The organism is Burkholderia reimsis (genome assembly GCF_003294055.1).
GTDB lineage: Bacteria > Pseudomonadota > Gammaproteobacteria > Burkholderiales > Burkholderiaceae > Burkholderia > Burkholderia cepacia.
Window position 1 is genome coordinate 1 of record NZ_QMFZ01000019.1, and the last position, 57671, is coordinate 57671.

General features: G+C 59.6%; 45 protein-coding genes and 2 rRNA genes (1 of these 47 running past the window's edge). 26 read left to right on the plus strand and 21 right to left on the minus strand.

Annotated elements, in window-relative coordinates:
- The 8 genes from DPV79_RS21455 to DPV79_RS42185 form a co-directional block, all read left to right on the plus strand.
- Nucleotides 1-82: ribosomal RNA gene (locus DPV79_RS21455) — 23S ribosomal RNA — on the plus strand; the annotation flags it as partial.
- Between the two features lie 154 nt (nucleotides 83-236).
- Nucleotides 237-349 (plus strand): 5S ribosomal RNA (gene rrf, locus DPV79_RS21460).
- 880 nt (nucleotides 350-1229) lie between these two features.
- Complete coding sequence (locus DPV79_RS21465; RefSeq protein ID WP_113046425.1) at nucleotides 1230-1673, plus strand: hypothetical protein; 444 nt, start codon at nucleotides 1230-1232, stop codon at nucleotides 1671-1673.
- A 118-nt stretch (nucleotides 1674-1791) separates the two neighbouring features.
- The gene (locus tag DPV79_RS21470) at nucleotides 1792-3405 is read left to right on the plus strand and encodes a recombinase family protein (protein ID WP_113046426.1); all 1614 of its coding nucleotides are present in this window, start codon (nucleotides 1792-1794) and stop codon (nucleotides 3403-3405) included.
- Nucleotides 3402-4304: a ParB/RepB/Spo0J family partition protein gene (locus DPV79_RS21475; protein WP_046544129.1), complete on the plus strand. Its 903-nt coding sequence runs from the start codon at nucleotides 3402-3404 to the stop codon at nucleotides 4302-4304. Before DPV79_RS21470 ends, DPV79_RS21475 begins: the two co-directional genes overlap by 4 nt.
- On the plus strand, nucleotides 4301-5203 hold the full coding sequence (locus DPV79_RS21480) for a plasmid partitioning protein RepB C-terminal domain-containing protein (protein ID WP_113046465.1): 903 nt from the start codon (nucleotides 4301-4303) through the stop codon (nucleotides 5201-5203). Before DPV79_RS21475 ends, DPV79_RS21480 begins: the two co-directional genes overlap by 4 nt.
- A 189-nt stretch (nucleotides 5204-5392) precedes the next feature.
- Nucleotides 5393-5680, plus strand: a complete 288-nt coding sequence (locus tag DPV79_RS21485) for a hypothetical protein (protein WP_113046427.1) — start codon at nucleotides 5393-5395, stop codon at nucleotides 5678-5680.
- A gap of 184 nt (nucleotides 5681-5864) precedes the next feature.
- Nucleotides 5865-7022: a hypothetical protein gene (locus tag DPV79_RS42185; protein WP_133295698.1), complete on the plus strand. Its 1158-nt coding sequence runs from the start codon at nucleotides 5865-5867 to the stop codon at nucleotides 7020-7022.
- A 220-nt stretch (nucleotides 7023-7242) separates the two neighbouring features.
- Here the strand turns inward: DPV79_RS42185 and DPV79_RS21495 are convergent, their stop codons facing one another.
- Complete coding sequence (locus DPV79_RS21495; protein ID WP_113046429.1) at nucleotides 7243-11106, minus strand: hypothetical protein; 3864 nt, start codon at nucleotides 11104-11106, stop codon at nucleotides 7243-7245.
- Nucleotides 11107-11283: 177 nt separating this feature from the next.
- On the opposite strand from DPV79_RS21495, the gene DPV79_RS21500 reads away from it, so the two are divergent.
- Nucleotides 11284-11751: an HAD domain-containing protein gene (locus DPV79_RS21500; protein ID WP_010100628.1), complete on the plus strand. Its 468-nt coding sequence runs from the start codon at nucleotides 11284-11286 to the stop codon at nucleotides 11749-11751.
- Nucleotides 11752-11767: 16 nt separating this feature from the next.
- Here the strand turns inward: DPV79_RS21500 and DPV79_RS21505 are convergent, their stop codons facing one another.
- From DPV79_RS21505 to DPV79_RS21535, 7 genes are all read right to left on the minus strand, one after another.
- On the minus strand, nucleotides 11768-12280 hold the full coding sequence (locus DPV79_RS21505; protein ID WP_244321788.1) for a 3'-5' exonuclease family protein: 513 nt from the start codon (nucleotides 12278-12280) through the stop codon (nucleotides 11768-11770).
- Nucleotides 12281-12372: 92 nt separating this feature from the next.
- Nucleotides 12373-13749: a hypothetical protein gene (locus DPV79_RS42190; RefSeq protein WP_133295699.1), complete on the minus strand. Its 1377-nt coding sequence runs from the start codon at nucleotides 13747-13749 to the stop codon at nucleotides 12373-12375.
- A 326-nt stretch (nucleotides 13750-14075) separates the two neighbouring features.
- Entirely contained in the window at nucleotides 14076-15584 is a 1509-nt protein-coding gene (locus DPV79_RS21515) for a TniQ family protein (protein ID WP_113046431.1), read from the minus strand.
- A complete protein-coding gene (locus DPV79_RS21520; RefSeq protein ID WP_244321789.1) occupies nucleotides 15581-16525 on the minus strand; it encodes a TniB family NTP-binding protein in 945 nt (314 codons plus the stop codon). The genes DPV79_RS21515 and DPV79_RS21520 overlap by 4 nt, the downstream gene beginning before the upstream one ends.
- Nucleotides 16515-18476 carry a Mu transposase C-terminal domain-containing protein gene (locus DPV79_RS21525; protein ID WP_113046432.1) on the minus strand — a complete coding sequence of 654 codons (1962 nt, stop codon included), beginning with the start codon at nucleotides 18474-18476 and terminating at the stop codon, nucleotides 16515-16517. The genes DPV79_RS21520 and DPV79_RS21525 overlap by 11 nt, the downstream gene beginning before the upstream one ends.
- Nucleotides 18477-18489: 13 nt before the next feature.
- Nucleotides 18490-19119, minus strand: a complete 630-nt coding sequence (locus tag DPV79_RS21530; RefSeq protein ID WP_244321790.1) for a TnsA endonuclease N-terminal domain-containing protein — start codon at nucleotides 19117-19119, stop codon at nucleotides 18490-18492.
- Between the two features lie 279 nt (nucleotides 19120-19398).
- Complete coding sequence (locus tag DPV79_RS21535; RefSeq protein WP_113046433.1) at nucleotides 19399-19803, minus strand: helix-turn-helix domain-containing protein; 405 nt, start codon at nucleotides 19801-19803, stop codon at nucleotides 19399-19401.
- 636 nt (nucleotides 19804-20439) lie between these two features.
- On the opposite strand from DPV79_RS21535, the gene DPV79_RS43090 reads away from it, so the two are divergent.
- From DPV79_RS43090 to DPV79_RS21555, 4 genes are read left to right on the plus strand one after another with little or no spacing between them, the layout of a single operon-like run.
- Complete coding sequence (locus DPV79_RS43090) at nucleotides 20440-20727, plus strand: hypothetical protein (protein ID WP_208866739.1); 288 nt, start codon at nucleotides 20440-20442, stop codon at nucleotides 20725-20727.
- On the plus strand, nucleotides 20724-23807 hold the full coding sequence (locus tag DPV79_RS21545; protein WP_113046434.1) for a BPTD_3080 family restriction endonuclease: 3084 nt from the start codon (nucleotides 20724-20726) through the stop codon (nucleotides 23805-23807). Before DPV79_RS43090 ends, DPV79_RS21545 begins: the two co-directional genes overlap by 4 nt.
- Before the next feature lies 1 nt (nucleotide 23808).
- On the plus strand, nucleotides 23809-26700 hold the full coding sequence (locus DPV79_RS21550; protein WP_113046435.1) for a DNA methyltransferase: 2892 nt from the start codon (nucleotides 23809-23811) through the stop codon (nucleotides 26698-26700).
- Nucleotides 26700-28778, plus strand: coding sequence for a UvrD-helicase domain-containing protein (locus tag DPV79_RS21555; protein ID WP_113046436.1), 2079 nt, complete (start codon nucleotides 26700-26702; stop codon nucleotides 28776-28778). The genes DPV79_RS21550 and DPV79_RS21555 overlap by 1 nt, the downstream gene beginning before the upstream one ends.
- A 300-nt stretch (nucleotides 28779-29078) precedes the next feature.
- On the opposite strand, the gene DPV79_RS21560 is transcribed toward DPV79_RS21555, so the two are convergent.
- The 6 genes from DPV79_RS21560 to dnaA all read right to left on the minus strand — a co-directional run bounded on the left by DPV79_RS21560 (nucleotide 29079) and on the right by dnaA (nucleotide 39158).
- Entirely contained in the window at nucleotides 29079-29810 is a 732-nt protein-coding gene (locus DPV79_RS21560) for a hypothetical protein (RefSeq protein WP_113046437.1), read from the minus strand.
- Between the two features lie 239 nt (nucleotides 29811-30049).
- Nucleotides 30050-31066: a restriction endonuclease gene (locus tag DPV79_RS21565; protein ID WP_113046438.1), complete on the minus strand. Its 1017-nt coding sequence runs from the start codon at nucleotides 31064-31066 to the stop codon at nucleotides 30050-30052.
- 21 nt (nucleotides 31067-31087) lie between these two features.
- The gene (locus DPV79_RS21570; RefSeq protein ID WP_244321792.1) at nucleotides 31088-32938 is read right to left on the minus strand and encodes an ATP-binding protein; all 1851 of its coding nucleotides are present in this window, start codon (nucleotides 32936-32938) and stop codon (nucleotides 31088-31090) included.
- A gap of 694 nt (nucleotides 32939-33632) precedes the next feature.
- A complete protein-coding gene (gene gyrB, locus DPV79_RS21575) occupies nucleotides 33633-36107 on the minus strand; it encodes a DNA topoisomerase (ATP-hydrolyzing) subunit B (protein WP_011546516.1) in 2475 nt (824 codons plus the stop codon).
- Nucleotides 36108-36299: 192 nt separating this feature from the next.
- Nucleotides 36300-37406 carry a DNA polymerase III subunit beta gene (gene dnaN / locus DPV79_RS21580; protein WP_006756934.1) on the minus strand — a complete coding sequence of 369 codons (1107 nt, stop codon included), beginning with the start codon at nucleotides 37404-37406 and terminating at the stop codon, nucleotides 36300-36302.
- 168 nt (nucleotides 37407-37574) lie between these two features.
- A complete protein-coding gene (gene dnaA / locus DPV79_RS21585) occupies nucleotides 37575-39158 on the minus strand; it encodes a chromosomal replication initiator protein DnaA (protein ID WP_059487903.1) in 1584 nt (527 codons plus the stop codon).
- Nucleotides 39159-39579: 421 nt separating this feature from the next.
- Here dnaA and rpmH point away from each other — a divergent pair, with 421 nt between their 5' ends.
- From rpmH to yidC, 4 genes are all read left to right on the plus strand, one after another.
- Nucleotides 39580-39714 carry a 50S ribosomal protein L34 gene (gene rpmH / locus DPV79_RS21590; RefSeq protein ID WP_004198824.1) on the plus strand — a complete coding sequence of 45 codons (135 nt, stop codon included), beginning with the start codon at nucleotides 39580-39582 and terminating at the stop codon, nucleotides 39712-39714.
- A 15-nt stretch (nucleotides 39715-39729) separates the two neighbouring features.
- Nucleotides 39730-40191 carry a ribonuclease P protein component gene (gene rnpA, locus DPV79_RS21595; protein ID WP_021157986.1) on the plus strand — a complete coding sequence of 154 codons (462 nt, stop codon included), beginning with the start codon at nucleotides 39730-39732 and terminating at the stop codon, nucleotides 40189-40191.
- A 75-nt stretch (nucleotides 40192-40266) separates the two neighbouring features.
- Nucleotides 40267-40533, plus strand: a complete 267-nt coding sequence (yidD, locus tag DPV79_RS21600) for a membrane protein insertion efficiency factor YidD (RefSeq protein WP_006750110.1) — start codon at nucleotides 40267-40269, stop codon at nucleotides 40531-40533.
- Nucleotides 40534-40541: 8 nt separating this feature from the next.
- Entirely contained in the window at nucleotides 40542-42206 is a 1665-nt protein-coding gene (yidC, locus tag DPV79_RS21605; protein ID WP_027788804.1) for a membrane protein insertase YidC, read from the plus strand.
- 96 nt (nucleotides 42207-42302) lie between these two features.
- Here yidC and DPV79_RS21610 read toward each other — a convergent pair whose 3' ends face one another.
- Nucleotides 42303-42734, minus strand: a complete 432-nt coding sequence (locus DPV79_RS21610) for a helix-turn-helix domain-containing protein (RefSeq protein ID WP_021157984.1) — start codon at nucleotides 42732-42734, stop codon at nucleotides 42303-42305.
- 336 nt (nucleotides 42735-43070) lie between these two features.
- Here DPV79_RS21610 and mnmE point away from each other — a divergent pair, with 336 nt between their 5' ends.
- Together mnmE and DPV79_RS21620 are read left to right on the plus strand one after the other, a co-directional pair.
- Entirely contained in the window at nucleotides 43071-44465 is a 1395-nt protein-coding gene (gene mnmE, locus DPV79_RS21615; RefSeq protein WP_060048190.1) for a tRNA uridine-5-carboxymethylaminomethyl(34) synthesis GTPase MnmE, read from the plus strand.
- A gap of 281 nt (nucleotides 44466-44746) precedes the next feature.
- Nucleotides 44747-45616, plus strand: a complete 870-nt coding sequence (locus DPV79_RS21620) for a curculin (mannose-binding) lectin (protein WP_244321793.1) — start codon at nucleotides 44747-44749, stop codon at nucleotides 45614-45616.
- 147 nt (nucleotides 45617-45763) lie between these two features.
- Here DPV79_RS21620 and DPV79_RS43660 read toward each other — a convergent pair whose 3' ends face one another.
- The 4 genes from DPV79_RS43660 to DPV79_RS42720 form a co-directional block, all read right to left on the minus strand.
- A complete protein-coding gene (locus DPV79_RS43660) occupies nucleotides 45764-45886 on the minus strand; it encodes a hypothetical protein (RefSeq protein ID WP_021157980.1) in 123 nt (40 codons plus the stop codon).
- A gap of 150 nt (nucleotides 45887-46036) precedes the next feature.
- A complete protein-coding gene (locus DPV79_RS21625) occupies nucleotides 46037-47395 on the minus strand; it encodes a GGDEF domain-containing protein (protein ID WP_059675677.1) in 1359 nt (452 codons plus the stop codon).
- A gap of 110 nt (nucleotides 47396-47505) precedes the next feature.
- Nucleotides 47506-47754, minus strand: coding sequence for a DUF2795 domain-containing protein (locus DPV79_RS21630; protein WP_027788809.1), 249 nt, complete (start codon nucleotides 47752-47754; stop codon nucleotides 47506-47508).
- A 147-nt stretch (nucleotides 47755-47901) separates the two neighbouring features.
- Nucleotides 47902-48072 carry a hypothetical protein gene (locus tag DPV79_RS42720; protein WP_039364617.1) on the minus strand — a complete coding sequence of 57 codons (171 nt, stop codon included), beginning with the start codon at nucleotides 48070-48072 and terminating at the stop codon, nucleotides 47902-47904.
- Between the two features lie 138 nt (nucleotides 48073-48210).
- Between DPV79_RS42720 and speG the strand changes: the two genes are divergently transcribed.
- From speG to DPV79_RS21645, 3 genes are all read left to right on the plus strand, one after another.
- Nucleotides 48211-48768 carry a spermidine N1-acetyltransferase gene (gene speG / locus DPV79_RS21635; protein WP_113046470.1) on the plus strand — a complete coding sequence of 186 codons (558 nt, stop codon included), beginning with the start codon at nucleotides 48211-48213 and terminating at the stop codon, nucleotides 48766-48768.
- A 488-nt stretch (nucleotides 48769-49256) separates the two neighbouring features.
- The gene (gene sap1 / locus DPV79_RS21640) at nucleotides 49257-49604 is read left to right on the plus strand and encodes a surface attachment protein Sap1 (RefSeq protein WP_021157977.1); all 348 of its coding nucleotides are present in this window, start codon (nucleotides 49257-49259) and stop codon (nucleotides 49602-49604) included.
- 199 nt (nucleotides 49605-49803) lie between these two features.
- Complete coding sequence (locus DPV79_RS21645) at nucleotides 49804-50358, plus strand: YaeQ family protein (protein WP_021157976.1); 555 nt, start codon at nucleotides 49804-49806, stop codon at nucleotides 50356-50358.
- A gap of 21 nt (nucleotides 50359-50379) precedes the next feature.
- Here DPV79_RS21645 and DPV79_RS21650 read toward each other — a convergent pair whose 3' ends face one another.
- The gene (locus DPV79_RS21650; RefSeq protein ID WP_059487915.1) at nucleotides 50380-50793 is read right to left on the minus strand and encodes a VOC family protein; all 414 of its coding nucleotides are present in this window, start codon (nucleotides 50791-50793) and stop codon (nucleotides 50380-50382) included.
- 431 nt (nucleotides 50794-51224) lie between these two features.
- Here DPV79_RS21650 and ada point away from each other — a divergent pair, with 431 nt between their 5' ends.
- The 3 genes from ada to gshA all read left to right on the plus strand — a co-directional run bounded on the left by ada (nucleotide 51225) and on the right by gshA (nucleotide 55362).
- Entirely contained in the window at nucleotides 51225-52316 is a 1092-nt protein-coding gene (ada, locus tag DPV79_RS21660; RefSeq protein ID WP_113046441.1) for a bifunctional DNA-binding transcriptional regulator/O6-methylguanine-DNA methyltransferase Ada, read from the plus strand.
- The gene (locus DPV79_RS21665; protein WP_027788813.1) at nucleotides 52313-53272 is read left to right on the plus strand and encodes a DNA-3-methyladenine glycosylase family protein; all 960 of its coding nucleotides are present in this window, start codon (nucleotides 52313-52315) and stop codon (nucleotides 53270-53272) included. Before ada ends, DPV79_RS21665 begins: the two co-directional genes overlap by 4 nt.
- Nucleotides 53273-53748: 476 nt before the next feature.
- Nucleotides 53749-55362 (plus strand): glutamate--cysteine ligase, encoded by a 1614-nt coding sequence (gene gshA, locus DPV79_RS21675; protein ID WP_165843548.1) that lies wholly within the window; start codon nucleotides 53749-53751, stop codon nucleotides 55360-55362.
- A gap of 102 nt (nucleotides 55363-55464) precedes the next feature.
- Here gshA and DPV79_RS21680 read toward each other — a convergent pair whose 3' ends face one another.
- Nucleotides 55465-55776, minus strand: coding sequence for a DUF4148 domain-containing protein (locus DPV79_RS21680; protein ID WP_113046444.1), 312 nt, complete (start codon nucleotides 55774-55776; stop codon nucleotides 55465-55467).
- A 419-nt stretch (nucleotides 55777-56195) separates the two neighbouring features.
- On the opposite strand from DPV79_RS21680, the gene DPV79_RS21690 reads away from it, so the two are divergent.
- Nucleotides 56196-57671 carry the 5' portion of an L-lactate permease gene (locus tag DPV79_RS21690; protein WP_021157971.1) on the plus strand. It continues 165 nt past the right edge of the window, so 1476 of the gene's 1641 nt are visible here — the first part of the coding sequence; the start codon lies at nucleotides 56196-56198; the stop codon falls past the right edge of the window.

Genomic DNA, 57671 nt, shown 5'->3' on the forward strand with positions numbered 1-57671 from the left:
ACCAGGACGTTGATAGGTCAGGTGTGTAAGCGCAGTAATGCGTTCAGCTAACTGATACTAATTGCCCGTAAGGCTTGATCCTATAACAAGTCTGCCTTGTAGATCGGCGCCGTGCGACAGCACTGGCTGCGATACAAAGCGACAAGTTGGATTCTCGTGTGTGATACACACAACTCAAAATTACTGCTTCTTCCAAGATTGGTTGTGCTGCGAAGCCAGCGCAACAACCCTCTTTGCCTGATGACCATAGCGAGTCGGTCCCACCCCTTCCCATCCCGAACAGGACCGTGAAACGACTCTACGCCGATGATAGTGCGGATTCCCGTGTGAAAGTAGGTAATCGTCAGGCTCCCTAAGCCAGAAACCCCCGCCCGAAAGGCGGGGGTTTTTGCATTGGTGCGACGGAAATGCGTGAGTGATCGGGATCGCTGGCATGGCTGCATGTCGTGCTGTCCGCACTGATGCTTGCGATGACGGTGTGGATGCAGAGACGATGGAACGCAACTTCTCGTCAGTTGTGACGATTGTTGAAGTTGCCTGCAGCCTCACCGCGGACCATTTGAGTCAACGCGTGTGCTGAAGTGCTTCGCGCCGAGCCATCACCAGGCAGTAGAGTCGCGCAAAGCGGCCAGCGCTGCGTAGTCCTCAGCCTCAGACACTCTGTGACATCATGATCTATCGTATTGATTGCAATTGCAGGAAATTGAGTCTCCTGAGCTTTTTGGATATGACACTTTAGCGGTATTCGACAAGAGCGCTATATAAAAAAACCCTTGCAGCTCCTTTCGAAGCTACAAGGGTTTGGCTGGCTAGGCTTGAAACCAGTGACGCGGTCCGTGCTTACGAATTGCAGCGCCATTTGTCAGTTTCTCTAACTGTCGCGATGCGTCGCTTACGTAGGGCGTCTTAGTTGATGAGACGCCGCACACTAAAAATCAAAGACTTACGAAGACCCGCGCCACAAGCACTTTGTGGCCACGACGGAGTTGTTGCGACTGGTCTACTTCCACGCCAAAGTAGTAGCGTTTGGGTGCGACCCCAATAACCCATGAGCTCTATGAGCGGCTCGTGCGACCCTCGGAAGGTCCAGGCCTAGAAAAAACTCAGGAGCGGCTCCAAGAGCGGGAAAATCTGCGAGGGTGGGACGCCCCCGGCCCGTGACCCGGTTCCAACTGACCCTGGCCCCAAACACGGCTGGCCCCACTTCGATTCCTCTGTGGAGCACGGCCATGAAATCGGATCGGATCTGTGCTGCCTGCGGCACACCCTTCACTCCGCTCATACATATCCCGCATCAACGCTTCTGCTCAGCCAAGGCGTGCCAGCGTGCTCGCCGGCGTGCATGGCAGCACCAGCGCATGCGAGTCGATCCCGACTATCGCGAGAATCAGATCCGCGCCCAGGCCACCTGGCGGGCCCGACATCCTGACTACTGGCGGCACTACCGCGAGACGCACCCAGCCTATCGCGATCGCAATTGCACAATGCAGCGACGACGAAATGCGCGGCGCACTGCTAGTGCCATTGCAAACATGGACGTGTGGCCGGCCCATCGCCCGCTGGCATCTGGGTTTTATATCCTGCGTAACGCGGTTGAGGCCGGCGTTGCAAAGATGAACGCGTGGACGGTGCACATCGCCGTGCTATCTGAGCCGAGGCCTGTTCCGGCGTGATTGCAAAGAGATGACGTGTACGACAAGGGTCTATGGCCTGCTACCTTGGCTGTGTACTCGCTCGCATTCGACGTCATTGCAAGGCGCGACGCGTTCGCCGATACAAATCCCCTAGTTGATGTCGGGGATGGCGCAGCGAGGGGCGGTTGCCAGTGGGAGCTGGATCGTGGACCTCGATTGCACATGCGAGTCCGTTGACGAGCAGGCCTGCAGAATGCGGGCTGCTGAATACGTTCGGATGTCGACGGAGCACCAGCAATACTCGACGGAGAATCAGCGTGATCGCATTCGCGACTACGCTGCTCGTCGTGATCTCGAGATCGTGCGGACCTACGCCGACGAGGGCAAAAGCGGTTTGCGTATCGATGGGCGCCAAGCGCTGCAGCAACTGATCCGGGACGTGGAAACCGGCATGGCCGATTTTCAGGTGATCCTCGTCTACGACGTAAGCCGCTGGGGACGATTCCAGGATGCAGACGAAAGTGCCTATTACGAGTACATCTGCCGGCGCGCAGGCATCCAGGTCGCCTATTGCGCCGAACAGTTCGAGAACGACGGCTCGCCAGTTTCGACGATCGTCAAAGGTGTGAAGCGTGCGATGGCCGGTGAGTACAGCCGCGAGTTGTCAGCGAAGGTCTTCGCTGGCCAGTGCAGGTTGATCGAGCTGGGTTTCCGGCAAGGCGGGCCTGCAGGCTATGCGTTACGCCGGATCCTCGTGGACGAACATGGCCTCATGAAGGGCGAGTTGCAACGCGGCCAGCACAAGTGCCTGCAGACGGACCGCGTCATTCTGATGCCCGGCCCGGAAAGCGAGGTTCGAATCGTCAATCTCGTCTACAGCTGGTTCATCAATGAGTCACTCAATGAGCACGAGATCGCTGCTCGCCTGAACGGCATGAACGTTCAGACCGACCTTGGGCGACCCTGGACTCGGGCAACCATTCGGGAGGTGCTGACCAACGAGAAGTACATCGGCAACAACGTCTACAACCGTGTGTCGTTCAAGCTGAAGAAATCTCGTGTCACGAATCCGTCCGAGATGTGGATACGCAAGGAGGGTGCGTTCGAATCCATCGTGCCGAGCGAAACGTTCTATACCGCGCAGGGCATCATGCGGGCGCGCGCCCGGCGCTACTCGAGTGAGGAGCTTATCGAGCGTCTGCGAAATCTGTACCGAAGCCGAGGCTTTCTATCGGGCGTCGTGATCGACGAAACGGAGGGCATGCCGTCCACCTCGGTTTATGTGTATCGCTTCGGCAGCTTGATTCGTGCGTATCAGACGGTTGGCTTCACGCCGGGCCGTGACTATCGTTATATCGAAACGAATCGCTTCATTCGGCAACTGCACCCAGAGATCGTTGCCGAGACGGAAAAAAAGATCGCGGATCTCGGCGGGACCGTGTCGCGCGATCCGGCGACAGATCTGCTGACCGTGAATCGGGAGTTCACTGCCTGCATCGTGCTGTCACGGTGTCAGGTGCGCGGCAGCGGCCGTAACCGCTGGAAGGTCCGGTTCGACACGAGCCTGCTGCCGGATATCACAGTCGCAGTCAGGTTGGACCAGAGCAACTCGACGGCGCTCGACTACTACCTGCTGCCGCACATTGATTTTTGGCAGCCTCGTATCAGCCTCGCGGACTGGAATCCGATCGAGTTCGAGAGCTATCGCTTTGACACGCTGGACTACTTATACGGTATGGCACAGCGTGCTCGGCTGAGGAGACGAGCATGACTCAGCGTGAACAGCCCGGCGAGGTTCGGATGATCCCCATCAGCCAGATCGAGGTGATCAATCCTCGCGAGCGCAATGGTCGAGTCTTCGACGAAATCGTCAGCAACATCAAGACGATCGGCCTGAAGAAACCGATCCTGGTCACGCCACGGGCAACGGCCAGTGGTGTTGAGAAGTATCTCCTCGTGTGCGGGGAGGGACGACTGAAGGCGTTCCGATCGCTCGGCGAAACGACGATACCAGCGCTGGTGGTGAGCGTGAGCGACGAAGACGCATTCATCATGAGCCTGACGGAGAACATCGCGAGACGACAGTGCCGACCGCTCGAGCTGCTCGCCGGTATACGCGAACTGCAGGAGCGCGGCTACGCACCGAAGGCGATCGCCGAGAAGACGGGGCTCACGCAGCACTACGTGCAGGGAATCCTGACGCTCCTGCATCAGGGTGAAGAGCGCCTCGTGATCGCTGTTGAGAAAGGCCGAATTCCGCTGAACGCGGCGCTATCGATCGTCGGTGCCGGCGACGACGATGAGGCGATCCAGGCCGCCCTGCAGGAAGCATATGAATCGGGGAGATTGCGCGGGCGCCAGTTGATGGACGCTCGGCGCGTCATCGAGCGGAGGAAGGCGCTCGGCCGTACGGCGAATCGAAACATGACGCGCAAGGTGATGGACGTGACCACTTCGAGTCTCGTCAGAACGTATCAGCATGAAGTTGAGCGGCAGAAAACGATGGTGCGGAAGGCCGAGTTTACGCAGCAGCGGTTGCTGTTCATTGTGGGCGCCCTCAGGCAGCTATTTGCCGATGAGAACTTCGTCAACCTGCTGCGCGCTGAGGAACTGGCGACGTTGCCGAAGTATCTGGCAGAACGTGTATGGCCAAGCGGGAGCCCAGCATGACAGGCGTAGCACTTGGGTTCATTCCGGAACCACTCTCTGTTCCGATCGCGAGCATCCTGCCATCACGGCGCACGCCTGCCGGCATGATGAACTCGCGAAAGTTCAAGCAGATCAGAAGCTCCATCGAAGAGGTGGGCTTAATCGAGCCGCTTTCGGTGACGCCGGTCGACCAGGCATCGGGCAACCACGTCCTGCTCGACGGGCATCTGCGACTGATCGCGTTGCAGGAGCTCCAGTTCAACACCGTGTCGTGCCTCGTTGCCACGGACGATGAGAGCTACACGTACAACAACCGCGTCAATCGACTATCGACCATCCAGGAGCATTTCATGATTCGTCGGGCCGTTGAACGAGGTGTGTCCCCGGAGCGACTCGCGAAGGCTCTGTCCGTAGATGTGTCGCAGATCATCAAGAGGATGGCATTGCTGGATGGGATTTGCGCTGAAGCGACTGAACTCCTGAAGGACCGGCAGTTTTCACCTGAGCTCGCGCGAGCTCTGCGGAAGATGAAGCCCACACGGCAAGTCGAATGTGTCGAGCTCATGGTGGCAGCAAACAACCTGTCTGTCTCGTACGCTGAAGCGTTGCTCGTTGCGACGCCGGCATCGCGGCTGGTCGAAGGGAAGAAACCGAGGAAGCTTGCCGGAGTGAGCCCCGAGCAAATGGCGAAGATGGAGCGAGAGATGGGGAATCTGCAGGGACAGTACAAGGTGGTCGAGCAGACTTATGGACAGGACGTGCTTAACCTCGTGCTCGCAAAGGGCTATCTTGCGAGGTTGCTTGAGAACGAGTCGGTGCACCAGTACCTACAAGTCCAACAGGCGGACTTGCTATGCGAACTCCAATCCATCGTGGAAATGATCGCCTTAGAGCAGCCGGCCCTTGAACCCGCTGCCTGAGCTCAGGCAGTTTGGCGGCGCATCGTTTCGAAAATCGACCTGCTGGTCGTGAAAATTGCGCAATCCAGAATTCGTATGTTGAGGCGTTGCGAATTCGTCTAAAGAATCTTACCTTTATGTCGTTATGCGTTTAAAGGGGCTCGCTGCGTGTTGCAGTCGAGTGGTTCTGTAGCCTAGATCGTGAAAATAATGAGCAATTTGACTTGTACTCACTGCCGCACCGGGGTCCCACGCGGCGCAACGGTTTGCACGGGATGTCAGGCTGAGGTCGAGTATGGACCCGAGAAGGCGTTCTTCGGCGCGGCGTTGCTTGTCGCAGCAGTCGCAGGCTATCAAGTGCATCAACATCTGCCGGAGTCCTTGTCGGTGGGTGGCTGGATTGCTGGCGCAGTCGTGTTTGTCGGGCTCAGCGTGCTCATACAGAAAATGTTCGGCGATCGCGTCGTGTTTAAGCGTGTGTACAAGACACGCCGCTAAACAGCGAGGCAGTGTGTTGAGACTTGGGGGGCGCCGTCGAATTTCTGGCGGTGGCATTCCGGTATCTGTGAAATTTGCAATTGCGGTGCTTTCCTGTTTTCCATCGAGGGGGCAGATCAACGAAAGCGCTTACGTTGGAATCTCATTGTTTGATAGTTTAAATTAATTCGTGACCGATGGCGCCATGGGGAATTCTCTTTCTAAGGCATCGACATCAATTTGGTGTTTTGATGCATTTTCCTGTTTTTCTTCTCGGCTGTACCGAGAATTAACCAATGAGATGGTGTCGAGAATAAATGCTGTAATAGAGGCAGTCTCCTTGTTCGATAGGGTTGTCGTCAGTGAGAAATATTACGAATCAAATAGGAAATTCTTTGATTCGCTGCAGCGTGATGAAGATTTCGTTGAGGTGGTTGCCTCAGATCAGCTTGTTCACGCTGAATTATTGCAGCAAGGAGAGATTTCCTTTGATCTTGCTATCTATAGTAAAAGCATTGAGGAAATTGGAAAAGAAGGGATATTGTGGTTTTCTGAGCACAGTAGTTTCGCCCGCGCCTTGGGTGATGGTGATGGTGAGTTTGCAAGACGCATAATAAAACATTTTCCGCTCGTGCAACTTTGGCAGTGGTCCAGCTCAAATGAAATTGCAGATCGAGCGAATGCAACGTTGATCCTGCCGAATTCACTCCAGCGGATGGTGAAATATCATGCCGAACAACTAAGGCGGGACAATTTTCTAAGTAAGATAAGAGAGCTTGAGAGGCATCTGTCGGCAGAAATTCGCTCAATCGAATTTTTGGCTGGAAACGAGTCGGAGCTCTATGATTTCAAAATTCCCTCTCTCTTTGCGATGTTCTGCGAAATGCATACTCACGATGGCGACGCTGTTGAGACGTTGAGAGCATTGCGGAAAGAGATGGAAGGCATTCGGCGTATGCGGGCGAAGCTCGAAGGTGATATCAGATCGACCAAATCGTTTAGAGATCGAGGTGAATTGGCTAAAGATTGGCAATCTGATTGGGATCGCTTGGTGGGAATGGAGTTTAAGAGACCCGGTCTCTTAAAGGCAAGAATTGCTAATAGCGAAGTGGCCAAGACGGTTGTGGATACTTCTGCGGCGAAGCTTAGTGGTCTGATTCCACTTGTTACGGCATTGCTTGACCATATCGAGAAAATAAAGACGTTTCATAGATTTCAGGCGTTTACGCGCATGTATGACAGTGCTGGAAACGTTTTGCTGGATGATAGAATCAAGATTGTTTTAAAGGAAAAATTTGGTGTTCAAGGCTTTTTGCCTTGTCCGGAATTATATGGAGTTGCTGGCAACACGTTGTCCGAGTGATAATTGTAATGCATTCGTTGATAGCTATTGCTAGTTGAGTTATTAATGTGAATGAAGGTGGTTCGGGGCCACGTGCGAAAGGTGACGAGCTCGGCTTTAAGTCGCTTCGGTGCATTGGGTAGAATCGCCATCACCTGATTTATGCGCCAGCAGCGCACTGCTGTTGAGCAGACGTCAGCGCTTCCGGCCTCAATCACGGGCGGCGCCGCTAATGGGCGCTTCAGTACTCACGCTCGCGCAGTTCTCGCTCAAGTTCGTGCTCGACACTGGCTTGGAGTCGTTCGCGGCGTTCTTTTAGCCACATGCGTACATTGGCATTGGTCTCAATGGCTAGCAGCGCTTTTATCTCCTCAAGTTTTCCACGGTAGTGCTCACTCGCGGGGCCGCTCCATGCTGCGGTAAAACTATTGGCATGGAGACTGTTTCGAACCTGCTCGATATGCGCATACCGCTCCAGCACCTGCCGGGCGAAGGTCGGCGTCTCCCCGGGCTTGCTAATGACGGGTGGGCAATGCTCTGCAACGATCCAGGCACGATCTGCCGGAGCGACATCGACCCACTCGAACACCATGGGTGATGGCAGGGCATTGAGACCAGCCAAATCAACGCCTCGGACCGACCGCCCCCCACGGAGCCAGTTCAACAGGTGCCAGGTGCCGCGATCCCTCGGGGATTCCAGACGGCGTGCAATGGCAGGCCACACGACGTCAGGCTTTGCCTGTGCGACGTTGGACAGGAACTTAAGCGAGTCCGGGCGGTAGCCCGCAGTGACACTGTTGCGGCTGGCGAAGTTTTCGATCAAGCGCACGGCCAGGTGTGCCGCAGCGTCGGCATCCAGTTCGAGTAGGCGGTTCGCGACCTCGTTCCAGTGATACAGCAGCATGTTGTTGTAGCCTTGGTGCTCCTTACCCTCGATGAAGGCCGGGGCGCCAAGGGTTTGCTCGATCCGGCGAGACAGCACGACGCCTTCGTCAGGATGTCCACGCAGTCTGGATTCGAGCAGATCCAGTGCGGCATCGGGCGCAATCGGATCATCGATTCCGAGCAAAAGGTCAATGACGCCTTCGAGGACGGTGAGTTGCAACTGGTTGACTACGCCGCCATAGACGAACAGCCTGAACTCCCTGGGGTCGATCTCACCTTGCTTGGCGAGGTCGAGCAGGAGCTCGGCGATGCGATCGCTAATTCCAGACCGCCAGACGACGCCCAACGCCAGTTGGCGGATCTCTTCGTTCGACAGCAAGGTCTCCACCAGCTCTTCCCAGAGCGACACGTTCTTCCCATGCACCGCGGACAGGTATCCCCCGATGAAGAAGTCGGACCGCTTCTCGGTCGCCTGGGTCCAGGCCGACAAGATCGAGCTCCAGAGCTTTAGGTCATCCATGCGGCCCAGCAACACACCAAACTCATAGCCATTCTTGGCGTCATCCGTGACGAGCCAGGCGAGTTCTGGCAGCAGCAGTGCCGGATCTTTTATGGCGGCCGCGGCAAGCTGGATCAACTCAGGCTTCGCGCCGTCCACATACTCGCCATCGGTAGTGAAGTGGTCCTCGACCAGCTTCATGCCAGCATGTCGACGCAGCTTGGTCGAAAACGAGGATTCGGTCAGTTCCGCACGCAGGCCTTGAAGCTCTGACGAAACATCCGCGGACAACTCCTTCCCTTCGTAGTGCAACGTGGCCACGATGGTTTCGATGCACTTGTCACGCAGCTCAGGCATCTGGGCCGCCCGCCGCATGAACGCGAGGACAGACTTGGCGATCGGCACAATCAGCACGAGGCTGCGAAAGTGCTCCAAGATCCCAGTTGCCGCTCCGAGGCCTTCTGCATGAGGCAGGTAATCAACCGACTCTTCGAGCAACGACACGTGGGCGGCGTAGGCGTCGTACAACTGCCCCCATGTTTCCGGCATCCAACGACCGGGCAGCCGTTGCAGTCCGATGACTTCGTCGATCGCATGCCTGCTCATGAACGGGTCGAGGCTCTTGCTCAGCGCCTGCACAGCAATCTCCCGATAGAACGGCACCGGGCTGCGCAACAGTTCCCTCAGATAGTCGAGCTTGTCGATCGGCGGCAGCTCAGACGCGGCGAGCTGGCCATGACCGAGGTTGAACAGCGAGAGGAAGGTGCCGGTGGCATTGTTAGACCAATTCTCGTTCTCGGCCTCGGCCAGTAGCAGCAGGCATTTGGCGGCCTCGAAGAAGGTTTCGGCGGGCACAGCGAGCTGCTCGAGCCGATTGATGGCCGTGCGACGCGCATCACCAGAGAACTCACCGCGCGCTTCGACGTCTTCGTGCCCCAAGGCAGCGGCGAAACGGCGCAGGGCTGCCTTGGGTTTAGCCTGCGCTACCGCGAAAAAAAGGCTGGCGTCTGAGCCGGTGGCAAAGCTGGCAAGGGACGCAAACATGCCGCCCTCACCGAGCAACCGGTCGGCCCACGCCGTCGCAGCCTTGGACTCTTTGGCGAACATCAGCATGGCATCGAAGTGCTGCTGCATGCGCTCCCCAAGGTTCTCGCGGAGCTTCAGCACGTCGATTACGATGGAGTACTTCTCGAACCAACTCTTCCACATGGCGACGTGGAGAAGCTTCGGCGAGATCAGCAGCGTCCGTGGGCCCTGAAGCACGCGGCGTTCGCGAAGCGCTTCGACCGCGCGGACCAAGCGCAACTGCGAGAAGTTGGGGTCGAGGAGCTTAACTGCATTCAAGACGGCGACTTGGACTACGGGACCTTCTGCGGTCTCCCACGCGATCTGACGGAATAACGCCATCGTGCGAATGACGGCGAGCCGATCTTGCCCGTCAACGGAATCAATGCTGTGCGGTGCACACACGATGCCATTCCACAGGTCGTCCAGATGCGCGAAATGCTCAGCCGAGTGTTGGGTCGGGTTGTGCTTGATGTACTGACCCAGCCGGTGTGCGGCCCTGGGCGAGCCCTCGCATAGGCTGGCGAACCACTCCGCCTCGTCTGCGACGATGCCATAGCTCTTGAAGATCTCCGCCAGCAACGGCTGCAGAAGCCGAGGCATTTCGATCAGCTGGACATCGACGTGCGCGCTGGGTCCGTCCGCCAGGTTGTTGGCTGTCACGAGCAGCATCTTGGTTGCCCGCTTGCGGAAAAGCGCGCTCAGCTCGCGCGACGTGTCAAGGTCGCAGTCGTCGGCCACCAGAATGATGGTCGTGTTCGGCGCCATCTGCCTCAAGGCCTCCATGGGGCCACTGTTCATCGCCTGTTCAGGATCTGGGCAATACAGGACACATCCGGCTAGCTGACATGCCGCGAGCGCCCTGTACATCAGGTGCGTCTTGCCCGCCCCGGCGTCCCCGAGGATGCGCACATGTTTGAAGCCATCAAGGCTGTCGGCGGTCCGCGTGATCTCCTCGGCGAATGTCTTCAGATCGTCCGTTAACTGATAGGAATCGATCTCGAGCTCGCAGGCCTCCTCCATGAACGACAGGTCATAAAAGACGGTCATGTCGTACCCCTGAACCCGACTGAGACGTCTCGCGATGCCGGGGGCTAGTGTCTTGATCGCAATGCATAACTGGTTCGCCCGGATGATTCGGACGGTCACCCCGGCGAAGGCGGGGTCGACGGCCTTCATCAACTCGCTGATCTGCTTCACGCCGTGGTCGTCGGTTTTGCCCACGAGGTCCGTGCCGAAGAGCACGACAATGAATGCTCCGCCGTTTTCAAAACAGCTCAGCACCCGAGGCTGCAGTTGATCCTTGGTCGGCAGATTCTTTCCAGGAGCAAACTTGGGCTGTATCAGCAATGACCGAATGTCCGACAGCGTCGACGCTGAAAAATCACCTGTCTTGATCTGGTAGCAGGTCTTGCCTTCCTCGATCAGCCCGGCGGGCAGCGACTTGCCTGCGACGCCCGTGACGTCCGCATCGATGCCGCCATCCGCTACGTTGATCGACGCGGGGACATCCACACCCGTGGTCGGCAGGCCGAGCTTTGCCGCCTCGATGACCAGCAGTTGACGGAACAGCTCAACCGCTTGACCGGCGTCAATCTGCATCAGGTCGTCGGTCCTGACGTCAAACGGTCCTATGGTGTCAGTTGGTAGAGCCATCCCCGCTCCTCGGCATAAAAGTGCGTTTCATTATCTACTAATGCTCTTCATGATCGGCGATCTAACTACCAACGAGAGCAATCGCATAGCATAGAATAGCGCTGGAAGGAGCATGCTTCCAACGGCGCTGTTGGCGATCTGGCGTCCTCTTATTGTTCTCTAAGGGCGAGTTCCGCAATGAGCAAGAGGGCAACGATATTCCTCGACATCGATGGGGTCCTACATCCAAATTCTGTGGGCGACCTCGAATACGGGCCCAACGGACCAGTGGTGGTCGGCCAGGGAGTTTGTTCACTGCAGACCAAACTCGCCGAACGGGTTAGCGGGAAAGCGGTCGACATCGCAATCCATAGCACCTGGATCTATATGTTCGACCTCAAATGCTTGCAAGATGAGTATCTGCGCGAGCTGAGCGCGGCTACCAAAATTTATCTCACGAATCGGCGCATCGAGAGTCGCTCGTTACGGATAGCGGACTATATACGGAGGCACCGACTGATGTTGGCCGATATCCTGATCCTGGACGATGCCCCCAAGGAATTTGTCTCCGCCCCGGAACTGCAATCCCGCCTCGTCGTATGCGATCCGGCCCGCGGGATAGACGATCCCGCCGTACTTCAACGGATTGATGAGTTCGTCTCCTAGGCGATCACGATCGATGTCAGTCAGAGCTCGATTTCGTCGGATCCGTAGATGGAGTTTCATCTTGCATCGCGTAGCGCAGAGCGCGGGCATCGTGTAGCGCGTGGTGTCGGCCACCAAATTGCTTGTAGTAGGACTCCAATCGGACTTGGTCTGCCTGATCACGTACAAGCAGCCCTTGCCAGCCATTCGGTACACCATCAAGGGCGTCTACAAGAAGATCCCAGTCTCCAGGGAAGTCCACACAGAAGATGCCACTCTCGAACGGTCGGAGCCACTCGAGAAGCGCCGACCGAAGGTCCTCGCGAGAGAACACGCGGTCAGGGTATTGACCTAGCTGTGGCAACACCGCTTCATGGACGAATGGGCTGCAGGTGCGTCGATCGAAATCGTTGCGTTCACCGTAAAACTCGCGGCCGTCCTCGGCGACCAATGCGATGCTGATTAGGTCGCAGTCGATGAAGTCGGTGAATTCTGTATCGATGAAAACTCGCATCGTTGTCTCGCTCGCCTTGCGCATTCGGTTGTTCAAGGTCTGACACCTCCGCATCATGCAGGCAAGTTGCATGGCGGTCGTCGATTGGCTTCGTAGCACAACCCGGAGCATCTTTGAACGGTGGTTCGTTAATCGTCCGATTCTATGCCGGCAAAACCGTCCCAGTCGACGGGTTTGCGGATCCAATACTGTCGTCCGCCATCGACTGATGGTCCGGTGACGATCTCAATGCCATGCTCCCTAGCCCAGCTAGGGGCTTGGCGGGCGGAGATCCCCATCGCTCTTGCCACCGTGGACAGCGGAAGAAATTGTTGGGAAAACTTTTTCAGTTCATCAGCGTCGACGACTTGCGCTGCCCGGCGCCGCAGTTTGCCCGTTCGAGTGCTGAAGAGCCCTATGTTGATCAGGTGATACATCACTTCCTGTTTGACACCGAGTCGACGGGCAGCTTCAACAATGGATATATGGGAGCGCGATTCAACCGGCATCTGTACGGCGGAGATCAAGTGGTCACGGTCGGCAAAAATCTGCCGCAACGCCGGCACCTTGTCTGACTCGACGACAAGTCGCACCACGCCGTTCATGAGATGGTTGAAGAATGCAACTGACGCTTCGACAGGAACATACAGACGCAAGGCCCCGGCTATGCTGACAGGATCGCAAACTACCGGTTCGTCTCGGACGCGAGCCGCCACGATGGTGCTGAGCAGACGATCGATGGATCTCGTGTCGATCCTAGCCCCGTTTGAAGCAATTAGCCCTGCTTGCGCCAGTGCATGGACACGTTTGGTGGACATTCCGGCGTATCGGGCGGCTGTTTTCAGTGAGACCAGCGAACGCTGGGTCTCCCGAAGGCGTTGCAGATCTTCGTCACTGATCGCAAACTTTTTTCGTCCAGCGCGAGTTCGCCTGACGGGTATGGTTTCGCCGGCTTGCTCAAGCATGTTGGCGATGGCTGGGTTGCGTGTGTTCCGCAGGCAACGCAGGTCCTTATTCGCCCGACAGGCAGTGCCTTTTCGTTCCCAAAGCACCGTAAGTCCACGGCGCGATGAACTCGTAACGTACTTGTCCAGCACGTCCAGCATCCAACCGCGTTGAGCCTCATTTAACTGTTTGCGAAGCATCACTAACAAATGTGGGAAGACTTCCGACAGTAGTGGGACGTTTTTCACGCTGGCCTGAGGAGCACGAAGGCGATCAAGCAATTCAAAACAAGCAGACTGATCAGCGATCAACGGTGCGCCAACCGTCACCAGCAGTTGATCGACATTTTCTGTCTGACGTGAGGCCTTCTTCAATGGCTTACCCTGAAGCCCAAACTGGGAGAGTGCCCCGAGGAAACGGGCGAGGTTCCAGCGTTCCACTACAGACAGCAAGGCAGAATTCGAATCCGTCTGTTCGCCGAGCAGATTGAGGACTTCGACCGAGAACGGGTCAACGTTTGCGCAGTGCAAAGATGCGCCGCACGAGCAAGTTGCGAAGCGAACCTGCTTCCAGTGCAACATTCGGCGGCACACACTGCACTCAGAAGTAAGCCAGCATTGGTGATCGAAGCATGCAGCTGGCCCGGTGTACCAATCCTCTCGCCAGTACGTATGCGGATCAGCGAGGCAATATGGGCACCAACGCGCGACACCGTGTGTCTTCGGCAAGCTGCTTTCAATGCACACGAGCCAGTCAGGGTTGGACAGTCCGTTAGCGAATGCAACGCGTAGGCGGTAGCCAAGAAAGCTTTCATCCACGTGGGCGAAGGGGCGCACAAGGAAATGCCCTGCGAACAAGGCACTCCCTCGGGGACGCCAACCCATGCTTTGACTTGGTTCGTGACCCATTATGTCAACAGTGACAACTGGTAACGTGCCTCGGTCTGATACCGACGTCGTGCTTGTTCAAGCTTCCGGAGTTGGTGCACTCGATTCAGTGCATGTTGCTCAACAAAATATGCGGATAGACCAGGGTTTGTGAGGTGACGGAAGATTGGGAGATTTCCATCGAATACTTTCATTAGTATACCTATCAAATCAGTATACAGGATGTGTGTACCAGTGATTGATGAACAAAACAGGGGATGCAGGTGAGCGTCCACAGCATCAAACGGCCGAGAGACGTCCTCGAGCCGTCGGCATATATTGGTGAGGCTACTCCGTTGAAAGAAGGTAAAGGGGCCGATCTGAACCTGATCTAATAAACCAACGGACACCAGTGCCGAGCAGCCCATTTTGTCGATATGAAACGCGCTCATCACGTGTTCGCGTGTGACGAGGGACGCATACCATCTGCGGCATGCTTCTACTTCTTGCAGAGGAAGAAAGGTGTAGTGCGTTTGGCCGCGCTGTACAAATATAGCGTCTGGGTATGCATCATTATTGATGAGGTACTGGAGAAAGCCAGCGGTGCACCCAATAAGCAATGCTGCTTTCTCGAAGCTCACGTACCCTTTGGGTGCCGCATGCGGAGGATGAACAAGACCGCGCGTCGGTGTGTCAGGCCATTGCCGACCGTCATTAAGTAGCCGCATTCTCAGGTCGGCAATGGGAAGGTTGGATAAGCATGTTGGCCTATTTGCCTCATCACCCAACACGCGACGCAGGCGTGCAAGCACTACACGGCGATGTTCGATCACAGCGATCTGATCGAGGAGCTTTCGAATTCCGTCGATGCTCGGTGTCGCCTGATATTGGAATTGTTCGGCAATCTTAGCCAAACTGGTCGAGCGCGGAACACCAATCGGTAAGTATCCTGAATCGGTTGCTGTTGTTGCAATGGCATCGAACAGTGTCTCCAGAAATAGGATGCAAGGGAGCTTCTCAAGAGCAGCAGAAATGTCATCGTCTACGATCGAGCGTTCGAATCCTGCCCACAATTGCTCGACATGCCGTCGTTCGCTTGGCATCGGACACACCGAACCCACCCAAAGCTGTTCGTCCGTCACATCCGTTACAAGATATCTCCCAACCTCCTTATAGCCCCTCGTCATCACAGGTTCGGCGAGATCGTCTTTTAGCCGAATGTGGTGAATCGTACAAACCTCAAACAATTTAAGCCGCCAGCGCGATCGAATATGCCTCGACTCCGTCAGGCAGGCGGGGCAATATCGGATTTTTTTGAGGCGAGTGCTCACGCTCCATCGTGGTAGAGCACAGTCGCCCCAGATTGGGTACCCGTCAGGTTTGCTCGACGCAGTGGCAGGAAGTGTAGGACGAAAGCGCTCAAGATCGGTTAGTAGCGGCTGACGAATTCCATTTGCTCTAATGACGCGGTAAAGATAGGTTTCGATCCACTCGTCAGTGAGTATCTTTGGGCGGCATAGGGGTAGGCTAGAAATATTATTGCCGCTCATTTCGACTCCTTGTCGGATGCAAACGGTTCGCCGATACGCACGAGTGGCGTTTTGTCGAATGTTTTGTGGAATGGGTTACGGTCGTCTGGCGCGCACGGATAGATGACCTGCCGGAATGATTCCGCCAAAATCAGATCTGTTAATTTGGGACTGGGTTGCTCGTATGCTAACTCGACAGCGCGAACGAGTAGCCGTCTGATATCCCGCAGTCGTCCGTCCGTCGCAAAAGCAAACAAGCTAGTCACATCAGAGCTAGAGATGTCGATCGTTGGTAGGTCTTTAAGATATCGCTTGAAAGTCCTAAGCGCCGAACAAAATTCGAGCGCCGCGGGCTTGGGGTCTATGGACAGGCGTTCGATTTCAATGACCTCTCGGAACCGATCACGCAGTTGATCGTTCGTGTCGAGCAAGCGCGTAGTTCTGGGTATTCCGGCCAGCACGAACGACACCCGTGTCGCATCAACCAACCTCTTGATCCAATCGGCAGCGGTGTGCAGCGTTTTCTCCCCCCCTCTGTCGATCAGATGATTGGCTTCATCGATGATCACGAGCCGTACATGACATTGCTTTATGAGAAATACCAGTCTGGCGGACAGCTCGATCTCTCGTCCCATATACCACTTCTGATCACCCAACGCCTTCAGGAGCGTGTGTGCAAGGGTTTTGGGCGTTGGGGAAGGACCGAGCGCCGCGTACAGTACGGGCACCTCGGTGAATTCTTCATGTTCGATGGGAGGGTGCTTGTTCGCATACATCGCAAGCAGAGTTGACTTTCCAACACCGGATTCGCCGACTAGCATGATGTGGTCGGCTTCCTCGTTGATGCAGTGGTAGCTGTGTATTCGATCCAGTGATGTCAATATTCGCTGCACATGGGGAAAACGGATGAAATTCGTTCTGATCCTCTGGACAGTCGCAGCGCATAGGATGTTATTTTTCATGATGAATCTCAGTATTGACGGTTTCGACCTCGAATTCGATAAGTTCATCGGATTCCAGAGTAAATTTGGATCTCTGAACGTCAATCTGTGAAACAGGCGTAGGCTGCTGATTGCGATTGATTGACTTCGACGTAGTATGAGCTTGACGCGCACCGCGCTTGCGCTCTTTGAGAGTCTTCGAACGCATTGCATCGTTACTCATCTCCCGGATCGTTTCTTCACCATTTGCCCTGGTTCGTCTGTGAGCATCGGAGGTCTTGTACCGGCTCTTCAGCGTCTTGGCTTGTTCGACCGTCAGGTTGTCGTAGCGATCGTCGGTGTTGGTGGCACGAAAGTACTGGTTTTCGATCGGATCCCATACGTAAATCACGCCAGCGTTTTCGTACGGTGCCTTGACGTGCACCTTTGATTTGGCCGGCATCATGCGCCGCAAAGCGAGTAACTCCGGAGAGGTGTAACGGAATGTGTTGAGATCGATACCGTAGTGCTGTAGCGCGCATTCGGCATGTTCGCCAAGCTCAATGCTGAGATCGTCAGCATTGCACTTCAACATCGGGGGATGCGTGGCGGCACCTTCTTTCCAAACATCGATTGGCGCGCGACCATCGAGGCCTTTGTGAGGTCGATGGTGATAGACCTGCGTGATCCAGATATGGACCATCTCAATGAGTTTCGTGAACGTGATACATGCTTCGTCTTCCGCCTTGAAGCCGATGCGTTGATGAATCTTGGCGAGGGTTGTGCCAGGAAGTTTGTGGATAAAGGAGTAGTTGAACGTCTTGAGAAAGCGCTCAACAAATGGCTTGTCGTTCGGATCACGGGATGCCGCGTACTCACAGACCACTCCCAAGTTATTCATCGCGTCAACGACTGCCTCCGCATGCATTTCTCGCCCGTTGTCCATGAGTAGGCGTTCAGGCCAACCGTGGCATGGCCATTCGAGGTTCAACTCCGGGAAGCGTTCTCTCAAGTAAGTCTTGGGCATCATGGCGTGCCGCAGCGCTTCGAATACGGCATGAACCCCATGTCCAGCGGAACTGACGCAGAAGCCAAGAACGCATCTCGAAAACCGGTCGAGGACGACTGTGAACATCGGTCGATCGATGGCATTACCGTTCGCATCTGCGTACAGGAGATCTATCGGGGAATGATCTATTTCGACGATCTCGAGGATTCGCGATACTCGTCGTGCGTGGTGCTGATCAGCGAATCGGCGTCGAGCCTCGCGTATACCAAAGCGGGCAGCGTCTCGGTCGTAGGCAGCGATGTCGTGGATACGTCGTTGAACGGTCCTGAGGCCTGGTACCTTGAGCCACTCGGTCTCGATTCGTAAGGTGTTTTGCCGCTGGATCTCAAGAAACACCGCGTTGTGAACTTCTTCTGCGGTTCCCGTTTTGCTATTAAGGAAGGCTGTCTCTATTTTTTCTTGGATGATACCCTCCACGATCGGATCTAGCCTTGATTTCGCTTTTCCCCCTCGATGTTCCGCTCGATCGAAGAGGGCTCGAATATCGAACTTCGCGATGCGGAAACGGCGACGCCACCGATATATGGTGGTCTCATGAGGTGGCTTGGGATCGGCGAGATCTACCGAGACCTTTCGAATGGCTTTACGTAGTTCGGATCGACGACCCGCGAATGCGTCCATTCGATCCAGCATCGCTAGATAGTTGATTCGTCGACGAGTTTCGAAATCGCCCACCTCGCCAGCGGGTGGGCTGGCCTCCGACGCGCTCCTGAAAGGAGTGTGTTTCGGAGGGCGTTGATACTGTTTGCTATTTGCTGTCCGAAGATATCCTCGCAAATACTCTTCCAGGAGTTCATCCTCACGGTGGTCGGAGAACTTTCCCGTAACCGTGTTTTCCAACTGCGCGATGTCACCTTGTACGCGGACGATGCGGAACGAACCTTCCCCTCGGAAGATGATTTGATCCTTGATGAAGTTAGCCATGGTGAATCTCCACTTAGCGAATCGAGACAGGCAGAAGATCGTCCGGGTCGCGCCTCATCATCCGGTGGAGCAGAGCATCGCATTCACGCTTGGCGACTTCCCATTGCTGCTGCACCTCAGCCGACGGATGAGTTCCGTGCTCGGGATCCCAGAGGGTCGCGTCGATGTTCGGCCGATACCTGCCGGGCATTGGGCGTGCTTTGAGGATTAGTTCGAGTTGGCGCTGAAGGTCGTTTGCAATGAGATCGCTTCGCAAAACAAGGTGGAAGCTGATGCCACGTTGCCGGAGGTATTTGGCTGCAGCTGAAACTCGAGCGACGGCCTGCGAGCGCTTGGTGAGCGACTTGTTGTCTTTCACCTCAAGAAATACCGTTCCGGCGTCCACTTCGATCTTCAGGTCCGGCGTGTAACGCCGCCGGCGTTCGCCGTCAAAATATTCAAATACTTGTGGTTGGGTTGCGATCGACTTGACTGAAGGGGCGACTTCCACGACTAGCAGTAGTTTCGCCTCGTTGAGGCTTTCGTACTGCGCAGGCGTGACTGATTTTCGGCTGGGGAATATGCCACGAGCACCGCGACCAGAAACGGTCACGACGCGGCGCGGCCGGCGTGATGGCGAAGAGATTGGAGATGACTCCGGCATGACTTTGCTCCCTCGCGTCTGCAATAGACGTTCGCGATTGATAAAGCGCGCCCCTTCGACGACTATTCGTTGTCGAATCGGGCCCCGAAGAGTGCCGAGAGGAAGCCGGGATTCAACCAGAGTTTGTCGAATCCTAGGCAGGCGCGCAAATCGATGGGCAGCAGAAGGGCTTGACGCCGAGATCAGATCGATGGAGACTCGTACTTGCGGTGGTACAAATCTTTGTCGTTCTAATCCCAAAAGCGCTACTAGCCTTCTGGTTATGTGGCGCTTTTGCTTTTACATAGCTCCTCCACTATCGATGCTCGCGGTCGATGCCGTGGCGTTCCGAATCTGAACGATCGCTGCATGTACTTTTGCGATCGTCTCCATGTCTGCTTCCGTCAGGGCTTGGTCCCCGACCAGGGCGGCTATGACCCGATACTTGTACAGTGGTAGCGGGTCCGATAAGCGCAGTAGACGCTTGGAACTCTCCGCAACCTCCTCCAGTTCGAGTCGGCCATCTATATCTAGCGCTAGAGCTCGTCCCAACTGATCGATGAAGACGACGTCGCCGGGCGTACGAACTCCGCGTTCGATCGCACTGACATACGCGTCGTCCACGCCGAGTCGGCGTGCGAGTTCGGTCTGCGTGAGCTTGAGCACTTTGCGGCGAGCTCGGACAAATTTTCCAAAGTCTGTCACGTGAAATTCAACGGCAAGGTTTTCTCGAATTTTTGCAGAATAAGATCGGAGAAAGCGAAGGTCAATGAGCGATATTCACGAAAATTTGACGAACAAAAATCATATATTTTTTTGAGATTGCCGCTGGCTTAAATTAAAATATGTTTTTTGATCGATCTGAAGTATGGGTGGCTCTGAATTGAGGGAGAGGGGCTCAATTGACAAAATTTGATCGCTGCCACGCGAGATTCGTGAGCTATCACGATTGGCTGTCGAGAGGGAAAATCCATCGTCATATTGGTACAGCGCACGGTTTTGCGCATGAGTCTGCAGCCAATTTCACACTGAAAGCCTCTTGCTCTGCAGCGCGGCAACGTACCCGTGAACGATCGGGATGTAGTGATGCGCTGCGAGCCACAGTACGGGAAAGAATCGGTGGCGTTGCGACTCGGTTTGGTGGGCACGGCTTCGACTTGATCGCTGACACGCGGTATGCAAGTCGTCTGGATTTCCGATTGAACCGGTCACAGTCTGATTCCGGGTGACTGCGTAGTTCTAGTGTTACCGTAGTCTGGATTTCTCCCTAGGGTCAATACACTTTGGGTGGCAGCGTCAATGCCTGCTGATGCTCGATTTGAGTCGCCGAATGGAGGCGCGATGAAGCTAGGTATCGGCAGAGAGTTGATTGTGCGAATGCGTGAGGCATGCGGGGATACTGGACCCATCCGACTGTTAGGCTGGACGCATCGTCCGCCGAGGGTGAACGAAGAGAAGAACGCCGCGACGCGATACAATCTCGCGAAACTTTACGCCACTATCATCACCAACCGCTTGCTGGATGAAGACCTCAAGCGAACCGTCTGGCCAGGCGGGCGGCTGAAAATCGGAGCGTCGTGCTTTGAATCGCCCCGAAACAGCCTAAAAATCAGGGGACTAAAGAAGTGAGTGACCAGTTTTTCAAGCAGCCCATTCTCAATTCTCCTTACGGCTACCCCTCTCGGCACTGGGAACTCGACGACGAGGGGCAGCCTACGCAGCAAATCGCCGAGTCTCGCCGAGCGTCCAGCTTCATTAGCCCGATTCCGAAACCACGCCGGCACAACGGTGAGCAGGCTACTCTGGCGTTGGATGAAGTCGAGAATCTGGCTGAAGACGGGCAGCGCTACCGCCATTCGGAACTGATCAATGCAGTGCGGCGCGAGGTCGACGCTTGGCGTCGCCTTCCACCGGCGCAGTGGCGCGTCACCCCCGAAACAGCCCGTTTGCTGGAGCACTGGCGTAATCACAAGTTCGCCGGAGTACGCCCGTTCTTTTGTCAGGTCGAAGCGGCCGAGACTGCCATCTGGCTGACCGAGGTCGCCCCGCAGCTCGGCAAGAACGGTGACCGATTCCTCGATCACCTGAAGAAGGCCAGCAACGATGCCAATCCCGGCCTGATGCGTCTGGCGCTGAAGCTGGCCACCGGTGCTGGCAAGACTACGGTCATGGCCATGCTTATCGCATGGCAGACAGTCAATGCAGTGCGGCATCCGCAGAGCAAGAAATTCACCCGTGGATTTCTGCTGGTTGCACCCGGCCTGACCATCAAGGATCGCCTACGCGTGCTGCTGCCCAATGATGCGGACAGCTACTACTCCAACCGAGAGATCGTGCCGCGCGACATGCTGGCCGATCTGGACAAGGCGAAGATTGTCATCACCAACTACCACGCTTTCAAGTTGCGCGAGCGAATGGAATTGTCCAAGGGAGGCCGCCGCTTGCTGCAAGGTCGTACCGGCAACGAGCTGGACACGCTGGAAACCGAGGGCCAGATGCTCCAACGAGTCATGCCGGAATTGATGGGGCTGAAGAACATTCTCGCCATCAACGACGAGGCGCACCATTGCTATCGCGAGAAGCCGCACGCTGCCGAGGACGATGAGGATCTTGATAAAGATCAGAAAGCCGAGGCCGAGGAAAATAATAAAGCTGCACGGCTGTGGATTTCTGGCCTGGAAGCAGTGAATCGCAAGCTGGGCCTGCAGCAGGTAATGGACCTGTCCGCCACACCTTTCTTCCTGGCCGGTTCCGGCTATGTGGAAGGCACGCTGTTTCCTTGGACGATGAGCGATTTTTCGCTGATGGACGCTATCGAATGCGGCATCGTCAAATTGCCGCGCGTGCCGGTGGCCGACAACATCCCCGGCGCGGAAATGCCCATCTACCGCGAACTCTGGAAGCACATCGGCAAAAAGATGCCTAAGAAGGGGCGTGGCAAGAACGCCCAGCTCGATCCGTTGGCCATCCCAGTGGAATTGCAGACCGCACTGGAAGCCCTATACGGCCACTACCGCAAGACTTACGAAGCGTGGCAGCAGGCAGGTATCAATGTGCCGCCGTGCTTCATCGTGGTGTGCAACAACACCGCTACCTCCAAACTGGTGTTCGATTACATCTCTGGTTTCGAGCGCACGAATGAAGATGGCTCCATCACGCCGGTGCCAGGGCGACTGGAATTGTTCCGCAACTTCGACGAGCATGGCGAGCCACTGGCGCGTCCGAACACGTTGCTGATAGACAGCGAGCAACTCGAATCCGGCGAAGCGCTGGACGATAATTTCCGGGGTATGGCTGCCGACGAGATCGAACGCTTCAAGCGCGAGATCATCGACCGCACCCGCGATCGTAGCCAGGCAGAGAATCTGAGTGACAGCGAATTGCTGCGAGAGGTGATGAACACCGTTGGCAAGCAGGGCCGCTTGGGCGAACAAATTCGCTGTGTGGTGTCGGTGTCCATGCTCACGGAAGGTTGGGATGCCAATACCGTTACCCACATCCTCGGGGTGCGTGCGTTCGGCACGCAGTTACTGTGCGAACAGGTGATCGGCCGTGCCCTGCGCCGCCAAAATTATGAGCTGAACGAAGACACGGGCCTGTTCGACGTGGAATACGCCGACGTATTCGGCATTCCCTTCGATTTTACAGCTAAGCCGGTCGTTGTCCCTCCACCCAAGCCCCGCGAAACCATCACTGTAAAGGCGCTGCGCCCGCAGCGTGACTATTTGGAAATCCAGTTTCCGCGCGTGCAGGGCTATCGCGTCGAGTTGCCAGAAGAACAACTCGAAGCCGAATTCAACGACGATCACCACCTCACCTTGACGCCAGACATGGTCGGCGCGACCAAGACTCACAACGCCGGCATCATTGGCGAAGCGGTGGAGCTGGACATCAAGCATTTGGAAGACGTGCGCCAGTCCACTTTGCTGATGGAGCTGACCAAGCACCTGCTGTTCCAGCATTGGCGCGATCAAGGCCAGGATGCGCCGATTGCCTTGTTCGGTCAGCTCAAGCGCATTGTGCGCCAGTGGCTCGAAGAGTGCTTGGAATGCAAAGGCGCAACCTACCCAGCGCAGTTGATGTATCGCGAACTGGCGGATATGGCCTGTCAGCGCATTACCAAGGGCATCACAGCAAAGGAGTTGGAAAAGGGGCGGCAGGTCAAGGCTATCCTTGACCCGTTCAACCAGACCGGCACCACCGCGCACGTGCGTTTCAACACCTCTCGCCCGGGCAGCGAACGCTGGGAAACCATCGGGGTGGAGAACCAGCCAAAAAACCAAGTGAACTGGGTGATCCTGGACAGCGGCTGGGAAGGCGAATTCTGTCGTGTCGCTGAGTCTCATCCCAATGTGCTGGCCTACACCAAGAACCACAACCTCGGCTTAGAAGTGCCTTACCGCTTCGGCTCGGCCAACCGCATTTACATCCCGGACTTCATCGTGCAAGTGGACGATGGTCACGGCAAGAACGACCCGCTGAACCTGATCGTCGAGATCAAGGGCTATCGGCGCGAGGACGCAAAGGAGAAGAAGTCCACCATGGACACGTACTGGATTCCCGGCGTGAACCACCTCGGCACGCACGGACGCTGGGCCTTCGCCGAGTTCGGCGACGTGTACGAGATGCAGGAAGGCTTTGCCAAAGAGCTCGAGGCGAAGTTCAACCAAATGATTGAAGTGGCTGCGTCGGGAAACAAGGAACACTGAGATGGCGACCAAGAAAACGCAGATGACCGGCAAGAGCATCGAGCAGATCACGCATACCGACGCCAAACGCAAGAACATTCCGACCGTCGAGCATCAGTCCGTGATGCAGCAGCACGAGCAGGCGCCCGTGCAGGTGACCTACCCGCGAGCCAACCGGCAATGGCTAGAGGAACTGTGCGCCCTGCATGATGCGGGCAATGTTTCCCCGGAATTCCAACAGCGGCTTAACCGCGACCTTGACCCACAACTCATATGGCGCGGAAAGGATCAACAGGACTGGTCTGACCTGGTCGTCAATGCGCCGCCGCTCTATATCCAGGAAAAGGTGAAGCCCAAAGTACTGATCGACGATTTGCGCCGCGAGACTGAAGCCCGGCGCGAAGCAGTCGCGAGCCAGCAGGACGCGCTGGACCTATTCGGTGACTTCAACGGCTTGCCCGAAGGTGCAGATCGCACCGATTTCTACCAGCATGAGGGACATTGGCAGAACCGGATGATCCTGGGCGACAGCCTGCAGGTGATGGCGAGTCTGGCCGAGCGCGAGGGGTTGCGGGGCAAGGTGCAGTGCATTTATTTCGATCCGCCGTATGGGATCAAATTCAACAGCAATTTCCAGTGGTCAACCACCAGCCGCGATGTGAAGGACGGCAACACCGCGCACATCACGCGTGAGCCGGAGCAGGTCAAGGCGTTCCGAGATACGTGGCGCGATGGCATCCATTCCTATCTGACCTATCTGCGCGACCGCGTCATCGTCTTTCGCGACCTTTTGAATGAATCAGGTTCCGTGTTTGTCCAAATTGGCGTGGAGAATGTTCATCGAGTGCGAGCAGTGCTCGACGAAGTTTTCGGGGAATCAAACTTTGTAGCGCAAATTGCATTCCGAACTACAACCGGGAAGGCATCTGCCGCAATAGACACCACCCAAGACTTTATCCTCTGGTTTGCTAAGGACCTGCAAAAGCTGAAGTTTCGACGTCCGCTCTTTTTCCGTGAAGTCGAGTTTGACGCAAACTATCGGTATGACTTCAAGGAAGATGGTCGCTTTGTTGCTGCGGGAAAACATACAAACCGAATAGCACGTATGAATCCAATTACGTCACAGTCGGGAAGTTCAACAACACTATTCGAGTATGAGTACGCAGGGGGCAGGTTCCGTCCAGGTAAAGGTGGCTGGAAAACCAACCTCGTGGGCATGGAGCGTCTGCGGAAGGCACAACGATTGACTTCGTCCGGGAAGACGCTTGCTTTCGTTCGACCATTCTCGGACTTCGCTTGCCAAGCGCATGCTGATATTTGGGATGACACCCGTCAGTCTGGTTTTGGTGACGCAAAGCTCTACGTCGTTCAGACCGCAACAACAGTCATCGAGAGATGTATCTTGATGGCATCAGACCCAGGTGACCTGGTCCTCGATCCGACTTGTGGCTCCGGAACAACGGCGTATGTATCCGAGCAACATGCACGTCGCTGGATCACTATTGATACCAGCCGTGTTGCGCTGGCGCTGGCGCGTGCCCGCATAATGGGCGCGCGTTATCCGTTCTACCTTCTGGCTGACTCCCGTGAAGGCCAGTTGAAAGAAGCCGAAGTCACCCGCAGTGTGCCGTCCAGTCAACCGACCTACGGAAACATCACGCACGGCTTCGTCTACGAGCGCGTGCCGCACATCACCTTGAAATCGATTGCCAACAATGTCGAGATCGACGTCATCTGGGATAGGTTCCAGACCGTGCTGGAGCCGCTACGCGCTGCCCTGAACAAGGCACTGGGCAAGCAGTGGCAGGAATGGGAAATCCCGCGCGAAGCCGAGGCCAAGTGGAACGAGGAAGCCAAGAAGCTCCACGCAGACTGGTGGCAACAACGTATCGTCCGCCAGCAGGAAATCGATGCCTCCATCGCCGCCAAGGCTGAGTTCGAGTTCCTCTACGACAAACCGTACGAGGACAAGAAGCGTGTGCGTGTGGCGGGTCCCTTCACAGTGGAATCTCTGTCGCCACATCGCGTGCTGGGTGTGGATGAGGAAGACAACCTGATTGACCAGGTGGCCGAGACCCAAGCCGAATACGGCCAGGACTTTGCCAGCCTAATCCTGGCCAACCTGCGTACCGCCGGTGTGCAGCAGGCGCACAAGGCCGACAAAATCGAATTCACCTCACTGGAGCCGTGGCCGGGCGAACTGGTCTGCGCCGAAGGCCGATACCTGGAGAACGGGCAGGTGAAGCGTGCCGGCATCCTGGTCGGCCCAGAATTCGGTACCGTCACTCGCGCTGACCTGGTCGATGCTGCCCGCGAGGCAGGCGATGCCAATTTCGATGTGCTCATTGCGTGCGCATTCAACTACGATGCACCGGCCAGCGAGTTCAGCAAGCTAGGCCGCATCAACGTGCTCAAGGCGCGCATGAACGCCGATCTGCACATGGCCGAAGACCTGAAAAACACCGGCAAGGGTAACCTATTCGTGATCTTCGGCGAGCCGGACGTGGATGTGCTGGACACCCAGGGCCGTAGCATCCGCCGATACGACGGCAAGCGTGACGTCATCGAAGTGCCCGCCGACGGACAACTGGTGGTTCGCATCAACGGTGTGGACGTATTCCACCCCAGCACCGGCGAAGTACGCAGTGACGGCGCGGACGGTATCGCTTGCTGGTTCCTGGACACCGACTACAACGAGGAGTCCTTCTTCGTCCGCCATGCCTACTTCCTCGGCGCGAACGACCCGTATAAGGCGCTGAAGACCACCCTCAAGGCTGAAATTGATCCCGACGCTTGGGCGACACTCAACTCCGACACTTCGCGTCCGTTTCCGAAGCCGAGCAACGGGCGGTTTGCAGTGAAGGTCATCAATCACCTCGGCGATGAGGTGATGAAGGTATTTAGGGTGAACTGATGGACTTCCGCATCGCCGATACGTTTACCGCCAGCCTCGCCCGCTTGACCGGCGATGAGCAGAAGGCTGCCAAGACCACAGCGTTCGATCTGCAGGTTGATCCGAGCGGAAAGGGCATGAGCTTCCACAAGCTCGATAGAGCCAAAGATCCGAATTTCTGGTCGGTACGCGTCAGTCGCGACATCCGCTTGATCGTACACAAGACAGCGGGCAGCCTCCTACTGTGCTACGTCGATCACCACGACAGAGCCTATCAATGGGCTGAGCGACGCAAGCTCGAAGTGCATCCGACCACCGGCGCAGCGCAGCTCGTCGAGATTCGCGAGCGCGTCGAAGAAGTCCTCGTTCCAAAGTACGTCGAAGACAGGGCGCCGGCCGCGCAGCAGAAGCTGAAATTGTTCGCAAAGTACAGCGACGCACAACTGCTGGTCTATGGCGTGCCGCAGGAATGGCTGGCCGACGTAAAGGCGGCCGATGAGGATTCGCTGCTGGAACTGGCTGCCCATCTGCCCGGCGAAGCGGCTGAAGCCCTGCTGGAACTCGCAACCGGTGGCACGCCGATGTTGTCCGAAGTGGCGGACAAGGGGGCTGATCCATTCCAGCATCCGGACGCGCAACGTCGCTTCCGCGTCATGTCCGATATGGACGAGTTGGCCCGAGCCCTGGAGTATCCTTGGGACAAGTGGACGGTGTTCCTGCATCCGGCTCAGCGTCAACTGGTCGATCGAAATTACAATGGTGCGGCGCGCGTGTCCGGTTCAGCTGGCACCGGCAAGACCGTTGTGGCCTTGCACCGAGCAGTACACCTGGCGCGTAAGGACGAGGACGCGCGCGTGCTGCTCTGCACGTTTTCCGACACGCTTGCCAATGCGCTGCGCGGCAATCTGTACCGGCTAATCTGGAATACCCCCAAGCTTGGCGAACGCATCGATGTGGCAGCGATGGAGGCTATCGGTATTCGCTTGTATTCGGTGGAATTCGGCAAGCCGGCATTAGCTGGCCGCGATGAGATTTCCACACTACTGAGGGCCGCTGCCGCGCAGGTCGATGGTCTGAAAGCCAATGCTGCGTTCCTGCTGTCCGAATGGGATGATGTGGTGGATACCTGGCAGGTCGATGGCTGGGAGGCTTATCGCGACGCAAAGCGGCTGGGCCGCAAGACGCGCCTGCCGGAAGTACAGCGCGCCTTGTATTGGCAGGTGTTTGCCCAGGTGAAGGAGCAATTGAAGCAGGCCGACAAGATTACAGCCGCCGAAATGTTCGCCAAGCTGGCCGAAGTTATGGCCAAGCGCAAGCATCCGCTATTCGATTACATCGTGGTGGACGAGGCGCAGGACATCAGCGTGCAACAATTGCGCTTTCTCGCAGCGATTGCCGGCAACCGCGCCAATGCACTCTTCTTCGCCGGCGATCTCGGCCAACGCATCTTCCAGACGCCGTTCTCGTGGAAACATCAGGGCGTTGATGTGCGTGGTCGTTCGCGTACGCTCCATATCAATTACCGCACCTCACACCAGATTCGCTCGCAAGCCGACCGTCTGCTCGGGTCCGAGGTATCCGATGTGGATGGAAACGTCGAAAGCCGCAAGGGCACGATTTCCGTGTTCAATGGCCCGGAGCCGACCGTCTGCAGCTATGCCGATGTCGAGGCGGAAAGCCAAGCCGTTGGCGTGTGGTTGAAGCAATGTAACAACAGTGGCGTGCTGGCGCAGGAGATCGGCGTCTTCGTCCGATCGGAAAGCGAACTCTCTCGGGCCCAGGCGGCAGTAAAGGCCGCTGGCTTGCAGGGCCGCGTGCTTGGCAAGGACATGGCGACGGAAGAGGGCTTCGTCAGCATCACCACCATGCATTTGGCCAAGGGCATGGAATTCCGCGTGGTCGCGGTGATGGCCTGCGATGATGAAATCATTCCTTCACAGGTGCGTATCGACACTGCCACCGACGAGCCCGAGCTGACCGAAATCTTCAACACTGAGCGCCAGTTGCTGTATGTGGCTTGCACCCGTGCTCGTGATCAATTGCATGTCTCAGCGGTGAAGCCGGGGTCGGAATTTCTGGGGGACTTGCTGCAAAAGTAGCGATGCCCGTCTCGGATGTTCCAGGTGATGATTGAATGCATAGGGCGTCGCTCCGAGCGCTTGCGCAGCGTGTGACCCCAGCTTTCCGGATCGACCGCTGTCACCTTCACAGCTCGTGCCCCGAGTTCCCGACCGATCTGCTGCCGAACCATCTGTGCAACCGCCGGTCTCGGACGTCGAGGCGGAGCGCCTGGCAGAGCCGTCCCAGCAGGATCGGATCAAGTGTCTTAATCCTATCGCTTTAATCGTTGAGTGTTCGATCGAAGCGATAGCGGGAGCTTCTTTTACGTCTGTTGGGCATCAAGCATCGTCCTTATGCCTCGCATCGTATCGTTCCCTTAGCGGCCGGGTGATTCGTAGTAGCTCTGCGAAGTCGTCAAACGCGACATCCCGCAGTTGCACTGACGTCTTTTCGTAAGACGCCAAGATAGGGTTGTCCTCTCGTTTGAGGTCGGAAATCCACGATATTTTTCGCGTGAGCATCTGTTCCTCAAAACCGCCATGGACGTAGCTGGAAATGTTTCCGTAGATGTCCACGATCGTAGGAATCTTGTCTTCTAACGATTTTACGAGGGTCATGACGTTGAAGCCGTTTCCCTCGAACATGCCGCCTGGCGACTTCTCAGTTGGCTGGTATTTCGCCATCAAACGCTGAACGCCTGCCCTTAGCTCTTCTAGGGTTGTCGATTTTAATTTGTATTGACGCCACAATCGCATACCTTTGTGGAGTCGTCCTGCGACCTCAATGTAAGCCCTAACGGCGAGAGCGTAGGCATATTCGTTCCTAAACTCTTTTTCGACAAACAATGCGCTTTCGATTTGAACAATCGGAACGAGGCCTGCGAAATAGGCACTTGCCGCGAGGTAAACTACCGTCTGTGAAAATAGATCACCCACAACCATCTCGTCCGCGTAGCATCTAACTTTGTCCAACTCATTGCCGATCGCGTTCAGTTTTTTATGATGTTCCGAACCCCAGATTCCGTCATAGAAGAGCTGGGCGACATCAATGTCTGGCGTTGAGCTTGTCATAAGCCAAGCGCATCCCGCGCAAGGTAAAGAGGTTTGATGACTTTCTTGTCCAAGGACAGATCAACTTTTGATGCGTTCTTTTTGGGCACGAATGTTCCTTGAGAGGCAAAGGCTCGTCGAGGCCCACTGCATGGGAGCTGAGTTCGGGCCTCGTCGTGACTTTATAACACGCGGCATTTGCGGATCGGTTTTCTGCAAAAAAATTGCGATGTCTGCCGCGTAGCGCGCACCACCAACGATCAGACTCGTACAATTCCGGTCCCTGGGACGCGAAGTGCAGAAAGCCATGTCTTTACGCCTTCTTGATTAACTTCTTCGATGGGATATCCTCTCGTTGTGATCGATGCCCGAGCGCCAGGGCTCAGCTCGGAAGTGGTAACAATCAATCCCTGCGTTGCCTCTTCAAAAAGGACATCGGCATATAACCCCTTAACCACTACCTTTTCGATCTTCGCTTTGGTACGCTTGCATTGCACAAGACAAAGTGGTGGGTTATCCTTTCTTTCATCCGCATTCCAAATGCGAACGTCGACTCCATCATCATTGCTTCCAGGCCCTATTTCAACGCGAAATCCCTCGCGGACAAAGAATTCCGATGTGAGTTCCTCGAATTTCCTCCAGTGCATTTCTCCTAATTTTTCTGGATTTTTATAAAGAAAATTGATATATCTCTGGTCGATATATGTGCCTACTTCCGGGGGGAGATCGGTGCCGGTGAATAATCCGTCTAAGGATAGGGCATACGCCCATTCTACGTATCGAGGCCCTGAGTGCGGATACAGACGAAGGGCTCTATCGAATACGTCGATATATTCGATTGCAATCTGAGCGCCTAATTTTCCAAATTGATGGTACGCCTCCAGCACAATCGGACTTGGATCGATTGAGCCCCCTTTCGATCTCGCTTCTTCTGTGATTTTTGGCCAGAGTCGTGTAAAGATCTCCAGCGCCCCCTCATATTCCTTCAGAGATTCTTTTTTGTATTTATGAAAAAGTTTGGCGGAATCGTGCGCGAACCCACCGTACCGTTCCTCTGTAAATCCGATGGCGTCAAGAAGTGCGTAGAATAAATCCTCATAGTCCTCTGAGCGAATGCGCACGGCGCTTGTTTCGGATGCGCGAATAGTGTCGGGAAAAGATGTTCCGGTGAGCGTGTCGCATAACCCTTCAACTGACAAAGTAAGGCCCGCCTTATATCCAGCTGTTTCTGAAAGAGAGTCCGCCAAGGTATGCGGATCGAAAATGATGCTTCCCATTTATAATCTCCAGATCTTCGGTTAAAGCATTTCTCCGATGCGACGGAGCCAAGCGATTACCTCGCCATTTGGATCTCGCTCGGCAAGTCGAGCTGCTGTCATCTTCGAAAACGCCTTATCCGCGAGTCGCTGCTTGGCTTTCGTATCAGACATCACGGCATCTGTATTTTGTTTGGCAAAGAAAGCTTCCGCAAAAAGCTTTGGTACGGCTTTCCCGTCGTTGGTCGGTTGATCGACAACGACGATCTCGACGTCGAATGCTTCCCGGATTGCATCGGTATGCAAGTAGCATTCAATTTCGTGTTTGTTTGTCAGTGTGGCCCAAGAGCCGTCGCCACGCTCGTTTATTGCGGCTACAGAATCGGCATATTTCGGAACGTCGTTATCGTAGATATGCACCTCCCTACGATTGAGGGCGCGAAGATAATGCTCTGAAACCCAATGCTTCAGCGTTGATCCGCCGAGTAAAACAAAGGCTACGCGGTCATCGGCACTCAAATCCGGAATGGTATTGTCGACTTCATGCAGTGCTCGGCTTAGATGTTTGAACGCGGAAACGTCGGTTGGTCCTTCCACGCAAAACAGCACTTTCACGCGACTATCTGGTACGACACCAAGTGTCTTGGCGACCTGATCGAATACGTCGCTACCCTCTTGGATCGCGGGGCGCCCGTCCACTCGAGTTACGAACCTTATGCTCGCCGTCGGCAATTCGGACGCAAAGCCGGGACTGTGTGTTGTCAGTACCATCTGACAGCCGATCTCCGAAGCGAGCGTTTTGAACGATTCGATGAGAATGCGCTGATTGTTTGGGTGCTGCGCCGTTTCGGGTTCCTCGATCGCATAGATGATGCTGCGACTTGTGCCGGTCTTCAGGCGGCGTTCAGCTTCTGCTTTGAAAAAACTGACCAGTACTAGGCGGCGAACACCGCTACCGCGCTTGTTTAGCGGAATGCCATCGTCGGTGTCCATGCCAACCGCAAATAGTCCCGTCCATTTGGCCGCTGTCGGGGGCGTAAATTGCGGCGTCAGCTCCTTGGCCAAGCCGGGATCGATGGTCTTCAGTGCCTCGTGTGTGCTTGCGACAATCAACTCAGCCTTTTCCTGCACCTTGGCTTGTATGCGATTGATGTCGTCTTGCACTTCCGCGATGGCCGCGGCGACGGCTGCTCTCATCGGATTTTGTACCTCACCGTCGGAATCGCGGCTACTCCGATCACTCTGAAATAGCGCGTACATCGGTAAGTAGTTTTCCAGCTGATCCCAGATTCGCTTGCTGTCTTCCTTCGGCTTCGACACCGGCAGCGCAACCTCTTTCAACTCCAGGTTACCTGCTGCAGCCCAAAGGGCTTGACGCATACCGGGATTACCCTTCAACGCGACGTCGAGCTTCTGGTCCTTGATTAGTTTCTGAAGGTCTTTTTCCTTCAGATCGAGCAAGTCTGCGACGCCAGCAGCCGTGGGGTGATGGGCAAGGATGAAAACTTCGCAGCTAGGTGTCTTCTTGTTGCAATCAAAAATCTTTTGGATTTTCAATGTACCTGCAATAGAGAGTAGGTGCTCATCCGAAAGCGTAGTGTCCGCGCCAGCATCGAGCGTCAGCTTGTCAGGCAGGTCGGAGAATTCGCAGGTGATCGATACGAACGGGTCGCCACTGTAGATGTTGGCGTCGCTTTGCTCGATCTTTACCGTGTCGTTGTTGAAGAATATTTCCAGCGCCTCCAGAATCGATGATTTTCCAATATCGTTTTTTCCGACGAAAGTCGTCAGATCGCCGATCGACACCGTCACTTCATCTTGGTAGCAACGGAAGTTTTTTATTGAAACTGATTCTAATCTCATCGCACGCCCCGTATTGTGGTTGTTTGCCACGACACTCCAAACGATAAAATAATACTTCTCAACCGCGTGTGGATGAATATTTTTCGTTCGGTGCCGAGGGAAGTGTGAGGAAGTGAGACCGACTGTCGCGGATAACATTGGGAGGCAGGAGCGGGGCGACCGGCATCACGGATGAGCTGGTGAGCTACTTGTCCGGCGCATCGTTATAACTCCGTAAGCATGGCCCAGAGCGAACTTGAAATGATGGTCTTTCAGAATTCTCGGCTGAGCCGTGAGGGATGGTGCAGTTATCGAATGTGCGTTACAAGGTCGATATCTCTTGCGGACGATTTGCGCGCGCCAAAAACGTCAGCGATTGGTGGTGTTCGCCGCGACGGAGCCTCCAAGTGAAATCCATGGGGCCGGTGTCGGGCCGCAGCAGCTTGCTGGCTAAGGTAAAGATGTCGCCATGGAGCTATGGCAATTTTTTTCAAAGGCCACGAAGCTGCCTGATTTGAGCAAAACAAAAAGGGCCTAGCTGAAGCTAAGCCCTCGATGCTGCAGCAGAAAAATTTGGTGGCGAACCAGGGACTCGAGCCCCCGACCCGCGGATTATGATTCTGCGGCTGGACTCTCGTCCAACATGGCGTATGACAGGTAGGTTAATCGCACCAACTTAGTCACTCAGTCGCAAAACTGTGGCGCCAGTCGCACATACTCTGGCGCCCTACGGCTTACGATTGCCTCAAACGTCGATATTCCCCGCCCGCAACGCATTCGACTCGATAAACGCCCGCCGCGGCTCGACGTCATCCCCCATGAGGGTAGTAAAGATCCCGTCCGCAGCAATCGCATCCTCGATCTGCACACGCAGCAACCGCCGCACGGCCGGATCCATCGTCGTTTCCCACAGCTGCTCGGGGTTCATCTCCCCCAGCCCCTTATAGCGTTGCTTCGAGACATTGCGTTCAGCATCCGCCAGCAGCCACTTCATCGCACTCTTGAAGTCCGCGACAGCCATGCTGCGCTCACCGCGCTTGATGACCGCACCTTCCCCAATAAGCCCCTTGAACGTATTCGCGGTGGTCACGAGCTGCTGATAATCCGCCGTGTGCTGGAATTCCTGGTCGATGACCGAAACGCGCACGTTGCCGTGATGCGTGCGCTCGACATGCAGCGCCCGCTGTTCGCGAACCGCGTCATACGAAGGCACAACCCGCACTTCGTTCTTCAGCGCTTCATCATGCAACGCAGCGTGCAGCGCCTTAGCCGAAGCCTCGGTCGACTCCTCATTGGAAAGATCGATCACCACACCGTCCATAACGGCTTCCAGCGCAGCCGGATCATACAACCGGCTCAACCGATCGATCACGCTCTGCGACAGCAGATACGACCTTGCCAGCTCCCCAAGCGCATCCCCAGAAATCGCCGCAGCATTCTCACCCGGCACCAGCTCCGACCCTTGCAGCGCCAACCGCAGCATATGCGCGTTGAGCTCCACGTCATCCTTCAGATACCGCTCGTCCTTGCCCGCCTTGATCTTGTAAAGCGGCGGCTGCGCGATATACACGTACCCGCGCTCGATCATGTCCGGCATCTGGCGATAGAGGAACGTGAGCAGCAGCGTCCGGATGTGCGCACCGTCGACGTCCGCGTCGGTCATGATGATGATGCGGTGATAGCGCAGCTTGTCGAGGTTGTAATCTTCCTTGCCGATCCCGCACCCAAGCGCGGTCACGAGCGTGACGATCTGCTCCGACGACAGCAGCTTGTCGTAGCGCGCCTTCTCGACGTTCAGCACCTTGCCGCGCAGCGGCAGGATCGCCTGGAACTTGCGGTCACGTCCTTGCTTGGCCGATCCACCTGCCGAGTCACCCTCGACGATGTAGATTTCGCACTTCGCCGGGTCTTTCTCTTGGCAGTCCGCGAGCTTGCCCGGCAGACCAACGCCGTCGAGCACGCCCTTGCGTCGCGTCATCTCACGCGCCTTCCGCGCAGCATCCCGCGCCCGAGCAGCTTCAACAATCTTCCCGCAGATGATCTTCGCGTCGATCGGCGTTTCCAGCAGGAACTCTTCCAGCGCCTTCGCCACAACTTCCTCAACCGGCGCACGAACCTCGGACGAAACCAGCTTGTCCTTCGTCTGCGAGCTGAACTTCGGCTCCGGCACCTTCACGGAAAGCACGCACGACAGCCCTTCGCGCATGTCGTCGCCGGTCGTCTCGACCTTCGCCTTCTTCGCGATTTCGTTGTCGGTGATGTACTTGTTGATGACGCGCGTCATCGCGGCCCGCAGGCCGGTCAGGTGCGTGCCGCCGTCGCGCTGCGGAATGTTGTTCGTGAAGCACAGCACGTTCTCGTTGTAGCTGTCGTTCCACTGCATCGCGACTTCGACGCCCACGCCGTCCTTCTCGCCGTTGGCGAAGAACACCGTCGGGTGCAGGTTGGTCTTCGTCTTGTTGATGTACTCGACGAAGCCCTTCACACCGCCGGCGAACGCGAAATCGTCTTCCTTGCCCGAACGCAGGTCGGTCAAACGAATCCGCACGCCGTTGTTCAGGAACGAGAGTTCACGCATCCGCTTCGCGAGGATGTCGTAGTGATACTCGACCGTACCGAAAATGGTCGGATCTGCCATGAAGTGCACTTCGGTGCCGCGGTTCTCGGTGTCGCCGGTCACGAGCATCGGCGACACTTCCACGCCGTCCACCACCTCGAGCACGCGATCCTGCGCGACGCCGCGGTGGAACTCCATGAACCGCTTCTTGCCGTCGCGGCGCACGGTGAGGCGCAGCCAGCTCGACAGCGCGTTCACGCACGACACGCCCACGCCGTGCAGGCCGCCCGACACCTTGTAGCTGTTCTGGTCGAACTTGCCGCCGGCGTGCAGCTCGGTCATCACGATCTCGGCGGCACTGCGCTTCGGCTCGTGCTTGTCGTTCATCTTCACGTCGGTCGGGATCCCGCGGCCGTTGTCGGTCACGGAAATCGAGTTGTCGGCGTGAATCGTCACGTGGATGTCGTTGCAGTACCCGGCCAACGCTTCGTCGATCGAGTTGTCGAGCACCTCGAACACGAGGTGGTGCAGACCGGTGCCGTCAGACGTGTCGCCGATGTACATCCCGGGGCGCTTGCGCACCGCTTCCAGACCTTCGAGGATCTGGATCGACGAGGCGCCGTAGCTGCTGTTATCGGGTTGCGAATTGTGCTGTTCACTCATGGATATCTTCCGGTTCTGCGAGGCCACTCAGGTGGCGGCGCGGTGCGTTTCAGCGAAGGAAATCGCCGGGCCGCTCCAGTTTCCTGGCCCGCCCAAGTGCCGAAAAGGCACTAAAAGGGCGGGTTGTCGGTTCGCCATAAAAACGCCAAAGGGGCTTGCCGCCCCCTGGTGTGTGTCTTGATGTCGTGCGCGTCAGATGCGCATCGGCATCACGACATACTTGAACTCGTCGTTCTCGGGCACGGTAATCAGCGCGCTCGAGCTGGCGTCGCCGAGGCTCACCTGCACGGTGTCGACCTTCAGGTTCGCGAGCACGTCGAGCAGATACGTGACGTTGAAGCCGATGTCGACGGTATCGCCCTGGTAGGCGATTTCGAGTTCTTCCTGCGCCTCTTCCTGATCGGCGTTGGTCGACATGATCTTCAGCTGGCCCGGCGCGATGATGCAGCGCACGCCCTTGAACTTGTCCGAGGTCAGGATCGCCGCGCGCTGCAGCGAGCGCTGCAGTTCTTCACGGCCGATCTCGAACGTGTTCTTGTGCGCCTTCGGGATCACGCGCTGGAAGTCGGGGAACTTGCCCTCGACGAGTTTCGACACGAGCTCGACCTGGCCGAACGTGAACTTGGCCTGGGTTTGCGCGATGTCGATGGTGACGGTGTCGTCGATGTCCTCGAGCAGGCGCTGCAGCTCGAGAATCGTCTTGCGCGGCACGATGACTTCCTGGCGGCCGAACGTGCCGCCTTCGAGCTTCATCGACGAGAACGCGAGGCGGTGGCCGTCGGTGGCCACGGCCATCAGCTGGTCGCCGTCGACGACGAGCAGCATGCCGTTCAGGTAGTAGCGGATGTCCTGCTGCGCCATCGCGAAGTGGACCATGCCGAGCAACTGGCGGAACGACTTCTGCGGGACGGTGAGCGTGGCGCCGAAATCCTTCGCCTGCGCGACGGTCGGGAACTCGTCGGCCGCCAGCGTCTGCAGTGCGAAACGGCTCTTGCCCGATTGAACGGTGAGGCGCTTGTCGGCGAGCGACAGCGTGACCTGGCCGTCAGGCATCGCGCGCAGGATGTCGAGCAGCTTGCGGGCTGCGACGGTGGTCGCGACCTGGTCGCCGCCGACGCCGAAATCGGCGCGCGTGGTGATCTGCAGCTCCAGGTCGGTCGACAGGAATGAAACGTCCGGGCCGTTCTTGGTGATCAGCAGGTTGGCGAGGATCGGCAACGTATGGCGGCGTTCGACGATGCCGCTGACCGTTTGCAGCGGCCTGAGGAGGGTGTCTCGTTCGGTCTTGACCAGTTGCATAGAGTTCCTTCGTTGAGTAACGGCCTGCAGCGCAGCAGCCTCGCAGCGCCCCGCCGGCCGGGCTCTTGGCCCGCCACCACCGGGGCGGTCAAACCAGTATTGTGCCTCAAAACCGAACCGCCCCCCTTAAATTGGGGCGGAGGCCGAATTATCAAGCGCGCCGCGCGCTCAGCCCTTCAGCGTCTGTTCCAGCACGTGCAGCTCGTGGTTGAGCTGCGCGTCCTTGCTGCGCTCGTCGGCGATCTTGCGCACCGCGTGCAGCACGGTGGTGTGATCGCGCCCGCCGAACAGCTCGCCGATTTCCGGCAGGCTCTTCTGCGTGAGTTCCTTCGCGAGATACATCGCAATCTGTCGCGGCCGCGCGATGTTCGCGGGGCGCTTCTTCGAGTACATGTCCGCGACCTTGATGTTGTAGAAGTCGGCGACGGTCTTCTGGATGTTCTCGACCGAAATCTGCCGGTTCTGCACGGTCAGCAGGTCCTTCAGCGCTTCCTTGGTCAGCTCGATCGAGATCTCGCGGCCGTGGAACTTCGAATACGCGAGGATCTTGCGCAGCGCGCCTTCGAGTTCGCGCACGTTCGAGCGTAGATGCTTCGCGACGAAGAACGCGACGTCTTCCGAGAGATTCACGCCTTCCGACTGCGCCTTGCGCATCAGGATCGCGACGCGCATTTCCAGCTCGGGCGGCTCGATGGCGACGGTGAGGCCCGAGTCGAAGCGCGAGATCAGGCGATCGTCGATGCCCGAGATTTCCTTCGGATACGTGTCGCTGGTGATGATCACCTGCGCCTTGTTCGCGACCAGCGCCTCGAACGCGTAGAAGAATTCCTCTTGCGTGCGCGATTTGCCCGAGAAGAATTGAATATCGTCGATCAGCAGCAGGTCGAGCGAGTGGTAGTAGCGCTTGAAGTCGTCGAACGCCTTGCGCTGGTACGCCTTCACCACGTCGGACACGTACTGTTCCGCATGGATGTAGCGGATCCGCGCGCCGGCCTTGTCGAGCAGCAGCTGGTTGCCGATCGCGTGGATCAGGTGGGTCTTGCCGAGGCCGACGCCGCCGTACAGGAACAGCGGGTTGTACGAGATGCCCGGGTTGTCCGCGACCTGGATCGCGGCGGCGCGCGCGAGCTGGTTCGCCTTGCCGGTCACGAAGTTGTCGAACGTGAGCACGGGGTTCAGCTTCGAACGCTCGTACATCGAATCGGCTTCACCGCCGTTCGCGGGTGCGGCACCGGGGCCCGGCCGCCAAGTGCGGCGGCCGGCGGCCGCTTCGTGCGCGGGCAGGCTCGGCAGGTCGATGTCGGCGTCGTCGGCGTTCAGGTGGTGCGCGGCGGCTGCCGACGGCGTCATCGGCACGTCGGCCGGCGCTGTGGGCGCAGCGCCGGCGTTCGCGGCCAGGTTGGCGGCGATCGCGGCCACCGTGGCGGCCGGGCCGCTCGGTGCGAGCGGCGCACGCGGGGCGGCTGCGCCCGATGCGGCGCCGGCCGCGGCACTGCGCATGCCTGCCTTGGGATCGAGGACGAACTGGACTTCGATCGGCGTGTTCCAGAATTCGCGGGCCAGATCGGAGATCCGTCCCGAAAACTGGCTCTTGACCCAGTCCAGCTTGAAGCGGTTCGGCGCGGCGATGGACAGCGTGTTCGCCGACGCATCGAAGGCCACCGGGGCCAAGGGTTTGATCCACGTCACGTACTGCTGGGGCGTCAGCTCGCGCTCCAGCAGTGCGGAACAGTGTTGCCAGAAATCGTTCATCAAGTAACTGTCGTTTTTTGCGTGCACAGCGCGGCTCGCAGGCGCCCTTGTCGCGGTTGCGCAACAAGGCCCGAAGCGGTCGTGCGAGCGTGCCTCGGACGCCTGCGTCACAGTGTTGGAGGGGCAGGCGCGAGCCGAGGCGGCGTGCGGGATTCTTGGAGATAAGGCGAGATTCTACCGCCAAACGCGACCACAGCGCGAGTTATCCACAGGCCGGGATTGTGGGTCGCGGGGCCGGATCGGTGCGGGCCGGCACAGGCGAGCGACTCCTAAAGTATTGACCGTCAAGAGAAAAACGGTTTAAATAGCGGGTTCCGCGAAAACCAATCCTGTATTCCCGGCGATTGCGTTCGCCCGAATGCCTACGGTTAAGGGCACGCGGTCCCCTGAATTTCGACATTCTCGAACAAGTGAGAACATCATGAAACGTACTTACCAACCGTCCGTGACGCGCCGCAAGCGCACCCATGGCTTCCGTGTCCGCATGAAGACGGCAGGTGGCCGCAAGGTCATCAACGCTCGCCGCGCGAAGGGCCGCAAGCGCCTCGCCATCTAAGGCAGGTTGCGCGCTGTGTCCGCCGTCCGCAGTCCTGCGGAAGGTGCCGTCGAGCCGGGTGCGAATCCGTCGCAGACGAAAGCCGCCTTCCCGAAAGCTGCGCGACTTCTGAAAACGGATGAATTTTCATCCGTTTTTCGTTTGCGCCCCTGGCGGCGCTCCGCGCACTTCGTGATTTACGGCAAGCCGACCGGTCAGCCCGCGCGTCTGGGGCTCGTCGTCGGCAAGAAGTATGCGCCGCGTGCGGTAACACGTAACCTCGTGAAGCGGCTGGCGCGCGATGCGTTTCGCTTGCGCCGGGCCGAGTTCGCCGGTTACGACCTGCTGCTGCGGCAGCACACGCGCTTCGACAAGAAAGCGCTGCCGAGCGCGGCTTCCGCCCCGCTCGCGGCGATGTGCGCGGCCGAGATCCGCGAGCTGCTCGACAGGGCAGTCCGGGAAATCGCCCGCCGTGCGTCGAAGCCCGCGTCCGAGTGACGCATCCGTGCCCGGTGCGGCGTTCGCGCCTGCCCGGCCGGTTTTGACGCGGCGTCGAACGGCGCCGCCCAAGGTATGGAAACGGTATTGATCGCCTTGCTGCGCTTCTACAAGGTTGCCGTGAGCCCGATGCTCGGCAACCGTTGCCGTTTTTATCCTTCCTGTTCGGATTACGCGCGCGAGGCAATCCAGTATCATGGCGCCGCGCGCGGCACGTATCTCGCCGTCAGGCGCGTGTGCCGATGCCATCCGTTTTCCGCGGGCGGCATCGACCTCGTCCCGCCGCCCAACTCCGACACTCGCGCTCGCGGCGAAGCCGACGCGCGGTCCCATCGACTCTGAGACAACGCATGGATATCAAACGCACCGTCCTATGGGTGATCTTCTTCATGTCAGCTGTCATGCTGTACGACAACTGGCAGCGGTCCCATGGACGCCCGTCGATGTTCTTCCCGAGCGCCACGCAGACGGCCCCCGCGGCCGCTGCCGGCGGTGCATCGGGCACGGGCGCGACGACGACCGCAGGTGAAGTGCCTGCCGCCGCAGCCGGCGCCGCCCCGTCGACCACTGCTCCGGCCGCCCAGGCGCAGCTCGTGAAGTTCTCGACCGACGTCTATGACGGCGAAATCGACACGCGCGGCGGCACGCTCGCGAAGCTGACGCTGAAGAAGCAGGGCGACGGCAAGCAGCCCGACCTGTACATCACGCTGTTCGACCACACGGCCGGCCATACGTATCTCGCACGCTCGGGCCTGCTCGGCGGCGATTTCCCGAACCACAACGACGTCTACACGCAGCTGAATCCCGGCTCGACGTCGCTGACGGGCGACCAGAACGCGCTGAAGCTGTCGTTCGAATCGCCGGTGAAGGGCGGCGTGAAGGTCGTGAAGACCTACACGTTCACGCGCGGCAGCTACGTGATCGGCGTCGACACCAAGATCGACAACGTCGGCACGGCACCTGTCACGCCGACGGTCTACATGGAACTGGTGCGCGACAACACGGCCGTCGAAACGCCGATGTTCTCGCATACGTTCCTCGGGCCGGCGGTCTACACGGACGCGAAGCACTTCCAGAAGATCAACTTCAGCGACCTCGACAAGAACAAGGCCGACTACGTGACCTCCGCCGACAACGGCTGGGTCGCGATGGTGCAGCACTACTTCGCGTCGGCCTGGATTCCGCAGCAGGGCGTGAAGCGCGACATCTACGCTGAAAAGATCGATCCGACGCTGTACCGCGTCGGCGTGAAGCAGCCGGTCGCCGCGATCGCGCCGGGCCAGTCGGCCGACGTGCAGGCACGCCTGTTCGCCGGTCCGGAAGAGGAGCGCATGCTCGAAGGCATCGCGCCGGGCCTGGAACTCGTGAAGGACTACGGCTGGGTGACGATCATCGCGAAGCCGCTGTTCTGGCTGCTCGAGAAGATCCACGGCTACATCGGCAACTGGGGCTGGTCGATCGTGCTGCTCACGATCCTGATCAAGGCGGTGTTCTTCCCGCTGTCGGCTGCGAGCTACAAGTCGATGGCGCGCATGAAGGAAATCACGCCGCGCATGCAGGCGCTGCGCGAACGCTTCAAGAGCGATCCGCAGAAGATGAACGCCGCGCTGATGGAGCTGTACAAGACCGAGAAGGTCAATCCGTTCGGCGGCTGCCTGCCGGTCGTGATCCAGATCCCGGTGTTCATCTCGCTGTACTGGGTGCTGCTCGCCTCGGTCGAAATGCGCGGCGCGCCGTGGGTTCTGTGGATTCACGACCTGTCGCAGCGCGATCCGTTCTTCATCCTGCCGGTGCTGATGGCCGTGTCGATGTACGTGCAGACGAGCCTGAACCCGACCCCGCCGGACCCGGTCCAGGCGAAGATGATGAAGTTCATGCCGATCGCGTTCTCGGTGATGTTCTTCTTCTTCCCGGCCGGCCTCGTGCTGTACTACGTCGTGAACAACGTGCTGTCGATCGCACAGCAGTACTACATCACGCGCAAGCTCGGCGGGGCCAAGAAGAAACCGGCCTGACGCCCGTTGCACACGCGGGCGGCGAGCCGCCCGCGATGCACGCAAAAAAAGCCGCATGGTTCGCGCCATGCGGCTTTTTGCTTTTGCGGTGCCGGTTCAGCCTTTCTTCGATTCGCCCGAGTCGCCGTAGAACTGCTCGACCAGTTCCTGCACGAGGTAGCGATGATGCGGCGACAACGCTTCGATCTTCGACGCGAGTTCGATCGTCTCGGGCGTCGGCGGATAGCGCTCGTCGCGCGGCAGCGGTTGCGGCGTCGGATGTTCGATCACGCTCGGCGACGGGCCGTAATGCAACCAGTGGAGTTCGACGCGCAGCCATTCGGCGAGCGTGGCGAGTTTGTCCGACGTCGGAATCGTGCGACCCGTCAGCCACTTATGCGCGGTTTGCGGCGAAACGGGTTGCGCTCCGCGGTGGCGCAGATTGAATCGGTTCGCCAGTTCGGTCGCACCGGTGATCTTCTCCGGGCTGCGCCGCAGGGCGAATTTCAGGCGTTCCGAGAACGCGGCTTTTTCTTCGGATGTCGGCATGGGGGAGATTGTGCAATTCCACCACCACGTTTCAGACAACCATTCGGGCTAAACGTATCTCGTTCAGACGAATCCCGATCTCGATCGGAGTGGGGGGCAAAATTGAGGGCCACAGTGTTGGGCCGCTCCAGCAGGCATACTCGTCCGAAACGGTGACTGTGACATTGCGCCGGACTGATACTTGGCTTATCCCCGGCGGGATAAATTCGGGCGCGTCCGAATCCAGCGTGGCGACCGATGGCGTGTGAGCCGGCACGCTACAATGCCGGCGTTCCGATGCCCGAACTGTTGCGCGGGCGCACCATACTCACTGATCACCCGATTCAACCGATTCCCATGCTCGCTACCGATTCCGATCCGATCGTCGCCATTGCCACTGCTGCCGGCCGGGGTGGCATCGGGGTCGTCCGTGTATCGTTCGGGCGCGCCGGCGAGGCGGCCGCATTGCCGCTGATCGACGCGTTGTGCGGGCAGAAGCTCGCGCCGCGCCATGCAAGCTACGTGCCGTTCCTTGACGAGCACGGCGCGCCGCTCGACCGCGGGATCGCGCTGTATTTCCCGGCGCCGCATTCGTACACCGGCGAGCACGTGCTCGAGCTGCAGGGGCACGGCGGGCCGATCGTGATGCAGCTGCTGCTGCAGCGCTGCCTGGATGCGGGGCGAGGTTTCGGGCTGCGGCTCGCGGAGCCCGGCGAATTCACGCGACGCGCGTTTCTGAACGACAAGCTCGATCTCGCGCAGGCCGAGGCCGTTGCCGACCTGATCGAGGCGAGCACCGAGGCGGCCGCGCGTTCGGCCGGGCGCTCGCTCGACGGCGCATTCTCGCGGCAGATCCATGCGCTCGTCGACGACGTGATCACGCTGCGGATGCTGGTCGAGGCGACGCTCGATTTTCCGGAAGAGGAGATCGATTTCCTGGAGGCGGCCGACGCGCGCGGCAAGCTCGCGAAGATTCGCGCGCAGCTCGCGCACGTGCTGGGTGATGCGCGACAGGGCGCGTTGTTGCGCGAAGGATTGTCGGTCGTGCTCGCGGGGCAGCCGAACGTCGGCAAGTCGTCGCTGCTGAACGCGCTGGCCGGCGCGGAGCTGGCGATCGTTACGCCGATCGCGGGCACGACGCGCGACAAGGTTGCGCAGACGATCCAGGTCGAAGGGATTCCACTGCACATCATCGATACGGCCGGGTTGCGCGAGACGGAGGACGAGGTCGAGCGGATCGGCATTGCGCGCACGTGGAGCGAGATCGAGCGGGCGGACGTCGTGCTGCATCTGCTGGATTCGCGCACCGGGATGACGGCGGATGACGAGACGATTGCCGCGCGGTTTCCGGGCGGCGTGCCGGTGGTACGCGTGCTGAACAAGACGGACCTGACCGGCGTGGCGGCGTGCGTCGAGCATCCGGCGGCGGAGGGCGACCTGACCGAGGTGCATCTGTCGGCGAAGCGCGGCGACGGGATCGACATGCTGCGCGCGGAGCTGCTGCGGATCGCCGGGTGGCAGGCCGGGGCGGAAGGTGTGTATCTCGCGCGGGAGCGGCATCTGATCGCGCTGCGGGCCGCGCAGGAGCATCTCGCGCAGGCGGCGGATCATGCGGAGCAACGCGCTCAGTCGCTCGATCTGTTTGCCGAGGAACTGCGGCTCGCGCAGGAGCAACTCAATTCGATTACCGGGGAGTTCACTTCGGATGATCTGCTGGGGGTGATTTTCAGCAGGTTTTGTATCGGGAAGTGATGCCGTAGCCCGAGGGGGCCGGAGTCGTTTGGCGAAGTCGGTGTCTGTCCTTTATCCAGTGTCGGTGCTGCGACGGACATTCTTCGCAACGGCGTGAATTCGTCATTGCCAGCTTTTCGAAATTATGAAGATAAACTGTATCGAAAAGTGAATTAATCACGCCGAGCGATCAGGTTGCGCCTTGAGCAGAAATGTATGGTGGATTTCGGAATCTCACGCGTGCGATAAAAATCTTGCTTCATTTGTGTGAACAAATGTAGGATTGCGTCGCGCAGGTTGATGTGAAGAAGGAAGAGAATTATCAAACTCAACTGATTCCGGGGGAATGCGTGAAAAAGCTGTCTGCTTTTGCTTTTATTTTCTTGGTTTTTCAATCGCTTGCATTTGCAAAGCGTCTCGAGCCTGGTGTTACGATGTGGGCAGGGCAGTCGGTGTGCTCTGATAACAATCAATATTGTCTGACGCTGCAGAAATCAGATGGGAACCTGGTTCTCTACGCATCCAACGGTCAGGCTGTCTGGCAAGCAAAAACCAACGGAAAAGGTGTGACACGTGCGGTTATGCAGCCGGACGGGAATTTCGTGCTTTATACCGATGATAATCGTCCGATCTGGGTAGTCAAGACGGAGCGCTCCAACTCATTTCTGAATGTTCAGGATGACGGAAATATTGTCTTCTACTGGATGCGTCCTATTTGGGACAGCAAGACGAGCGATGTTTCGAGTATGCAATCAAACGAGGCTCGTGTCCTTTACCCGAACACCAAGTTGACGGCTGGGGTGAGCTATACGATCGGACAGTACTTTTTCATTCTGCAGGCCGATGGGAACTTGGTGCTGTACAAGAATGGCGCTGCGATTTGGAACACCGGTACGGCAGGCAAAGGTGTGACGTCTGCATGGATGCAGAACGACGGGAATTTCGTGTTGTATAACGATGCAGGCACACCGATTTGGAAAACCAACACGGGCGGAAATGGCAATGCCTTGTTCGCATTCCAGCCGGATGGCAATCTGGTGATCTATGTGCAGACGCCCAGTTGGGATCGTTTGGCCGGGTACAACCACCCGGACTACAAGGACCATCGCGGTCCTGGCCAAGGGTGGTGCATCGGCGCGTGCGGTGGATCGATCATCTCTATTCCTTTCTGATCGACGCGGCCGAGGCGAGATTGGCTAGAGTTATGCGTCGTGACCTGCGCAACGGACGCTAACGCTGGCGGTCATCATGAGCAAGGGGCGGGGTTGTCCCGCCCTTCTCTTTCAGTAACCTCGTCAGTACAAGGTCGTCATCCTGCCTCAATCCCAATGCCGGTGATGGTAATACCCGCCACCACCGTAATACCCACCACCGTCAGGCACCACGATACAGCCGCTCAACAACACGGCGACGCCGGCAATCAGCAAAAGGGTCTTCTTCATCGGGTTCACCTGCTCGGGTTCAATATGAAACCCAGCATAGCGAGCGCCCGCAACACCGGCTGTAAGCGATCGTTTCCCTGCTCCGCAATCCGTAACGGCGGATTATTCCGGTCACAATGACCGTAACAAATCCCCAAACAGCAGACGTTTTCAGGCAGTGACGACCCTGTTTCGCCCCGTATCCTTCGCACGATACAGCGCGGCATCGGCGGCTTCGATCAACGCGTCGGGTGTGGAGAGATCGTCGGCCGCCACGGTCGCGCAGCCGACGCTCACGCTCACGCGTCCGGCGGGTGATGTCGGCATCGCGAGATCGAGCCGCAATACCGCTTCGCGCGCTTCCTCGGCGACGACCCGCGCGCCGCGCGCGCCCGTGTTCGGCAGCACGATCGCGAACTCCTCGCCGCCGTAACGCGCGACCATGTCCGCGGGCCGCCTCACCGCGCCGGCCAGCGCATTCGCGACGGCAATCAGGCACGCGTCGCCCTTCACGTGACCGAACGCGTCGTTGTACGCCTTGAAGTGGTCGACGTCGACCATCAGCAGCGACAGCGGTTCGCCTTGCCGTCGCGACTGCAGGAACAGCGTGTGGAAGTGATCGTTGAAGTGCATGCGGTTGAACGCACCCGTCAGGCCGTCGCGCGCGGACGAACGGATCAGCGTCGCGTGTGCCTCGAACAGCCGCTGGTACAGCATCGTCACTTCCCATGCGAGCACGCATACGAGCACGCCCGGCGTGAACATGCTGAACACGCGCGCGAGATACCAGCCGACCGTGAAGCGATTGGTGCTCATCAGGTTCAGCGTGGTGTCGGTGACGCACGCAAGCACCGCGATCGCGAGCCACAGGTCGAGGGTCGTGCGCAGCCGGCCGGTGGCCAGCACGGCAACGAGCGCCAGCGCATTGAGCAGCCACACGACCAGCGCGACGGCGTTGACGGGCAGCACGGACGCGTCGCCCGGCGGATGAAACGCGGGCGGCAGCGACACGTTCAGCGCGAACAGGCTCAGCAATCCCGCGACGACAGCCGGCCCGCCGACCAGTGCGAGCGTCCACCACCGTGTCTGCCGCACGCCGACCGGTGCGCGCGCCAGCCGCGCGCGCGCGAGCAGCGCGACCATCACGAAACTCGGGAAGCCGGCATGCCAGAAGATCCACATCCACGCGGCGCTTTGCGGCTGCGCACCGAACAGCCCGTGCGGCGCGAATACGCCGGGAAAGGTGAGCAGCTGCAGCGCGACGGCGAGCGCGGTGAACGCATAGGCGCCGCCGAGCGCGCCGAGCACCGGCTGGCGGGTCACGGTGAACTGCGCGCCGAGAAAGAACGCCGCGATGCTCGCGGTGGTGAACACGGTGAGCGCGCACATCGGCATGAACGGCTCGACGGCCGGCAGCGCGACGTTCGCGTGCGGCGCGGCGATCCCGAGCGCGAGCACGATGACGAGCGCCGTCAGTGCGCCGAACCAGAGCTGACGGCGTGTCGTGTGCTGGATCAGGATGCCTTCCATGGAGTTCCCCGGGGCACGTACGCGGAAACGCCCGGTCTTGCGCCGGGCGACAGCCAGCCGGCCGCTGCGCGACCGGTGCGGCCTGATCCTATCGCGTTATGGTTGCGCGCTCAAACCCCGAGGCCGGGACCGAAGTTGCCGGCAACCCAGTGCGTGACGGCGTCGACGTCCGCGTAGTCCTGTTCGGGCAGGCCGTCGAGCATCGACAGCACTTCGTTGCTGGCGCCCGCGTCGCGGGCGGCATCGACGATCGCATCCTTGTTGGCCGGGTAGCGGACGGCCGCCAGCACGTCGGCGATCTGCAGGTCGATCGTTTCGTTGGGAATGTCGTGCGGAGGCTGGGCGGGCTGGTCGTTCACGGCGGCGTCTCGCGGAGTGAGCGGGTTGAGCGGGAATCGGATCGAAGCGGAATTCGGGCGTGTAACCGGGTGCGTACCAGGGTGCGTCATGCGTTCACCCGCCAGGGCGGCCAGGCCGGCGCGCCCCGCGGACCAACGCCAGTCGACTCAATGCCCGCGTCGTACGCGGCGCCACGGATGCTTCCAGTCGATGTGCGGTGCGTTTTCGTCACGCGGATGCTGGCGCCGATGTTCCTGCCACAGTTCGTCGGAAAACAGCGCCGCCACGATCACGAGCGGCAGCACGAGGAAAATTCCGAGTATCACTTGCTCGAACACGATAGCCTCCTTGCGGTGGCAGGAACCCTTGCTCCCATTCTAGGCTCTGAACTTCGCCCGCGTTCAACTTCTTACAGTGCGAAACAGGTCCGGAAGCGGCCTTGCCGCACATGCGCCGGCATCAAACAGGACATGAACATGCAACTCCAGAACGATACCAACACGCTCGCGCTGCGGCCGCTGGAGCGCCAGGACCTGCGCTTCGTCCACGAACTGAACAACGACGCAAAGATCATGCGCTACTGGTTCGAGGAGCCGTACGAAACCTTCTCGGAACTGTCACAACTGTACGACCGCCACGTGCACGACCAGCGCGAGCGCCGTTTCGTCGTGGTCGACGCGCAGGGCGAACTGGTCGGCCTCGTCGAACTGATCGAGCTCGACTACATCCATCGCCGCGGCGAGTTCCAGATCATCATCGCGCCGCAATGCCAGGGGCGCGGTTATGCGGGCCAGGCGACGCGCCTCGCGATCGAGTACGCGTTCAAGGTGCTGAACATGCGCAAGCTGTACCTGATCGTCGATACGTCGAATGCGGCGGCGATTCACGTGTACGAAAAATGCGGATTCCAGCACGAGGCCGAGTTGAAGGAAGAATTTTTCGGAAACGGGGCGTATCACAACGCTTATCGCATGTGCATCTTTCAACGCGATTATTTCGACCGTCAGCAATCCAGTCCGAACAAGGCAGGGTAAACGCGCTGGCGAAAGGCGCTTGCAGCGGGGTTTTCGCGGGCGCCGAATACATTCGGGGAACTACGGATAAATACGGATTCGCTTATGCCTGGCATTTTTCTTGTATCAGGTATTTGCGATTCCGCACTGCGGTAAAGTCGATTCGTTTTCGAATGACTTTATGTGCGGCGCATCAAAATGATCCGGATGACGAAATGGATTATCCAAACCGTTCAATCGCTGCAATGTAACTTGGATGAAAGCCCTGTCGGATAACGCTTTCCGCCCGGCGTGACGAGCCTGTCCGCCGCGCAACGGGGGTTGCCCGCCGCGCGTGCCGCGCAAAAATCAGGCTGCGCACGGGGTGCGACAATCCGCCGCTATTGCGGTCGCACAACAAATGTGCTTGCTATCGCTTGCCGGTCTTCTAAAGTGAAAAACGCGGTTCACGATCACCTTTAAACACATAGCTAACCCAAGCCTGGTGTCCGCAAGCCTGGAGACAGAACATGATGAAGCGTACCGGTATCCTTTTTGCCCTCGTCGGCGCATTTTGCGCGGTGTCGATTGCCCAGGCGGGCGGCGATTCGGCCGTCAAGCCGGCGCAGGAAATCCAGTTGACGAAGAATGCATGGGGCTGCCTGTCGAAAGACAATCTGGACTCCGTACTGAGTCACGAACGTGACGGCAAGTCGCAGGCGAAGCAGCAATACTTCGACGACTACCGCTGCCTGTCGGTACCGGAAGGCCAGCGTTTCCGCGTCGTGTCGGTCGACCAGGGCGACGTGCAGTTCGTCAGCGCCGACAACAGCGACCAGCAGGGCCTCTGGACCGATTCGCGCTTCGTCAAGCAGTAACCGCCAGTAACCGCCCATCCACCGCGCAGTCGCACGACGCGCGAGCGCGCCGGCCCGATGAGCCGGCGGCGCGAACCGAACACGGCCCGGCACATGCCGGGCCGTTGCGCTGTGGGTGGCGCATGACACGCGCCGGACGGCGCGCATTCGGTATCATCACGGCCCGACCGAACCGAATGCCCGCCCGGGCCGTATCCGCATGGCGCTGAAATCCACGATCTACAAAGCCGAACTGCAAATCGCCGACATGGATCGGCATTACTACGCCGATCACGCGCTGACGGTGGCGCGCCATCCGTCGGAAACCGACGACCGGATGATGGTGCGCATCGTCGCGTTCGCGCTGTTCGCGCACGAGCGGCTCGAATTCTGCAAGGGGCTGTCGGACGTCGACGAGCCCGATCTGTGGCAGAAGGACCTGACGGGCGCGATCGACGTCTGGATCGAAGCCGGTCAGCCCGACGAGCGGCGCATCTCGAAGGCGGCCGGCCGCGCCGGGCAGGTCACCGTGATCGCGTACGGCGGCAAGACGTCGGATATCTGGTGGCAGGGCGTGCGCAGCAAGGTCGAGCGGCTGCGCAACGTGCAGGTGCTGTCGCTGGCCGACGGCGTCGCGGCCGCGCTCGGGCGGCTCGCGGAGCGCTCGATGCGCCTGCAGTGCACGGTGCAGGACGGCACCGCGTGGATCTCAAGCGCCGACCACGATCCGGTCGCGGTCGAATGGACGGTGCTGAAGGCGCGCGCGGACGCATGACGGCTCGCGCGCCGGCCGCCTTCAGCCGATCGCGGCCGGCGGCCCCTTGAATTCGAGCATGTTGCCTTCCGGGTCGAACAGATAGATCGACGGCCCGTAGCCGCCGGCGCCGTAGCGTTCCGCCGGCGCGCCCGGCCGTGCGCCGTGTGCGGCGAAATGGGCGGTCAATGCGTCGGGATCGAACGGCTCGACGCGCAGGCACAGGTGATCGAGATTGCGCCCCGTGCCGGGCGGGCCGCTGTCAGGGCGGTCGATCGGGCCGCCGACCGACAGCAGGTCGATCAGTGCATCACCGGCGCGTAGCTGCACGAGGCCCAGGTCGGGCTGTTCCTTTTCCACATGGCAGCCGACGGCGTCGCAGTAAAAGCGCGTCATCGTGGCCATGTCGGTCACGCGCAGCACGATGTGATCGATCGCGCGGATGGTGGGTTTCATGGGCAGGCGCTCCTTCGCAGTCGACGAGCATCGAGTGTAGACGCATCGCGCCTGCGCCGCCCGCCGGAACGCGGCACAATCGACGGACGAAAAAAAGCCCGTTCACGCAAAGCGGAACGGGCTTAATCCATATCAGGAGGAGACATGGAGGAGACAGTTCCAACTATACACACGGCGATGGTGCGACGCAATATTCCGAATGCAAAAAAACGTCAGGACGGCGATTTGTCGCATCCGCAGTGCAGCAAAATAGTGACGGGACGATGACGAAAACCGCGCTGCAGCAGCCGGCGCGCGCGTTTCGCCGGACTTATTTCCGAGTGATGCGCCCCTGATTATCCGGGGCGAATCACAGAGCAAGATTCAGGGCGCGACGGCACGTGCCGATGTCTAGAGTAGGCACCATCTACACTAGAGAGTGCGAGGTTCAGATGAAAACCGCCTATCCGACCGATGATGCCCGCTGGGGCGCCGTGACCGAGCGCGATCCGCATGCGGACGGCGCGTTCTTCTACGCCGTGCGCACGACCGGCGTGTTCTGCCGTCCGACCTGTGCGTCGCGGCTGCCGCGCCGCGAAAATGTGTCCTTCTTCGCCGATCCGGCCGCCGCGCGCGCGGCCGGCTTCCGGCCCTGCAAGCGCTGCCAGCCGGAAGGGCTGCCGCGCGAGCTCGAGATCGTCAACCGCGCGTGCGCGGTGCTCGACGCGCATGCCGAGCGGCTCACGCTGCAGCAGCTGAGCGATGCCGTGCACGTGAGCCCGTTCCATCTTCAGCGGCTTTTCAAGCGCGTGGTCGGCGTGTCGCCGCGGCAGTACCAGGCCGCGCAGCGCGGCGCCGCGCTGCGGCAGGCGTTGCAAAGCGGGCAGCCGGTCACGCAGGCGGCCGTCGACGCGGGTTTCAACTCGCCGTCGCGACTCTATGCGTCGGTGCCGCGCGAGCTCGGGATGGCACCGTCGGCGTTCCGCCGCCAGGGTGCCGGCCTGCGGATCGACTTTGCGACCGCCTCGACGTCGCTCGGCACGGTGCTCGTCGCGGCGACCGGGCAGGGCATCTGCCGGATCGCGTTCGGCGACGAACCGGCCGCGCTCGTCGGCGAGCTGAAGGACGCGTTCGCGCGCGCCGAGCTGGTCGAAGCGTCGGCACGGCTCGCGCCGTTCGTCGCGCAGATCCGCGCGTACCTGGACGGCACGCGGCACGCGTTCGACCTGCCGCTCGACATCGCGCCGACCACCTTCCAGCAGCGCGTGTGGGAAGCGCTGACGCATATTCCGTACGGCGAAACACGCAGCTACTCGGAGATCGCCGAGGCGCTGGGCGCGCCGCGCGCGGTGCGCGCCGTCGCGTCCGCGTGCGCGTCGAACCCGGTCGCGCTCGCGATCCCGTGCCACCGCGTCGTACAAAAGGGCGGCGCGCTCTCCGGATATCGTTGGGGCGTGCGCCGCAAGGCGACGCTGCTTGCCGCCGAGGCGCGCAACGTGCACGACGATGAAACCGAATCCGTCGCGGAGGGCAGTGCAGCTTGAGCATCGCAAGAACGACGATTACGTCCATCGTGAACGGCGGCCGCGTGCCACCGTCCGCGCAAATGGAACTGCGCTTCAATGCGCCTTACGACTGGGCGCGCGTCCTGCGCTTCTTCAGCGGGCGCGCGATTCCGGGCGTCGAGCAGGTGGCGGACGGCGTGTATCGCCGCATCGTCGACCTGCACGGCGACGCCGGCCGGCTCACGGTCGCGAAACATCCGCGCAAGCATTGCCTGGTCGCGACGGTCGAAGGCGCAGTCGCGCGTCATGTCGATGATGCGTTCGCCGCGCGCGTCGCGACGATGTTCGACCTCGGCGCCGATCCGGCCGCCATCGGCAGCGGGCTGGCGCGCGATCCGTGGTTCGCGCCGCTCGTCGAGGCCGCGCCGGGGCTGCGCGTGCCGGGTGCGTGGTCGGGGTTCGAACTGGCCGTGCGCGCGATCGTCGGCCAGCAGGTGAGCGTGAAGGCCGCGACGACGATCGTCGGCCGGCTCGTCGAGCGGGCCGGCGAGCGCGTGGTTCATGAAGACGACGGTGCGCCCGCATGGCGTTTTCCGACACCGGAGGCGCTGGCCGCCTGCGATCTCGACAAGATCGGGATGCCCGGCAAGCGGGTGGCGGCACTGACGGGCACGGCGCGCGCGGTGGCAGCCGGCGACGTGCCGGTCGATCGCGAGCACGCCGATCTCGCGACGCTGCGCGGTGCGTGGCTCGATCTGCCCGGCATCGGCCCGTGGACCGTCGAATACATCGCGATGCGCGCGTGGCGCGATCCGGATGCGTGGCCGGCCTCCGATCTCGTGCTGATGCAGTCGATCGCCGCGCGCGATCCGGCGCTCGACCGGCTCGCGACCCAGAAGCGTCGCACCGAAGGCTGGCGGCCGTGGCGCGCGTACGCGGCGCTGCATTTGTGGAACGAAGTGGCCGACCGGGCGGGCGGCGCGCGCGGCGGGTGAGGGCAACTGCCGATCACTGAGTTGCGCGGCCGGGTGCGACCCGGCGAAGCCGCGATGCAACCCGTCGCGCAAGCCGTGCCGGTGTTCGTTGGCTACCGCCGGACTTCGACCGTCAAGGCTGTTTCTCGAATCCGTCGTCCGCCCGATGCCGGGCGCACGACGCACACTTTCGCCTCTCTCCGCGGTCGATTCGGCGGCACGGTTGCACCTGCCGTCCCCCGTTCGCGCGTCACGTTCCGTCGGACGAATGCGCTCAACCGGCGTGCCCGTTGCCGCCGCCCGGAACCGGTGGGAGATGCGGCGAGCGCCGCGGCCGGCCCGTCCGGCGGCCCGCTCCGGCCCGCGCACCATGCCCGGCGCCACCTCAAGCGCGGGTTTCGGCGAGATGTTAAAGTGCCCGCTACCAACGAAGCGACCAACAATCCAGCCGGCCGCGCGCGGCGTTCTGCGCGCGGCCGTCACGCACTTGCGTCTCCATGTCGAACACCATGACTCACCGCCAGTCCGAACTGCTGCTGAATCGCCTCGAAGCACTGAGCTCGGGCCCGACGCGGCAGCATCTGCCCGACGGCCTGCGCGGCATCGAAAAGGAAAGCCTGCGCGTGACGCGCGACGGGATGATCGCGTTCACGCCGCATCCGCGCGCGCTCGGTTCGGCGCTCACGCATCCGGCGCTGACGACCGACTATTCCGAAGCATTGATCGAACTGATCACGCCCGCGGAACGCGACGCCGCGATCACGCTCGAACGCCTCGACGATCTGCATCGTTACGTCTATGCATCGCTCGGCGACGAGATGCTGTGGAACGACTCGATGCCGGGCCTGCTGCCCGCCGACGACCAGATCCCGATCGCCGACTACGGCACGTCGAACATCGGCCGCCTGAAGACGGTGTACCGGCGCGGCCTCGCGTATCGCTACGGCCGCACGATGCAGTGCATCGCCGGCATCCACTACAACTACTCGCTGCACGAGGAAGTGTGGCGGCGCCTGCATGCGGAAGAAGGGTCGACGGCCACGCTCGTCGATTACCAGTCGGAGCGCTATCTCGCGCAGATCCGCAACTTCCGCCGCCGCAGCTGGCTGCTGATGTACCTGTTCGGCGCATCGCCCGCGCTCGACACGAAGTTCCTGCGCGGCAAGCCGCACAGGCTCGACACGTTCGACGCCGATACGCTGTACCTGCCGTATGCGACGAGCCTGCGGATGAGCGATCTCGGCTACTCGAACACGACCGCCCAGGCCGCGCTGCACGTCGACTACAACACGCTGCCCGGTTATCTCGACGCGCTGTCGAAGGCCGTGAGCGAGCCGTATCCCGCATACGAGGCCATCGGCACGCATCGCGACGGCGAGTGGATCCAGATCAACACGAACGTGCTGCAGATCGAAAACGAGTTCTACTCGACGATCCGGCCGAAGCGCGTCACGTATTCGGGCGAGCGGCCGCTGCATGCGCTCGCGTCGCGCGGCGTGCAGTACATCGAGGTGCGCTGTCTCGACATCGATCCGTTCGAGCCGACCGGCATCGCACTGGAAACCGCGCGCTTCATCGACGCCTTCCTGCTCGCGTGCGCGCTCGACGAGAGCCCGGTGCTCGACTGCCCCGCGTACCAGGAGGCGAACGCGAACTTCGGCAGCGTGACGATGGAAGGGCGCAAGCCCGGGCTCACGCTGCAGCGCGACGGCGCGCCGATCACGCTGCAGGCGTGGGCGGACGAACTGATGGCCGATATCGAAACCGTCGGCCGCCGTCTCGACGAAATCCGCGGCGGCGACGAACATGCGCGCGCGATCGCCGCGCAGCGCGAGAAGCTCGCCGATCCGGAGCGCACGTCGTCCGCACGCGTGCTGCGCACGATGCGCGAGCGCGGGCAGTCGTTCCTCGGGTTCGCGCTGGCGCAGAGCGAAGCGCATGCCGCGCATTTCCGCGCGCACCCGCCGTCGGCGGACACGCTGCGCACCGAGCAGGCGCTCGCCGCGAAGTCGCTCGCCGAGCAGGCCGAGCTCGAAGCGAAGGAGGCCGGATCGTTCGACGCATTCGTCGCGGCCTATCGCGCGTATACGCTGAACCGCTTCAGCGTGTGATGCCTGGCGCACGCGCACCGCGTCGATCGGCGCGGTGCGCGATGCGTCCTCCGTCGCCGGTCGGTGTGCGCCGTGGCGCCCCCGATCCGGGGCGATCCACCGTCAGTGGTGTGCGTACGTGCCGCGATCGATCGCGTGCGGCAGCGCCGGCTTGCCCGATTCCACGTTTGCGCCGCCGTCGCGGCCGTAGCCGGCGTCCCCGCCGCGTGCCTGCGCGGCACGGTGCATGATCGCCTGCATCTTTTCCGGAAAGTCGGGACTGCTTGCCAGGCTCGTCCGGTAGCCGGCGGCCTGCAGCTCCACGAGTTCCTGGCGGACCTCGGCGCGCGTCAGCGTCGACGCCGCCTGCGCGTGCGCCGCGAAGGCCGCGCCGATCAGCAAGCATGCGCATACGGCTTGTTTCATCGTCTTCATCGTATTCACTCCGTGAGGTTCCGGTGCCGTGCCGTGACCGGCGCGGGCGGAATCGATGCAGCCAGTCTAGGCTTCGGACGCCAAACGAAACATCCCGCCGGCCGTCAGGCACCTTTGCCGCATGTGCAACATTGCGCGGGTGAGCCGCGCGTGACGGGCATCCTGTCGAACGCGACAGCGGCCCGCCCGCTGCCTGTCAGCCTGCGGCGGCGGGCCCGTACCGGGTCGGCACGCATCGGGCTTGTCCTCCTTGTAGAAGCGCCCCGCGCCTCCTAACCTCTTTTAAGCGACCGATCGGTTGGCCGCGCGACGTCGTTGCGTGCACAAGCGCCTGAGCGCCGTCGCGATTCCGGAAGGACCGCTTTGCACCGAATCCGGGGGCGCCGTCGCGCCAGCCCCGGGTCGACTTTGGAGACGCGATGAATCCCACCGACGCCCTGCCGCCCGGCATTGTCTTCGCGCAGCCGTTGACGCCGGTCGCCAACTCGCTGCTGCTGTCCTTCCTCGTCGCCGCGATCCCGATCGCCGTCGCGCTGATCGCGCTGGGCGTGCTGCGCCGCCCCGCGTGGCAGGCGTCGCTCGCCGGGCTGGTCGCCGGCCTCGCGGTCGCGATCGGCGCGTGGGGAATGCCGGCCGGGCTCGCGTTCAACGCAGTCGGCGCGGGCATGGCGCTCGCGGTCGTGCCGGTGATGTGGATCGTCTTCAACGCGCTGCTGCTGTACAACATCGCGGTGAAGTCGGGCCGCTTCGACCAGTTCCGGCAGTGGATGCTCGACAACCTGCCCGACGATCGGCGCCTCGTGCTGCTCGTCGTCGCGTTCTCGTTCGGCTGTCTGCTCGAAGGGATCTCGGGATTCGGCACGCCGGTCGCGATCACGAGCGCACTCCTGATCGCGCTCGGCTTCCCCGCGCTCGAAGCGCTCACCTATACGCTGCTGTTCAACACGGCGCCGGTTGCGTTCGGCGCGCTCGGTGTGCCGATCACGGTGCTCGGCGCGGTGACGTCGTTGCCGCCCGCGACACTCGCGCAGATGGTCGGCCGCCAGTTGCCGTTCTTCGCGCTGCTGTTGCCGTTCTACGTGGTCGGCGCGTACGGCGGGCTGCGCTCGATCTCGAAGCTGTGGCCCGCGCTGCTCGTGTCGGGCGGCAGTTTCGCGATCGCGCAGTTCGTCACGTCGAACTTCCTCGGCTACCAGCTCACCGACGTGCTGTCGTCGCTCACGTCGCTGATCGTCACGATCGGTTTCCTCCAGGTGTGGAAGCCGCAACCCGATCCGCAATACGCGCTCGCGCGCAGCGTGCCCGCAACGGCCGGTGCCGCCCGCGCGGGTTTCGGCGGCTGGCTGCCGTGGCTCGTCGTGTCGGTGGTCGTGATCGTGTGGGTGCACGCGAACGTCGCGGCGATCGGCGACGTGAAGATCAAGTGGCCGGGCCTGCACAACGCGGTGTTCGTGTCGCTGTACCACAAGCCGTATGCGGCGATCTGGGACTTCCAGCCGCTCGGCACGGGCACCGCGATCCTGCTCTCGGCGATCATCACGGCCGCGCTGACGCGCACCGGTATCGGCGCGTTCCTCGAATGCGTGGTCAAGACCTGGCGGCAGACGTGGATCGCGATCGTCACGGTGATGATGATCGTCGGGCTCGCGTACCTGCTGAACTACTCGGGCATCAGCTATACGCTCGGCACCGGCGTTGCGTCGACGGGGGCGCTGTTCCCGCTGGTGTCCGCGTCGCTCGGCTGGATCGCCGTGTTCCTGTCCGGCAGCGACACGTCGGGCAACGCGCTGTTCGGCAACCTGCAGGTCGTGGCCGCGCGGCAGCTCGGCCTCGATCCGGTGCTGATGGCCGCGACCAACTCGTCGGGCGGCGTGATGGGCAAGATGATCTCGCCG

Coding starts and splice junctions, on each gene's coding strand:
- DPV79_RS21560 (WP_113046437.1), bottom strand. CDS start 29,810: ATGACAAGCTCAACGCCAGACATTGATGTCGCCCAGCTCTTCTATGAC.
- DPV79_RS21650 (WP_059487915.1), bottom strand. CDS start 50,793: ATGAAACCCACCATCCGCGCGATCGATCACATCGTGCTGCGCGTGACC.
- DPV79_RS43090 (WP_208866739.1), top strand. CDS start 20,440: ATGAAGCTAGGTATCGGCAGAGAGTTGATTGTGCGAATGCGTGAGGCA.
- DPV79_RS21645 (WP_021157976.1), top strand. CDS start 49,804: ATGGCGCTGAAATCCACGATCTACAAAGCCGAACTGCAAATCGCCGAC.
- DPV79_RS21625 (WP_059675677.1), bottom strand. CDS start 47,395: ATGGAAGGCATCCTGATCCAGCACACGACACGCCGTCAGCTCTGGTTC.
- DPV79_RS21565 (WP_113046438.1), bottom strand. CDS start 31,066: ATGGGAAGCATCATTTTCGATCCGCATACCTTGGCGGACTCTCTTTCA.
- DPV79_RS21550 (WP_113046435.1), top strand. CDS start 23,809: ATGGCGACCAAGAAAACGCAGATGACCGGCAAGAGCATCGAGCAGATC.
- yidC (WP_027788804.1), top strand. CDS start 40,542: ATGGATATCAAACGCACCGTCCTATGGGTGATCTTCTTCATGTCAGCT.
- speG (WP_113046470.1), top strand. CDS start 48,211: ATGCAACTCCAGAACGATACCAACACGCTCGCGCTGCGGCCGCTGGAG.
- DPV79_RS21610 (WP_021157984.1), bottom strand. CDS start 42,734: ATGCCGACATCCGAAGAAAAAGCCGCGTTCTCGGAACGCCTGAAATTC.
- rpmH (WP_004198824.1), top strand. CDS start 39,580: ATGAAACGTACTTACCAACCGTCCGTGACGCGCCGCAAGCGCACCCAT.
- DPV79_RS21500 (WP_010100628.1), top strand. CDS start 11,284: ATGAGCAAGAGGGCAACGATATTCCTCGACATCGATGGGGTCCTACAT.
- gyrB (WP_011546516.1), bottom strand. CDS start 36,107: ATGAGTGAACAGCACAATTCGCAACCCGATAACAGCAGCTACGGCGCC.
- DPV79_RS21480 (WP_113046465.1), top strand. CDS start 4,301: ATGACAGGCGTAGCACTTGGGTTCATTCCGGAACCACTCTCTGTTCCG.
- DPV79_RS21475 (WP_046544129.1), top strand. CDS start 3,402: ATGACTCAGCGTGAACAGCCCGGCGAGGTTCGGATGATCCCCATCAGC.
- ada (WP_113046441.1), top strand. CDS start 51,225: ATGAAAACCGCCTATCCGACCGATGATGCCCGCTGGGGCGCCGTGACC.
- DPV79_RS21485 (WP_113046427.1), top strand. CDS start 5,393: ATGAGCAATTTGACTTGTACTCACTGCCGCACCGGGGTCCCACGCGGC.
- DPV79_RS21680 (WP_113046444.1), bottom strand. CDS start 55,776: ATGAAGACGATGAAACAAGCCGTATGCGCATGCTTGCTGATCGGCGCG.
- dnaA (WP_059487903.1), bottom strand. CDS start 39,158: ATGAACGATTTCTGGCAACACTGTTCCGCACTGCTGGAGCGCGAGCTG.
- dnaN (WP_006756934.1), bottom strand. CDS start 37,406: ATGCAACTGGTCAAGACCGAACGAGACACCCTCCTCAGGCCGCTGCAA.
- DPV79_RS42185 (WP_133295698.1), top strand. CDS start 5,865: ATGGGGAATTCTCTTTCTAAGGCATCGACATCAATTTGGTGTTTTGAT.
- DPV79_RS42190 (WP_133295699.1), bottom strand. CDS start 13,749: ATGTTGCACTGGAAGCAGGTTCGCTTCGCAACTTGCTCGTGCGGCGCA.
- mnmE (WP_060048190.1), top strand. CDS start 43,071: ATGCTCGCTACCGATTCCGATCCGATCGTCGCCATTGCCACTGCTGCC.
- DPV79_RS21520 (WP_244321789.1), bottom strand. CDS start 16,525: ATGAAAAATAACATCCTATGCGCTGCGACTGTCCAGAGGATCAGAACG.
- DPV79_RS21555 (WP_113046436.1), top strand. CDS start 26,700: ATGGACTTCCGCATCGCCGATACGTTTACCGCCAGCCTCGCCCGCTTG.
- DPV79_RS21515 (WP_113046431.1), bottom strand. CDS start 15,584: ATGAGCGGCAATAATATTTCTAGCCTACCCCTATGCCGCCCAAAGATA.
- DPV79_RS21465 (WP_113046425.1), top strand. CDS start 1,230: ATGAAATCGGATCGGATCTGTGCTGCCTGCGGCACACCCTTCACTCCG.
- DPV79_RS21470 (WP_113046426.1), top strand. CDS start 1,792: ATGTCGGGGATGGCGCAGCGAGGGGCGGTTGCCAGTGGGAGCTGGATC.
- DPV79_RS21530 (WP_244321790.1), bottom strand. CDS start 19,119: ATGCCGGAGTCATCTCCAATCTCTTCGCCATCACGCCGGCCGCGCCGC.
- DPV79_RS21495 (WP_113046429.1), bottom strand. CDS start 11,106: ATGGCTCTACCAACTGACACCATAGGACCGTTTGACGTCAGGACCGAC.
- gshA (WP_165843548.1), top strand. CDS start 53,749: ATGTCGAACACCATGACTCACCGCCAGTCCGAACTGCTGCTGAATCGC.
- DPV79_RS43660 (WP_021157980.1), bottom strand. CDS start 45,886: ATGAAGAAGACCCTTTTGCTGATTGCCGGCGTCGCCGTGTTGTTGAGC.
- DPV79_RS21525 (WP_113046432.1), bottom strand. CDS start 18,476: ATGGCTAACTTCATCAAGGATCAAATCATCTTCCGAGGGGAAGGTTCG.
- sap1 (WP_021157977.1), top strand. CDS start 49,257: ATGATGAAGCGTACCGGTATCCTTTTTGCCCTCGTCGGCGCATTTTGC.
- yidD (WP_006750110.1), top strand. CDS start 40,267: ATGGAAACGGTATTGATCGCCTTGCTGCGCTTCTACAAGGTTGCCGTG.